Source organism: Serinicoccus hydrothermalis (assembly GCF_001685415.1).
Lineage (GTDB): Bacteria > Actinomycetota > Actinomycetes > Actinomycetales > Dermatophilaceae > Ornithinicoccus > Ornithinicoccus hydrothermalis.
Window position 1 is genome coordinate 3,382,677 of record NZ_CP014989.1, and the last position, 56,481, is coordinate 3,439,157.

General features: G+C 74.1%; 48 protein-coding genes and 1 pseudogene (1 of these 49 cut by a window edge). 22 read left to right on the top strand and 27 right to left on the bottom strand.

All coding sequences use genetic code 11. The features are described 5' to 3' along the window. Positions 1–135: the 3' end of a TIGR03086 family metal-binding protein gene (locus SGUI_RS15845; RefSeq protein ID WP_083190884.1), read on the top strand. It extends 456 nt beyond the left edge of the window; 135 of the gene's 591 nt are visible here — the last part of the coding sequence; its start codon lies off the left edge, out of view; its stop codon occupies positions 133–135. Positions 136–227: 92 nt separating this feature from the next. Here the strand turns inward: SGUI_RS15845 and SGUI_RS15850 are convergent, their stop codons facing one another. From SGUI_RS15850 to SGUI_RS15890, 9 genes are all read right to left on the bottom strand, one after another. Next, entirely contained in the window at positions 228–1,538 is a 1,311-nt protein-coding gene (locus SGUI_RS15850) for a DUF58 domain-containing protein (RefSeq protein WP_066641875.1), read from the bottom strand. 12 nt (positions 1,539–1,550) lie between these two features. After that, the gene (locus SGUI_RS15855; protein ID WP_066641877.1) at positions 1,551–2,561 is read right to left on the bottom strand and encodes an AAA family ATPase; all 1,011 of its coding nucleotides are present in this window, start codon (positions 2,559–2,561) and stop codon (positions 1,551–1,553) included. Beyond that, entirely contained in the window at positions 2,558–3,799 is a 1,242-nt protein-coding gene (locus SGUI_RS15860; RefSeq protein WP_066641879.1) for a DUF4350 domain-containing protein, read from the bottom strand. The genes SGUI_RS15855 and SGUI_RS15860 overlap by 4 nt, the downstream gene beginning before the upstream one ends. Further along, positions 3,796–4,476 (bottom strand): DUF4129 domain-containing protein, encoded by a 681-nt coding sequence (locus SGUI_RS15865; RefSeq protein WP_066641880.1) that lies wholly within the window; start codon positions 4,474–4,476, stop codon positions 3,796–3,798. The genes SGUI_RS15860 and SGUI_RS15865 overlap by 4 nt, the downstream gene beginning before the upstream one ends. A 14-nt stretch (positions 4,477–4,490) precedes the next feature. Continuing rightward, entirely contained in the window at positions 4,491–5,636 is a 1,146-nt protein-coding gene (locus SGUI_RS15870) for a DUF7847 domain-containing protein (protein WP_157621880.1), read from the bottom strand. Further along, the gene (locus tag SGUI_RS15875) at positions 5,633–6,289 is read right to left on the bottom strand and encodes a uridine kinase family protein (protein ID WP_066641882.1); all 657 of its coding nucleotides are present in this window, start codon (positions 6,287–6,289) and stop codon (positions 5,633–5,635) included. The genes SGUI_RS15870 and SGUI_RS15875 overlap by 4 nt, the downstream gene beginning before the upstream one ends. A gap of 44 nt (positions 6,290–6,333) precedes the next feature. Then, positions 6,334–6,945: a hypothetical protein gene (locus SGUI_RS15880; RefSeq protein WP_066641884.1), complete on the bottom strand. Its 612-nt coding sequence runs from the start codon at positions 6,943–6,945 to the stop codon at positions 6,334–6,336. A 43-nt stretch (positions 6,946–6,988) separates the two neighbouring features. Next, positions 6,989–8,635, bottom strand: a complete 1,647-nt coding sequence (locus SGUI_RS15885) for a phospho-sugar mutase (RefSeq protein ID WP_066643612.1) — start codon at positions 8,633–8,635, stop codon at positions 6,989–6,991. 75 nt (positions 8,636–8,710) lie between these two features. Continuing rightward, positions 8,711–9,544: a purine-nucleoside phosphorylase gene (locus SGUI_RS15890; protein WP_066641886.1), complete on the bottom strand. Its 834-nt coding sequence runs from the start codon at positions 9,542–9,544 to the stop codon at positions 8,711–8,713. Positions 9,545–9,575: 31 nt separating this feature from the next. On the opposite strand from SGUI_RS15890, the gene SGUI_RS15895 reads away from it, so the two are divergent. Continuing rightward, positions 9,576–11,042: an NAD(P)H-quinone dehydrogenase gene (locus tag SGUI_RS15895; protein WP_066641888.1), complete on the top strand. Its 1,467-nt coding sequence runs from the start codon at positions 9,576–9,578 to the stop codon at positions 11,040–11,042. A gap of 283 nt (positions 11,043–11,325) precedes the next feature. Here SGUI_RS15895 and SGUI_RS15900 read toward each other — a convergent pair whose 3' ends face one another. Continuing rightward, positions 11,326–13,104: an acetyl/propionyl/methylcrotonyl-CoA carboxylase subunit alpha gene (locus SGUI_RS15900; protein ID WP_066641889.1), complete on the bottom strand. Its 1,779-nt coding sequence runs from the start codon at positions 13,102–13,104 to the stop codon at positions 11,326–11,328. Positions 13,105–13,192: 88 nt separating this feature from the next. Next, positions 13,193–13,579: a MerR family transcriptional regulator gene (locus tag SGUI_RS15905; RefSeq protein WP_066641893.1), complete on the bottom strand. Its 387-nt coding sequence runs from the start codon at positions 13,577–13,579 to the stop codon at positions 13,193–13,195. A gap of 127 nt (positions 13,580–13,706) precedes the next feature. Between SGUI_RS15905 and SGUI_RS15910 the strand changes: the two genes are divergently transcribed. From SGUI_RS15910 to SGUI_RS15935, 6 genes are all read left to right on the top strand, one after another. Beyond that, positions 13,707–14,891 (top strand): acyl-CoA dehydrogenase family protein, encoded by a 1,185-nt coding sequence (locus SGUI_RS15910; RefSeq protein ID WP_066641895.1) that lies wholly within the window; start codon positions 13,707–13,709, stop codon positions 14,889–14,891. A 33-nt stretch (positions 14,892–14,924) separates the two neighbouring features. Beyond that, positions 14,925–16,496 (top strand): acyl-CoA carboxylase subunit beta, encoded by a 1,572-nt coding sequence (locus tag SGUI_RS15915; RefSeq protein ID WP_237141388.1) that lies wholly within the window; start codon positions 14,925–14,927, stop codon positions 16,494–16,496. Then, a complete protein-coding gene (locus SGUI_RS15920; RefSeq protein ID WP_149814755.1) occupies positions 16,496–16,744 on the top strand; it encodes a hypothetical protein in 249 nt (82 codons plus the stop codon). The genes SGUI_RS15915 and SGUI_RS15920 overlap by 1 nt, the downstream gene beginning before the upstream one ends. Positions 16,745–16,794: 50 nt before the next feature. Beyond that, positions 16,795–17,124 carry an ArsR/SmtB family transcription factor gene (locus SGUI_RS15925; RefSeq protein WP_066641899.1) on the top strand — a complete coding sequence of 110 codons (330 nt, stop codon included), beginning with the start codon at positions 16,795–16,797 and terminating at the stop codon, positions 17,122–17,124. Continuing rightward, a complete protein-coding gene (locus SGUI_RS15930; protein WP_066641900.1) occupies positions 17,121–17,555 on the top strand; it encodes an SRPBCC family protein in 435 nt (144 codons plus the stop codon). Before SGUI_RS15925 ends, SGUI_RS15930 begins: the two co-directional genes overlap by 4 nt. Positions 17,556–17,650: 95 nt before the next feature. After that, the gene (locus SGUI_RS15935; protein ID WP_083190751.1) at positions 17,651–19,168 is read left to right on the top strand and encodes a PIG-L family deacetylase; all 1,518 of its coding nucleotides are present in this window, start codon (positions 17,651–17,653) and stop codon (positions 19,166–19,168) included. 27 nt (positions 19,169–19,195) lie between these two features. Here the strand turns inward: SGUI_RS15935 and SGUI_RS15940 are convergent, their stop codons facing one another. The 4 genes from SGUI_RS15940 to SGUI_RS15955 form a co-directional block, all read right to left on the bottom strand. After that, complete coding sequence (locus SGUI_RS15940) at positions 19,196–21,130, bottom strand: S9 family peptidase (RefSeq protein ID WP_066641904.1); 1,935 nt, start codon at positions 21,128–21,130, stop codon at positions 19,196–19,198. Between the two features lie 173 nt (positions 21,131–21,303). Continuing rightward, the gene (locus tag SGUI_RS17235) at positions 21,304–22,311 is read right to left on the bottom strand and encodes a dihydrofolate reductase (RefSeq protein WP_083190752.1); all 1,008 of its coding nucleotides are present in this window, start codon (positions 22,309–22,311) and stop codon (positions 21,304–21,306) included. Continuing rightward, complete coding sequence (locus SGUI_RS15950) at positions 22,308–23,129, bottom strand: thymidylate synthase (RefSeq protein ID WP_066641908.1); 822 nt, start codon at positions 23,127–23,129, stop codon at positions 22,308–22,310. The genes SGUI_RS17235 and SGUI_RS15950 overlap by 4 nt, the downstream gene beginning before the upstream one ends. A 36-nt stretch (positions 23,130–23,165) precedes the next feature. After that, positions 23,166–23,996 (bottom strand): DMT family transporter, encoded by an 831-nt coding sequence (locus SGUI_RS15955; protein WP_066641910.1) that lies wholly within the window; start codon positions 23,994–23,996, stop codon positions 23,166–23,168. 32 nt (positions 23,997–24,028) lie between these two features. On the opposite strand from SGUI_RS15955, the gene SGUI_RS15960 reads away from it, so the two are divergent. Then, entirely contained in the window at positions 24,029–25,714 is a 1,686-nt protein-coding gene (locus SGUI_RS15960) for a ribonuclease J (RefSeq protein ID WP_066641914.1), read from the top strand. Positions 25,715–25,740: 26 nt separating this feature from the next. Continuing rightward, positions 25,741–26,703 (top strand): endonuclease/exonuclease/phosphatase family protein, encoded by a 963-nt coding sequence (locus tag SGUI_RS15965; RefSeq protein WP_066641916.1) that lies wholly within the window; start codon positions 25,741–25,743, stop codon positions 26,701–26,703. 26 nt (positions 26,704–26,729) lie between these two features. Here the strand turns inward: SGUI_RS15965 and SGUI_RS15970 are convergent, their stop codons facing one another. Both SGUI_RS15970 and SGUI_RS15975 read right to left on the bottom strand, forming a co-directional pair. Beyond that, the gene (locus tag SGUI_RS15970) at positions 26,730–27,101 is read right to left on the bottom strand and encodes a 2TM domain-containing protein (protein ID WP_083190753.1); all 372 of its coding nucleotides are present in this window, start codon (positions 27,099–27,101) and stop codon (positions 26,730–26,732) included. A 13-nt stretch (positions 27,102–27,114) separates the two neighbouring features. Then, positions 27,115–27,447 (bottom strand): 2TM domain-containing protein, encoded by a 333-nt coding sequence (locus SGUI_RS15975; RefSeq protein ID WP_066641918.1) that lies wholly within the window; start codon positions 27,445–27,447, stop codon positions 27,115–27,117. A gap of 363 nt (positions 27,448–27,810) precedes the next feature. Here SGUI_RS15975 and SGUI_RS15980 point away from each other — a divergent pair, with 363 nt between their 5' ends. Both SGUI_RS15980 and SGUI_RS15985 read left to right on the top strand, forming a co-directional pair. Further along, positions 27,811–30,441: an FtsK/SpoIIIE family DNA translocase gene (locus tag SGUI_RS15980; RefSeq protein WP_191090999.1), complete on the top strand. Its 2,631-nt coding sequence runs from the start codon at positions 27,811–27,813 to the stop codon at positions 30,439–30,441. Between the two features lies 1 nt (position 30,442). Continuing rightward, the gene (locus SGUI_RS15985; RefSeq protein WP_066641926.1) at positions 30,443–31,162 is read left to right on the top strand and encodes a maleylpyruvate isomerase family mycothiol-dependent enzyme; all 720 of its coding nucleotides are present in this window, start codon (positions 30,443–30,445) and stop codon (positions 31,160–31,162) included. A 28-nt stretch (positions 31,163–31,190) separates the two neighbouring features. On the opposite strand, the gene SGUI_RS15990 is transcribed toward SGUI_RS15985, so the two are convergent. Next, on the bottom strand, positions 31,191–32,312 hold the full coding sequence (locus tag SGUI_RS15990; protein ID WP_066641928.1) for a dipeptidase: 1,122 nt from the start codon (positions 32,310–32,312) through the stop codon (positions 31,191–31,193). Between the two features lie 75 nt (positions 32,313–32,387). Between SGUI_RS15990 and rimO the strand changes: the two genes are divergently transcribed. The 4 genes from rimO to SGUI_RS16010 are packed head-to-tail and all read left to right on the top strand — an operon-like array spanning position 32,388 to position 35,429. Beyond that, a complete protein-coding gene (gene rimO / locus SGUI_RS15995) occupies positions 32,388–33,908 on the top strand; it encodes a 30S ribosomal protein S12 methylthiotransferase RimO (RefSeq protein WP_066641930.1) in 1,521 nt (506 codons plus the stop codon). Continuing rightward, positions 33,905–34,513, top strand: coding sequence for a CDP-diacylglycerol--glycerol-3-phosphate 3-phosphatidyltransferase (gene pgsA, locus SGUI_RS16000; RefSeq protein WP_066641932.1), 609 nt, complete (start codon positions 33,905–33,907; stop codon positions 34,511–34,513). Before rimO ends, pgsA begins: the two co-directional genes overlap by 4 nt. After that, a complete protein-coding gene (locus tag SGUI_RS16005; RefSeq protein WP_066641933.1) occupies positions 34,510–35,091 on the top strand; it encodes a CinA family protein in 582 nt (193 codons plus the stop codon). The genes pgsA and SGUI_RS16005 overlap by 4 nt, the downstream gene beginning before the upstream one ends. Before the next feature lie 2 nt (positions 35,092–35,093). Continuing rightward, positions 35,094–35,429: a helix-turn-helix domain-containing protein gene (locus SGUI_RS16010; RefSeq protein ID WP_066641935.1), complete on the top strand. Its 336-nt coding sequence runs from the start codon at positions 35,094–35,096 to the stop codon at positions 35,427–35,429. 15 nt (positions 35,430–35,444) lie between these two features. Here SGUI_RS16010 and SGUI_RS16015 read toward each other — a convergent pair whose 3' ends face one another. After that, positions 35,445–36,770, bottom strand: coding sequence for an alpha-amylase family glycosyl hydrolase (locus tag SGUI_RS16015; RefSeq protein ID WP_066641936.1), 1,326 nt, complete (start codon positions 36,768–36,770; stop codon positions 35,445–35,447). 106 nt (positions 36,771–36,876) lie between these two features. Here SGUI_RS16015 and SGUI_RS16020 point away from each other — a divergent pair, with 106 nt between their 5' ends. Beyond that, positions 36,877–38,256 (top strand): DUF6395 domain-containing protein, encoded by a 1,380-nt coding sequence (locus SGUI_RS16020; RefSeq protein ID WP_066641938.1) that lies wholly within the window; start codon positions 36,877–36,879, stop codon positions 38,254–38,256. Between the two features lie 19 nt (positions 38,257–38,275). Here the strand turns inward: SGUI_RS16020 and SGUI_RS16025 are convergent, their stop codons facing one another. The 7 genes and pseudogenes from SGUI_RS16025 to SGUI_RS16050 form a co-directional block, all read right to left on the bottom strand. Next, positions 38,276–39,133 carry a DNA-formamidopyrimidine glycosylase family protein gene (locus SGUI_RS16025; RefSeq protein ID WP_066641939.1) on the bottom strand — a complete coding sequence of 286 codons (858 nt, stop codon included), beginning with the start codon at positions 39,131–39,133 and terminating at the stop codon, positions 38,276–38,278. Further along, the gene (locus SGUI_RS16030) at positions 39,126–40,097 is read right to left on the bottom strand and encodes a hypothetical protein (RefSeq protein ID WP_066641941.1); all 972 of its coding nucleotides are present in this window, start codon (positions 40,095–40,097) and stop codon (positions 39,126–39,128) included. The genes SGUI_RS16025 and SGUI_RS16030 overlap by 8 nt, the downstream gene beginning before the upstream one ends. Next, positions 40,094–41,509: an ATP-binding cassette domain-containing protein gene (locus SGUI_RS18315; protein WP_335675412.1), complete on the bottom strand. Its 1,416-nt coding sequence runs from the start codon at positions 41,507–41,509 to the stop codon at positions 40,094–40,096. The genes SGUI_RS16030 and SGUI_RS18315 overlap by 4 nt, the downstream gene beginning before the upstream one ends. A gap of 113 nt (positions 41,510–41,622) precedes the next feature. Next, positions 41,623–41,799: pseudogene (locus tag SGUI_RS18370) on the bottom strand (ATP-binding cassette domain-containing protein); the annotation flags it as partial. A 104-nt stretch (positions 41,800–41,903) separates the two neighbouring features. After that, positions 41,904–42,797, bottom strand: a complete 894-nt coding sequence (locus tag SGUI_RS16040) for a phosphotransferase (RefSeq protein WP_066641944.1) — start codon at positions 42,795–42,797, stop codon at positions 41,904–41,906. A 21-nt stretch (positions 42,798–42,818) separates the two neighbouring features. Beyond that, positions 42,819–47,885: an Lhr family ATP-dependent helicase gene (locus tag SGUI_RS16045; RefSeq protein WP_472537423.1), complete on the bottom strand. Its 5,067-nt coding sequence runs from the start codon at positions 47,883–47,885 to the stop codon at positions 42,819–42,821. Positions 47,886–47,957: 72 nt separating this feature from the next. After that, a complete protein-coding gene (locus tag SGUI_RS16050) occupies positions 47,958–48,179 on the bottom strand; it encodes a hypothetical protein (protein ID WP_066641949.1) in 222 nt (73 codons plus the stop codon). Between the two features lie 106 nt (positions 48,180–48,285). Here SGUI_RS16050 and SGUI_RS16055 point away from each other — a divergent pair, with 106 nt between their 5' ends. Beyond that, a complete protein-coding gene (locus tag SGUI_RS16055; protein ID WP_083190756.1) occupies positions 48,286–50,238 on the top strand; it encodes an ABC transporter transmembrane domain-containing protein in 1,953 nt (650 codons plus the stop codon). Further along, positions 50,235–52,184: an ABC transporter ATP-binding protein gene (locus SGUI_RS16060; protein WP_083190757.1), complete on the top strand. Its 1,950-nt coding sequence runs from the start codon at positions 50,235–50,237 to the stop codon at positions 52,182–52,184. The genes SGUI_RS16055 and SGUI_RS16060 overlap by 4 nt, the downstream gene beginning before the upstream one ends. A gap of 63 nt (positions 52,185–52,247) precedes the next feature. Here SGUI_RS16060 and SGUI_RS16065 read toward each other — a convergent pair whose 3' ends face one another. Further along, positions 52,248–54,221 carry a carboxyl transferase domain-containing protein gene (locus SGUI_RS16065; protein WP_066641950.1) on the bottom strand — a complete coding sequence of 658 codons (1,974 nt, stop codon included), beginning with the start codon at positions 54,219–54,221 and terminating at the stop codon, positions 52,248–52,250. A gap of 65 nt (positions 54,222–54,286) precedes the next feature. Here SGUI_RS16065 and SGUI_RS16070 point away from each other — a divergent pair, with 65 nt between their 5' ends. The 3 genes from SGUI_RS16070 to SGUI_RS17875 are packed head-to-tail and all read left to right on the top strand — an operon-like array spanning position 54,287 to position 56,208. Next, complete coding sequence (locus tag SGUI_RS16070) at positions 54,287–55,204, top strand: AEC family transporter (RefSeq protein ID WP_066641953.1); 918 nt, start codon at positions 54,287–54,289, stop codon at positions 55,202–55,204. A gap of 14 nt (positions 55,205–55,218) precedes the next feature. Next, positions 55,219–55,440 carry a DUF3046 domain-containing protein gene (locus SGUI_RS16075; RefSeq protein WP_066641966.1) on the top strand — a complete coding sequence of 74 codons (222 nt, stop codon included), beginning with the start codon at positions 55,219–55,221 and terminating at the stop codon, positions 55,438–55,440. 9 nt (positions 55,441–55,449) lie between these two features. Further along, a complete protein-coding gene (locus tag SGUI_RS17875; protein WP_202816589.1) occupies positions 55,450–56,208 on the top strand; it encodes a VOC family protein in 759 nt (252 codons plus the stop codon). Positions 56,209–56,481: the final 273 nt, after the last annotated feature.

Consider the following 56,481-nt stretch of genomic DNA (forward strand, 5'->3'; position numbering starts at 1 on the left):
GGCGACGCGGAGGCCGACTCCGCCTCGCGCGAGGGGATGTTCGGGCCACCCGTCGCCGTGCCCGACGACGCGTCGACCTTCGACCGGGTGCTGGGCTTTTGCGGACGGGAACCTCGCTGGACGCGCCAGGACTGACCCGACCAGACATACCGTGTGTCCCGGACGGAAGGTCTGTCCGGTGGTTGGGGGCGCGGACGGAAGGGGTGTCCGGTCGGGGGGGCGAGGGGTCAGAGGAGGCCCTGGGCCTTGAGCGCCAGGTAGTGGTCGGAGAGCGCGACGGGCAGGTCCTCCGGGGACTCGTCGAGCACGGTCACCCCGAGCTGGTTCAGCGCGAGGGCGGTGCGGTGACGCAACGAGACCGTCTGCTCCGCGGCGGCCGCGGCGTAGGTCTGCTCGACCCGGTCGGTGCCGGTGCGGATCTGCTCCAGCGCGGGGTCGGCGACCGAGGCGACGACGACCCGGTGGTGGGCCGTGAGGCTCGGCAGCACCGGCAGCAGGCCCTCCTCGAGCGCGGCCGGCTCGAGCGGCGTGAGGAGAACGACGAGGGCCCGGCGCCGGGTCAGCGAGGTCACGGCGCCGGCGAGCAGGGACCAGTCGGTCTCCAGCAGCACCGGCTCCAGCGGCGCCATCGCGGTGACGAGCTGGTGCAGCAGGCCCGAGCGCCCGGCGGTCGTGCCCGAGCCGACCCGCGCCCGCAGGCTGCGGTCGCCGGCGAGCAGGTCGACCCGGTCGCCCGCGCGCGAGGCCAGCGCGGCCAGCAGGAGGGCCGCGTCCATGGCGGCGTCCAGCCGCGGTTCGTCGCCGATGCGGGCCGCGCTGGTGCGCGCGGTGTCGAGCACGAGGATGACGCGGCGGTCGCGCTCGGGCTGCCAGGTCCGCACGACGACGTGCTGGCGCCGCGCGGTGGCCCGCCAGTCGATGGAGCGCACGTCGTCGCCCTCGACGTAGTCCCGCAGCGAGTCGAACTCGGTGCCCTGCCCCCGGGTGCGCACCGCTGAACGGCCGTCCAGCTGCCGCAGCTGGGCCAGCTTGGCCGGCAGGTGCCGCCGCGACCGGAAGGGCGGCAGCGAGCGGACCGCGCCGGGCACCGGCGTCGTCCGCTGACGCCCCCCGAGCCCGAGCGGTCCGTGGGTGCGCACGGTCACCCCCACCGCGGGCCGGTCGCCGCGGCGCGTCGGTCGCAGCGAGGTATGCACGCTGCGCCGCTCACCGGCCGGGAGGTCCAGCGGGTGCCGGGTCGGCTCCTGCGCCCCGGCGGAGGGGACCCATGCGTCCCGGAGCACGCCGCGGACCCGGCGCCGGCCAGGGTTGGTGACGGACAGGGTCGTGCTCGTCTCCTCCAGGAGCCGCACCTGGGGCACGGGCGCGCGCTCCAGCCGCAGCGAGCGCGGGGAGGGCGCCACCGCGACGTCGAGGAGCACGAGGAGCGCGACCCCGGTGAGCCACGCCGCCGCCACCGCCCCGGCGGAGTCCGGCCAGAGCACGACCGGCACCAGCCCGAGCAGGGCCAGCACCACGACGGGACCACGGACGACCATGAGGCGGGCCGCTCAGCGGGGGACGGGGACGCTGGAGAGCACCGACTCCAGCACCGAGTCGCTGGTCACGCCCTCGAGCTCGGCCTCCGGCCGCAGGGACACGCGGTGCGCGAGGGTCGCCCGGGCGAGGGCCTTGACGTCGTCCGGCGTGACGAAGTCGCGCCCGGAGAGCCAGGCCCAGGCGCGTGCGGTGCCCATGAGCGCGGTGGCGCCACGGGGGCTGACCCCGAGCTGCAGCGAGGGCGTCTCCCGGGTCGCGCGGGCGAGGTCGACGACATACCCGATGACCTCGGGGGAGACCTGCACGGTCCGCACTGCGGCGGCGGCCGCGGCGAGGTCCTCGGGCGTGGCGACCGGGCGCACGCCGGCGGCGGCCAGGTCGCGCGGGTCGAAGCCCTCGGCGTGCCGCTCGAGCACCGTCGTCTCGTCCTCCCGCGGCGGCAGCGGGAGGGTGACCTTCATGAGGAAGCGGTCGAGCTGGGCCTCGGGGAGCGGGTAGGTGCCCTCGTACTCCACCGGGTTCTGCGTGGCGGCGACGAGGAAGGGCGCTGGCAGCGGCCGGGAGGTGCCGTCCACCGTGACCTGACGCTCCTCCATCGCCTCCAGCAGGGCGGACTGCGTCTTCGGCGGGGTGCGGTTGATCTCGTCGGCGAGCAGCAGGTTGGTGAAGACCGGCCCGGGGCGGAACTCGAACTCCCCGCGGCCGCTGTCGTAGACCATCGACCCGGTGACGTCGCCGGGCATGAGGTCGGGGGTGAACTGCACCCGCTTGGTGTCGATCGACAGGGCGGCGGCGAGCGTGCGCACGAGCAGCGTCTTGGCGACGCCGGGCACGCCCTCGAGCAGGATGTGCCCGCGGGCCAGGAGCGCCACGATGAGCCCGGACACCGCCTGGTCCTGCCCGACCACCGCCTTGCCGACCTCGTCCCGCACGGCGTGCAGCGCGGCGCGGGCGGCCTCGGCGCGCTCCGCCGGGGGCGCGGGCGAGGCGTCGGGCGTGGTCGGGTCGGGCTGGTCGGTCATGGTGTCCTCTCGGGAGTCGTGCGGGGCACTGGAGTGGGTCCTCCGGCGGGACCGGTGGTGGGGACGGAGCGGTCGACGGGGTGTCGCACCTGCTCCTCGAGGTCGTGGATCTCCCGCACCAGGTGGACGAGGGAGTCGTCGTCGGGCAGCGCATCGGAATCGACGAGCAGCCGTCGGACCTGCGCGTCGTCGCCGTGGCTGGCGCCGCTCACCGCGGCCACGAGCGCGGCGGGGTCGCCGGTCCCGGTCGGCACGCCGAGCACGCGCGCGAGCCGGCGCCGCGCCCCGGCCTGCACCGTGCGCGCCGCGTGCTGCCGGTCGTGGGCCTGGTGGTAGAGCCGTCCGCGGCTCAGCGTGGTCTCGGTGGCCCGCACGACCGCGGGCAGCGGCTCGGTGACGACCGCGCCCAGCCGTCGCCCCTGCCACAGCGCCAGCGCCAGGACGCCCCCGGCCACCACCCAGATCGCCGCCGTGAGGTTGCGGGGCAGCACGTCCCACAGCGACGAGGCGGCGTCGAGGCCGGCGTCACCGGGTTGCGGCACCACCCAGAGGAGCCGGTCGCTGGCCCCGAGGGTCCGCAGCGCCAGGGCGGCGTTGGCCTCCTCGGTGATCTGCGCGTTGGTCCAGGTCGGGCCGACCCCGGCGACCACCGTGAGCGGCCGGTCCTGCTCCGCCTCGAGCACGAGCAGCGCTCCCTCGCGCGCCCCGCCGGCGTTGTGGCCGGCCCCGGGCGGGTAGCAGGCCGTCGTCCGCGCCCGGTCCTCGCCGCCCGCGGACAGGAGCACGTCCCAGCCGACGACCCGGTCGCCCTCGCGCACGACGGGGTCGGTGCAGTCGGGGGAGACGGCCAGGCCCGAGCCGCTGCTGGCGTCGAGGTCGAGGCCCAGGACGGCGCCGACGTCGCGCTGGGGGTCGTCGACGAGGACGACGAGGCGGTCGAGCCCGGCCAGGTCGGCGAGCAGGTCCGGCCCGCTCTCCGGCCCGAGGTATGCCGTGTGCGCCAGCAGCACCGACGTGCCCGGACCGACGTCGGCCGGGTCGATCTCGCTGGTGCCGTTGACGACCTCCACGTCGACGCCCTGCGAGCGCAGCACCTCGTAGAGCGCCTGCGCCCCCTGCGGCCCGGGGTTGCTCGGGTGCAGCGGCTCGCCCGAGCGTGGGGTCGTGAGCAGGGCCGCCACCACCACGGCTACGAGGGCGAGGGCCGCCCACGGGGCATACCGGCGCACGGCGCTCACGAGGGCACCGTCGAGCGGGGTGCCGCCCCGAGCTCGGGGCGGGCCTGCCGCAGCTGCTCGTCCAGGGCGAGCACGGCGCGGGCCTGCTCCGTGCCGGCCCGGTGGTCGCCGTAGCGGACCAGGTCGAAGGCGTCGCCCGCCCGGCGCAGGTCCTCGGCGTGCGCGGCGAAGACCGGCGAGAGCTCCTGCGCGACCTCGTGGGCGGTGCGTCCGGGCCGGTCGTCGAGGAGCGTGCGCTCGACCGCCCCGGCGGCGAGGGCGCGGTATCCGTCGAGGACGGCGTCGTCGAGCCGGCCCGCGGCGAGCGCCGCGTGGGCGCTGGTGCGGTAGTCGGCGGCCGTGCGGTGCAGCCCGTCCAGGACCGGACCGACCGTCGCGCCCGGGGCTAGCCGGCCCGCGCGCCACCGGTCGCGGCTCGCCCAGAGCAGGACGGCGACCACTGCGCCCAGCACGAGTCCGAGCACCACCCAGGTCGACCAGGGGGGAAGAGGGCTGAGGTCGGGCAGGTCGGGGAGCCGGTCGGTGAACCACCTCCATGCGCGGGTCAGCCACGGCTCCTGCAGCCGGTAGTCGCCCGACTCCAGCTCCTCGGTCAGCAGCCGGCGGGCCTCGTCGCGGTCCGGGTCCAGGGGCGTGGACCGCGGCAGGACGTGGCCGAGCCACCACGGCGACGACATACCCCTGGCCCCGGTCAGTCCGACCGCTGCGCGGCCCTGGCCTGCGCCGACCGTACGAGGGACACGTCCAGACCCTCGCGCCGGATGCGCTGGTCGAGGTAGAGCAGGGCGGTGACCCCGGCGGTGAACGGGATGGTGAGGGCGCCGACCACGAGCTGGAGGGCGTGGTCGGTGAGCACGACCGCCGGGCTGAGCGGGTCCAGCCCGGCGGGACCCAGGGCCGACGCGAGGCCCGCGGTGACCGGCACCTGGATGACGGCGGCCAGGATCGTCGTGACGATGCCCGCAAGGATCGTGATCCCGACGATGCGCCAGCTCTGGGCGCCCTTCGTGAGGGTCCAGGCGCGGGTGATGCCGCGCCAGGGGCCGACCCGCTCCAGCACGACCGGTGCGGGGGCCAGGCTGAGCCGGCAGGCGGCCCACACGAAGCCGACGAGAGCGGCGAGGGTGAGCAGGACGACGAGCAGGATCGACAGCCCTCCGTCCCCGAGCACCGTCACGACGAGCACGAGCAGCAGGACCAGGGCCACGAGGGCGACCACGGTCAGCAGGCCGATGAGCAGCACCGTGCCGACGAGCGCCAGCAGCCTGCTGCGCACGGCACGCCACGTGCCCGCCAGGCTCGCGCGGTCCCCGAGCACGGCCTCGCCGACGACGTGCACGATCATGCCCGTGAGGGCGATGGAGGACAGCGCGGAGAGCAGACCCCCCAGCGTGAGGGTCACGCCCTGCAGGTCGAGGTCGCTCAGGCCGGTCAGCAGGTTGCCGAGCAGCAGCGTGAGCAGGAGCGAGGGCACGAGCAGCACCGCGAGCACGATGAAGCCCATCCCGATCGTGGCCTCGGGGTTGCGTCGCATCGTCTGCAGCGCCCCGCCGAAGATGTCGCCGAGGGTGAGCGGCCGCAGCGGGACGACGCCGGGCTGGTGCATCCGGGCCAGCTGCTCGGGCGGCAGCTGCTGCCACTGGGGCTGCTGCGCGGGTGGCTGCTGCTGGCCGCCCTGCGGCGGCTGGTGCCACTGCGGCTGCTGCCACTGCGGCGGCGGGGGCGTCGATCCGGTGCCCGGGTCGTTCATCGGCCCCGGCGGCACCGGCGGCGGCAGGGGTGGGCCGTCCGGGCGTCCCTGGTCACCGGGTGGTGGTCCGAAGGGTGGCTGGCTCATCCCCCTGCTCCTCGCTCCGTGTCTCGTGGCTGCGTCACCGGCTGCTGGGAGAGTCCCCCCGCCCGTGCCTCTGCCTCACGGGCGGTCATCGGCGCGGCACCGAGCGCTTCCTGTGCGGCCACGATACCCGGCTCGGCCCGGCGCAGGACGTGACCGCGCCGCCAGAGCGTGAGGGGCGGCTTGCGCCGCTGCGCGAGGTCGCGCGCGAGCCGCCGCGCGAAGGTCACCCAGGGCCGGTTGCGGATGCACCAGGCGCCGGCGAGCAGGCCCCGCTCGCGCAGCCCGGCAACGACGTTGGCGGCGAAGATCCCCTCGGCGACGACGACGGTATGCCCGTCCAGGCATACCTCGTGCGTGCCGCTGACCGCCGAGCGGCTGATGTCGTAGACCGGCATCTGCGCCGACCCCTCCCGGCACAGCTGCTCCAGCGCGTCGAGGGCGGCGTCGCAGTCCCAGGAGTCGACGTGGTCCCAGTCCGGCAGCCCCAGGGGGCTCATCGGCAGGCCGGTGTCGGTGCCCTCGCGGTAGAAGTCGTCGAGCTGCACGACGGGCCAGCCGTGGGTGGTGTGCAGCCTCGAGGAAAGCCGCGACTTGCCCGCCCCGCTGGGGCCGGCGAGGACGAGCACGCGGGCAGGGGGCGGGGCCGGGTCCATGGCGGGACAGTCTAGGTGCGCGGAGGGGAGGCGCCGGACCGGCGTCAGAGCAGGATGGCGACGCCGGCCAGGCAGATCGCCACCGCGAGGACGACGATCGGCGGCCACGCCAGACGGGTCTGCGCCGCGTCCAGGCTGCCCTGGAGCTCCCCGCCGTCCAGGCGCCAGCGCTGCAGAGCCCGCTGCGCCTCGTCGGCGACGCCCTGCGCGGTGGTCCCGGCATCACCCCGGCGTCTCGTCGTCTCGGCGAAGTCGTCGACGTCCCTGCGCCGGGTGCGCTCCCGCTTGGCCGGGACGGCCCACGCGCTGTGGCGGCGGCCCGCGGTGTCGTGCAGCTCCAGCGCCCACTGGTGGGTGATCTCGTCGACCGCCGAGAAGGGCACGGCGGTGTCCGCCACGACGTTGGCCAGCAGGACGCCGTCCTCGCGCAGCACGACGTGCGGCCGCAGGAAGAGCGCCCAGGCGATCGAGGCGATCCCGAGGATGAGGGCGACCGCCCCGAGCAGCCCCTCGGCGCGGCCCGAGCCCACGTCCCAGATCGTCAGGGCGCCCAGCACGGCGGCGCCGGCGACCATGAGCCAGCCCAGCACCCGCGCGGGCAGGGTGCGGTAGATCCCGATGACCTCGCCGGTGAGTCCCTGCTCCGTGCGCTCCACGGCAGCGATCCTAGCGCCGCCGCCGGCCGGCGGGCGTCGTCGTTCAGACCGCCGTGAGCTCCTCCATGCCGGCGCGCACGGCAGCCAGCCGGCGGGCGGCCTCCTCGCGGGCCCCGGGCAGGGCGTCCCGGCCATCCACCGGCACGATCGCCTCGAGGTAGACCTTGAGCTTGGGCTCGGTGCCGCTGGGCCGCACGATGACCCTCGTCTCGTCCTCGAGCAGGAAGCGCACCCCGTCGGTCGGCGGCAGCCCGTCGACGCCGTCCGCCAGGTCCTCGGCCCGGCTCAGCGCCACCCCGCCCAGCTCCTGCGGGGTCTGCTCCCGCAGCCGGGCCATGACCGGCGGGATCTGCGCCAGGTCGCTGACCCGCACGGAGAAGGCGTCGGTCTGGTGCACGCCGTGCCGCTCGGCGAGGTCGTCGAGCAGGTCGCCGAGGGAGCGGCCCTGCTGCTTGAGGGTGGCGGCGAGCTCGGCGGCCATGAGCGCCGCGGTGACGCCGTCCTTGTCCGGCACCGTCGCCGGGTCGACGCAGTAGCCCAGGGCCTCCTCGTAGCCGTAGATGAGCCCCTCGACGCGGCCGATCCATTTGAACCCGGTGAGGGTCTCCTCGCCGGGCAGCCCGGCATACCGGGCCATCGCCCCGAGCAGCCGGGAGGAGACGATCGAGCGGGCGAGCACCCGGCGGTCGCCGCCGGGGCGGCCCCGGTCGATGACGTGCTGGCCGAGCAGCGCGCCGACCTCGTCGCCGCGCAGCATCCGCCACCCCTCGCCGTCGTGGACCGCCAGGGCGCACCGGTCGGCGTCGGGGTCGTTGGCGATGACGAGGTCCGGCCCGACCTGCGCCGCGAGCTCGAGCGCGGCGTCGATCGCCCCGCTCTCCTCCGGGTTGGGGAAGGCGACGGTGGGGAACTCCGGGTCGGGCTCGGCCTGCGTCGCGACCGCGGCGGGGGCGGGGAAGCCGGCCCGCTCGAAGGCGCGGCGGACGACCTCGGAGCCGACGCCGTGCAGCGCGGTGTGCACGACCGACAGGTCGCGCGGGCTGGCCGGGTCGAGGACCGCGACCGCGGCGTCGAGGTAGGCGTCGAGCACCTCCTCGCCCAGGGTCTCCCACCCGTCCTGCGCCAGCGGGACCTGAGCGGTGGAGGTGACGGCCGCGATCTGCTCGGCGATGTCCCGGTCGGCGGGCGGCACGATCTGGGAGCCGTCGCCGAGGTAGACCTTGTAGCCGTTGTCCTCGGGCGGGTTGTGGCTGGCCGTCACCATGACGCCGGCGTCGGCGCCCAGGTGCTGGATCGCGAAGGCGAGCACCGGGGTCGGCAGCGGGGAGGGGAGCACCATCGCGCGGCCGCCCGCGGCCGTGACCACGGCCGCGGTGTCACGGGCGAAGACGTCGGAGTTGTGACGGGCGTCGAAGCCGACGACCACGGCGGGTCCGGGGGTGGCGTCGCCCGACTCCTCCAGCTGCTGCCGCAGGTATGCCGTCAGCCCGGCCGCCGTGCGGAAGACCACCGAGCGGTTCATCCGGTTCGGCCCGGCGCCGAGGCGGCCGCGCAGCCCGGCGGTGCCGAACTCCAGCACCCCGGAGAAACGGTCCTCGAGGTCCGCCAGGGCGTCCTCGTCACCGTCCTCGACAGCGGCGAGCACCTGCTCCAGCTCCTGCCGCGTGGCGGGGTCCGGGTCGTCCTCCATCCAGGCGCGCGCGCTCTCCAGCAGCTCGGTCCGGTCGCTCAACGTGTCGGTCCTCTCTCGTGGTGCGGTGGTGGGTCAGATGCGCTCGACGATGCGGGCCAGCAGCTCGCCGCAGCGCTGGGCCGCCGCTGCGCCGGCGTCGATGACCTCCTGGTGGTCCAGCGGGGTCTCGCTGATCCCGGCCGCCGGGTTGGTCACCAGGGAGACCCCGAGCACCTCGAGCCCGGACTGCCGGGCGGCGATGGCCTCCAGGGCGGTCGACATACCGACGAGGTCGCCCCCCAGCACCTTGGCCATCTGGACCTCGGCCGGGGTCTCGTAGTGCGGCCCGGGGAACTGGACGTAGACACCCTCGTCGAGGTCGCCGTCGACCTCCCGGGCCAGGTCGCGCAGCCGGGAGGAGTAGAGGTCGGTGAGGTCGACGAAGTTGGCGCCCTCGATCGGTGAGGTGGCGGTGAGGTTGATGTGGTCCTTGATGAGCACCGGGGTGCCCGGCGCCCACTCCGGCCGTAGGCCGCCGCAGCCGTTGGTGAGCACGACGGTGGAGCAGCCGGCGGCGGCCGCGGTCCGCACCGCGTGGACCACCGAGCGCACCCCCTTGCCCTCGTAGAAGTGGGTGCGGGTGCCGTAGACGAGGACCCGGCGACCGTTCGGGAGGGGGATCGAGCGCATCGTGCCGGAGTGGCCGGCGACCGCCGCGGCGGCGAAGCCGGGCACGTCCGCGTGGTCGACCTCGGCGTCGGCCTGGCCGAGCGCGTCGGCGGCGGGCTTCCAGCCGGAGCCCAGCACGAGCGCGATGTCGTGCTGCGGCACGCCGGTGCGCTCGGCGATGACGTCGGCCGCGGCCTGCGCCACCTCCAGCGGATCGGTGGCGGGGTCGTCGAGGTTCGGGGTAGCACCAGTAGTCACCGGGTCAGGGTAGCGATGGTTTGATGGGATCGTGAGTGCTGGCAACAAGTCCGTCGTCGTCATCGGGGGTGGCCCCGGTGGCTACGAGGCCGCCCTGGCCGCCGCGCAGCTGGGCGCCGAGGTGACCGTCGTCGAACGCTCCGGGCTGGGCGGGGCCGCGGTGCTGACCGACTGCGTGCCGAGCAAGGCGCTCATCGCGACCGCGGACTTCATGGACCGGTTCAGCGCTGCCAAGCGCATCGGCGTGCACTTCGACGGGGCGCAGGTGCCGGGCGACCAGGGCGTCACCGCGCACATCGCCGACGTCAACTCCCGCATCCTCGACCTCGCGCGGGCCCAGAGCCGCGACATCGCCGAGCGGCTGGAGTCGGCCGGCGTGGAGGTCGTGCAGGGGGCCGGCAGCCTGCTCCCGGACGGGCGGGTGCAGATCGTCGAGGGGGTGGACGAGGTGGACTCCGGGGAGGAGCCCGCCCCGCACGACGAGGACTGCGAGGAGGCGCAGGCGCGGCGCGAGCTGGAGGCGGACCTCGTGCTCGTCTCGACCGGGGCGCGGCCGCGGGTGCTGGAGTCGGCGAAGCCGGACGGCGAGCGCATCCTCACCTGGCAGCAGATCTGGGACCTGCAGGAGCTGCCCGAGCACCTCGTCGTCATCGGCTCCGGTGTCACCGGCGCCGAGCTGGCCCACGCCTACCTCGGCCTCGGGTGCGAGGTGACGCTGATCTCCTCCCGGGACCGGGTGCTCCCGGGCGAGGACGCCGACGCGGCCAACGTGGTGGAGGAGGTCTTCCGCCGCCGCGGGATGACGGTGCTCAACCGCTCGCGCGCCGGGGCCGTGCGCCGGGAGGGGGACGGCGTCGTCGTCACCCTGGAGGACGGGCGCGAGGTGCAGGGCAGCCACGCGCTGCTCGCGGTCGGCTCGATCCCTAACACCTCGGACATGGGTCTGGAGGAGGCCGGGGTGCGGCTCAGCCCCTCGGGGCACGTCGAGGTGGACCGGGTCTCGCGGACCAGCGCTCCCGGGGTGTATGCCGCCGGCGACTGCACCGGGGTCTTCCCGTTGGCCTCGATCGCGGCGATGCAGGGGCGGATCGCCGTGGCGCACTCCCTGGGTGACGCGGTGGCGCCGCTGTCGCTGGGCAAGGTCAGCTCCAACATCTTCACCGACCCCGAGATCGCGACGGTCGGTGTGAGCCAGGCCGACGTCGACGAGGGCCGGGTGGACGCCCGGGCGGTCATGCTGCCGCTGACCAAGAACCCGCGGGCCAAGATGCAGAACCTGCAGGACGGCTTCGTCAAGATCTTCGCCCGCAGCGGCAGCGCGACCATCGTCGGGGGAGTGGTCGTGGCGCCGCGGGCCAGCGAGCTGATCTTCCCCATCGCGCTCGCGGTCGCGAACCGGCTCAACGTCGACCAGTTCTCGGCGACGTTCACGGTCTACCCCTCGATGAGCGGCTCGCTCTCCGAGGCCGCCCGGCAGCTGCACGAGATCGCCGACTGACAGCCCGACCGCCCGCGCGGTTTGCGTCGACCGCCCGCGCGGTTTGCGTCGACCGCCCGCACGGTTTGTATCGACTGGCCGCGCGACTTGTGTCGACCGCCCGCACGATTTGCCTCGACTGGCCGCGCGACTTGTGTCGACCGCCCGCACGGTCTGCGGCTTCCAAGAGCCTTGCCGCGCATACTGCGCGGTCGGTGCGCACAAAGCGTGCGTTCGGTCAGCACAAAGTGCGCGGCCGGTCGACGCAAAGTGCGCGGTCGGTGCGCGCAAACCGGGCGGCCGGTCAGTCCTTGAGCTCGCAGATGGCGGCGCCGTTGGTGACGGTGTCGCCGACGGAGGCGGACAGGCCGGTGACGGTGCCGCCCTTGTGCGCCTTGATCGGCTGCTCCATCTTCATCGCCTCCAGCACGACGACGACGTCGCCCTCGGCGACGCTCTGGCCCTCCTCGACGGCGATCTTGACGATCGTGCCCTGCATCGGCGCGGTCACCGCGTCGCCCGAGGTCGCGGCTGCGCCGCCACCGCCGCGGGTGCGCTTCGGGGCCTTCTTGCGACCGCCCCCGGCCGTGCCGCCACCGCCGCCGAGCGAGAGCCCGGCCGGCAGCGAGACCTCGAGCCGCTGGCCGCCGACCTCGACGACGACGTTCTGCCGCTCGCCCTGCTCGCCCGGGTCGTCGGCCGTCGGCCCGGAGTAGGGCTCGATCTGGTTGTCGAAGTCGGTCTCGATCCAGCGGGTATGCACTGAAAACGGCTGGTCGGCGTCCTCCGGGGCGAACGCGGGGTCGGCGACCACGGCCCGGTGGAAGGCGAGGACGGTCGGCATACCCTCTAGCGCGAACTCGGCGAGCGCGCGGCGCGAGCGCTCCAGCGCCTGCTGCCGGGTCCGGCCGGTGACGATGAGCTTGGCGAGCATCGAGTCGAAGGCGCCCGCCACGGTGTCGCCCTCCACGACCCCGGAGTCCAGGCGCACGCCCGGCCCGGACGGCGGGCGGAAGACCAGCGCCGTCCCCGGCGCGGGCATGAAGTCGCGCCCGGCGTCCTCGGCGTTCAGGCGGAACTCGAAGGAGTGCGCGTGCGGCTCGGGGTCGTCGTAGCCCAGCTCTTCGCCGTCGGCGATGCGGAACTGCTCGCGCACCAGGTCGACCCCGGTGACCTCCTCGGTCACGGGGTGCTCGACCTGCAGCCGGGTGTTGACCTCGAGGAAGGAGATGTCGCCCTCGGGTCCGACGAGGAACTCGCAGGTGCCGGCACCGACGTAGCTCGCCCCCCGCAGGATCGCCTTGCTCGCGCGCAGCAGCTCGGCGTGCTGCTCCTCGGAGAGGAAGGGGGCGGGCGCCTCCTCGACGAGCTTCTGGTTGCGCCGCTGCAGCGAGCAGTCGCGGGTCGAGACCACGACGACGTTGCCGTGCTGGTCGGCCAGGCACTGGGTCTCCACGTGCCGGGGACGGTCCAGGAAGCGCTCGACGAAGCACTCGCCGCGGCCGAAGGCGGTGACCGCCTCGCGCACGGCGGAGTCGAACAGGTCGGGGATCTCCTCCATCGTGCGGGCGACCTTGAGGCCGCGGCCCCCGCCGCCGTAGGCCGCCTTGATCGCGACCGGCAGGCCGTGCTCGGTCGCGAAGGCGACGACCTCGTCCGGCCCGTCGACCGGGTCGGTCGTGCCGGGCACGAGCGGCGCCTCCGCCTCCAGCGCGATGTGCCGGGCCTTGACCTTGTCGCCGAGGGAGTCGATCGCCTCGGGGGAGGGGCCGATCCAGGTCAGCCCGGCGTCGATGACGGCCTGCGCGAAGGAGGCGTTCTCCGCGAGGAAGCCGTAGCCCGGGTGCACCGCGTCCGCCCCCGCCTGCCGCGCGACGTCGAGCAGCTTCTCCTGCAGCAGGTAGGACTCGCCGGGGGTGCTGCCGCCCAGCGCGTAAGCCTCGTCCGCCACCTTCACGTGCAGCGCGTCGCGGTCGGGCTCGGCGTAGACCGCCACCGAGCCCAGGCCCGCGTCGGCGCAGGCGCGGGCGATGCGCACGGCGATCTCGCCGCGGTTGGCTATGAGGACCTTGCTGATCGGCATGGGGGTCACCCTAGCCCCAGGGGTATGCCCGACGCGGCGCGACTCCGGCGCGCGACGGCAGACCTCTGCCGGTCGCGGTCGCCGCTGCTCAGGACAGCCGCGCGACGTCCTCGGCGCAGCGCTGCTCCAGCTCGCCCAGCTCGCGCAGGCTGTCCTCGATGTCGCGGCGGCGGCGCTCGAGGTCGGCCCGCCGGTCGCCGATCTGGGAGAGCAGGTAGCGCAGCTGGCCGACCTCGCCCGGCTGGTCGTCGTACATGTCGAGGATCGTCGCGATCTCCTCGAGGGAGAAGCCGAGCCGACGCCCGCGCAGGATGAGCGCGAGGCGGGTGCGCTCGCGGCGGTGGTAGATGCGGCGCTGCCCCTCGCGGTCGGGCCCGAGCAGGCCGAGGTGCTCGTAGTGACGCAGCGCCCGGTGGGTGACGTCGTAGTCGTCAGCCATCTGGGCGATGGTCCACGTCGCTGTGGCGTCGGTCATGGTTGTCCTTACGTCAAGTGGTCCGAGACTATCTTGCTTGACCTTCGCGTCAACGTCAAGCACGATGGTGGGACGGTGACGGGAACCCCCGTGGACCACCCGAGCGCGAGCGAGGATGCGGACGGCGATGTTCGAACTGACGCAGGATCACGAGGAGTTCCGCGGCCTGGTCCGCGAGTTCGCGCAGGGGGAGGTGGCGCCGCACGTCGAGAAGTGGGACATGGACGCCCACTTCCCGACCGAGCTGGTGCCCAAGATGGGCGAGCTGGGGCTCTTCGGGCTCAACGCCCCGGAGGAGTTCGGCGGCGCCGGCACCGAGCACGGCGGCTTCACGTATACCTGTCTCGCCATCGAGGAGCTCGGCCGCGTCGACCAGTCGATCGGCATCACGCTCTCCGCCGGGGTGGGGCTGGGCATCAACCCGATCCTGTCCTACGGCACCCAGGAGCAGAAGGAGCGCTGGCTCCCGGACCTGCTCGCCGGCAAGGCGCTCGCGGGCTTCGGCCTCACCGAGCCGGACGCCGGCTCGGACGCCGCCGCCAGCAAGACCCGGGCCCGGCTCGAGGACGGCGAGTGGGTCGTCAGCGGCTCGAAGGCCTTCATCACCAACTCCGGCACCGACATCACCTCGGTCGTCACGGTGACCGCCAAGACCGGCGAGGACGAGAACGGCAAGCCCGAGATCAGCGCGGTCATGATCCCGGCGGGGACCGAGGGCTTCGTCGTCGAGCCGGCCTACCGCAAGCTCGGCTGGCACATCTCCGACACCCACGGCCTCACCTTCGAGAACTGCCGGGTGCCCGAGGACCACCTGCTCGGCGAGCGGGGCGAAGGCTTCAAGCAGTTCCTCAAGACGCTCGACGACGGCCGGATCGCGATCTCGGCGCTCGCCCTCGGCTGCGCGCAGCGGATGCTCGAGGAGTGCACGGCCTACGGCCAGGAGCGCACCGCCTTCGGCAAGCCGATCGCGGTCAACCAGGGCGTCTCCTTCCAGATCTCCGACCTGGCCGTCATGGTCGAGGCGGCCCGGCTGCTCACCTACAAGGCGGCCTGGCTCAAGGACGAGCAGGAGGCGGGGCGGCGCTCGGTCGCCGAGGTGAAGCAGGCCGCGGCGATCGCCAAGCTCTACTCCACCGAGGCCGCGGTCACCTCGACGCGCATCGCCACCCAGATCTTCGGCGGCAACGGCTTCATGGAGGAGTACCCCGTCGCGCGTTTCTACCGCGACTCCAAGATCCTCGAGATCGGGGAGGGCACCTCGGAGGTGCAGCGGATGGTCATCGCCCGCGGCCTCGGGCTCCCCGCCCGCTGACAGCGGTCGGTGGGTGCTGACACCATGAGGGCCATGAGCGAGGACGCCACCACGACCGACGTGACCGGCGACCCCCGCGTCGCCGACCTGCGGGAACGGCTCGGCACGGCATACCAGGCCTCGGCGGAGCCGAGCGAGCGGGCGCGGGCCAAGCTGGACGGTCAGAACAAGCTCTACGTCCGCGAGCGGATCGCGCTGCTCTTCGACGAGGGCACGTTCGTCGAGGACGGCAGGTATGCCAACGCCACCGCCGAGGGTCTGCCCGCCGACGGCGTGGTCACCGGCCGCGGCGAGGTCGACGGGCGCGCCGCGATCGTCGTCGCCAACGACCCCACGGTCAAGGCGGGGTCCTGGGGCGCGCGCACGGTCGAGAAGATCATCCGCGCCACCGAGGCGGCGCTGCGCGAGGAGCTGCCGGTCTTCTGGTTCGTGGACTCGGCCGGGGCCCGGATCACCGACCAGGTCGACCTCTTCCCCGGGCGTCGGGGCGCGGGGCGGATCTTCCACAACCAGGTCGCGCTGTCCGGCAAGGTGCCGCAGATCTGCTGCCTCTTCGGGCCCAGCGCCGCCGGTGGCGCCTACATCCCCAGCTTCACCGACCTCATCATCATGGTCGAGGGCAACGCGTCGATGTACCTCGGCAGCCCGCGGATGGCCGAGATGGTCGTGGGGGAGCGGGTGTCGCTGGAGGAGATGGGTGGCGCGCGGATGCACTGCACCGTCTCCGGGGTCGGCGACCTGCTCGCCGCGGACGACACCGAGGCGATCGAGCTGGCCCGGCACTTCTTCTCCTACCTGCCCGAGTCGTGGCGCGCCCCGGCACCCGCCTACGAGGGCGAGGAGCCCGCGGTGCCGCTGGGCAGGCATACCGTCCCCGAGGCGGAGTCGGTGCCCTTCGACGTGCACGACGTCATCGACGGCCTCGTCGACGACGACAGCTTCTTCGAGGTCAAGCCGCTCTTCGCCGCCGAGCTGGTCGTCGGGCTGGGGCGGATCGACGGGCAGAGCGTCGGGATCGTCGCCAACAACTCGGCGGTCAAGGGCGGCGTGCTCTTCACCGACTCGGCCGACAAGGCGGCGCGCTTCATCTGGCTGTGCGACGCCTACGGCATCCCCCTGATCTACCTCGCCGACGTGCCGGGATTCATGATCGGCTCCGAGGTCGAGCGCGGCGGCATCATCCGGCACGGCGCCAAGATGGTCTCCGCGGTCTCGGAGGCGACGGTGCCGCAGCTGTGCGTGGTGCTGCGCAAGGCCTACGGCGCCGGGCTGTATGCCATGGGTGGCCCCGGCTTCGGCCCGGACGCGACGATCGCGCTGCCGACGGCGCGGATCGCGGTGATGGGCCCCGAGGCCGCGGTCAACGCGGTCTACGCCAACAAGATCGCCGCGATCGAGGACGAGGGTGAGCGGCAGGCCTTCATCGACGCCCGGCGTGCGGACTACCTCGAGGACGTCGATCTCGAGCGGCTTGCCGCCGACCTCGTCATCGACGCGATCACCGAGCCGGAGGACCTGCGCGCCGAGGTCGTGCACCGGCTGCGGTATGCCGCGCGCCGCGACCGGCACTTCTCCGCCCGCCACCGCAGCATCCCCCCGGTCTGATGGCACAGCGCCCTCGATCCAGCGGGCGGGCCCCGGCGCTCGCCGTGCTCGGCGCGCTCATGATCGTCGGCGGCGTGGTGGTCATCCTCAGCACGCCGGTGTCGTTCGGGTGGTTCGCCTACCAGCCGGTCGAGCCGGTCCGGATCCTCGTGTGGCAGGACGTCGTCGGGCCGATCACCATCTGCGTCGGCGCGGTGCTCCTGGCCCTCGGCAGCTACCTGCTGGGTCGGCGGTCCCGGGAGGGGTGACCTCACCGCATACTTAACAAGACCGTTAAGTATGCGGTAGCCTGGGCGCCATGTCCTCCCTCAACGCGGCGGCCGGCGCCATCGCCAGCGAGTCCCGCCGCCGGGTGGTCGAGCACCTGGCCGACGGGCCCGCCACCGTGAGCGCCCTGGCCGAGGTGCTCGGGATGAGCGTGCCCGGCACCATGCGCCACGTCGACCGCCTGGCGGAGGCCGGGATCGTCCGCCGGACCAAGGCCGGACGCGTCGTCACCGTCGAGCTGGTGCCCGGCAGCCTCGACCCCCTGGCGACCTGGGCCCTGCAGCACCGCCTCTTCTGGGGCAACCACCTGGACCGCCTGGCAGGTCACCTGACAGGTCCCACCGACAGGAGCGAGCCATGAGCGCCAGCACCGTCACCGTCACGCGGGTCGTCCCGGCCGACGCCGACCGCGCCTTCCGGGCGTGGATGGACCCCGCCGAGCTGGCCCGGTGGTGGTGGCCGCAGTGGCCGGACACGACCTACGAGGTCGACGCCCGCCAGGGCGGGCGGCTGCGCATCACGGCCCCCTCCGCCGGGGTGGGCGTGGAGGGGGCCTTCCTCGAGCACGACCCCCCGCGCCGGTTCGTCATGACCTGGACCTGGGTGGACGACCCTGCTGCCGGCGTGCCCGCAGACGCCGCGGTGGACACGGTCGAGGTCACCTTCACCCCGGGCGACGGGGGCACCGAGGTGACGGTGCGGCACACCTCCGACGCGCACGAGCCGGACGGTGGCGCCGCGCAGGGCTGGAACGACGTGCTGGACCGGCTGCCCGGGCACCTGGCGAGCTGACCCTCCGTCTCCACGACCCTACTGGCCCCTACGGCGTGGCCGCGGGGTCGGGAGCGGTCCGACTCCCGCGGCGCCGACCTTGTTAGCCTCCCGGCATGCTCTCCACCCGTCGACAGGCCCCCGGGGGCGTCCCCGGCACGGCAGGCCTGCGCAGGCGTGCCCGCACGGGAGCGCGACGGGTCGCCCAGGCGTTCTCCCGGCCGGTGACCTACGTCGTCGCACCGCACCCGGACGACGAGACCCTGCGGCTCGCCTCCTACATCCCGTGGCTCTGCGCCCGCACCCAGCACCCGGTCGTCCTGGTGGCCGTGAGCGACGGCGGTGCCTCCCGGCGGGCGGAGCTCAAGGGGTGGACCCCGGCCTACGAGAGGGAGTTCCGCCGGTCCGAGCAGGCCGCCGCGTGGTCGGCCCTGACGGCGGGCGCGGGACACATCGTCCGGCTCGGGCTCCCGGACGGCGGCGTCCAGGCGGAGGAGGTCGGTCGGGCGCTGAAGAAGTTGGACCGCCGCGGGGCGCGGTGGGTCGTCGCGGCCCACCCCGACGACGACCACCCGGACCACCGCGCGGTCGTCGAGGCGGTGCAGGGGCTCGGGGCCCGGACCGTGCGGTTCAGCCTGGGCACCCTCATGTCCGGCGAGGCCTCGGTCTACCGGCCGACCCGCAGCAGCGAGGACCAGATCCAGATCGCCGTGGCCGCCTACGAGAACTTCGGCCGGCAGTCCGTCAAGGACGAGTTCTCGGCCCTGCGCAGGCTGGGCTACGTGAGCCGCGTCGTCTCCCGGTCGACGGAGCTCTCCGCTGCGGCGCCCCGCCCGCAGCCGTCGGCGGAGCCGGCACGTGCCGCCGCCTCAGAGCCCTCGCCCCCGGCGCCGGCCCCGCCCATCTTCGTGCTGGGCAACCAGAAGTCGGGGAGCACGGCGATCGCCAGCCTGCTGGCCGAGTGCATCGGCGGGGAGGCCTCGTTGGACGTGCTCTACCAGACCCGCACCCGGTTGGCCGACCTGCTGGGGCAGGAGGACGCGGTCGCCACGCTGGCGCAGCGCCGGCCCAAGGTCTTCGCCGCGGACGTGGTGAAGGACAACGACGTCATCTTCCTGCTGCCCTCGCTGCTGGCGGCCTTCCCGGACGCCCAGGTGGTCTTCGTCGTCCGCGACCCCCGGGACAACATCAGGAGCATCCTCAACCGGGTGGACCTGCCCGGGTCGCAGGCGGACCTCACGGCGGACCAGTACGACGACCTGAGGGAGCGGCTGCCCGGGTGGTACCCCATCCTCACCAACGCGGGGATGGCCACCGGGCCGAGGCAGTACGTGGAGGCGCTGGCGGACCGGTGGGTGCGCGCCGCACAGACCTACGTCGACGCCGCCGAGCACCTGACGCTGCTGCGCTACGAGGACTTCTGCGCCGACAAGCGCGGCAGCATCGAGGCGCTGGCCCGCTCCCTGGGGCGACCGGTCGTGCGCGACATCACCGGCTCGCAGGACCGGCAGTTCCAGCCCCGCGGAGACCGCGAGGTCACCCCCGCGGCCTTCTTCGGCGAGGACAACCTGCGGCGGATCGAGCACACCTGCGGTGCCCTGATGTCCCGCTTCGGCTACCCGGCGACCGACTGACGACCCGGCCCGCGGGAGCGCAGCGCCTCAGCGCAGGTGGTCGCCCCACCAGTCGAGGATGTGCTCGAAGCGCTGCAGCCGGTGCCGCGGCTGGCCCGAGCGCGACAGCTCGTGCCCCTCGCCGGGGAAGACGAGCAGCTTGCTGGGCACGCCGTTCTTGCGCAGCCGCGCGAAGAGTCGCTGGCCCTGCTCCAGCGGGCAGCGGAAGTCGCGCTCGGAGTGGATGACCAGCGTCGGTGTGGTGATCCGGTCGGCCCAGGTCAGCGGTGACTGCTCGTGCTGGAAGGCGCCGGCATACTCGTCGGCGAAGAACCAGCCGATGTCGCTGGTGCCGGCGAAGGAGTCCCAGGCGTTGACAGCGCGCTCGCTGATCGCCGCGGTGAAGCGGTCGGTGTGCCCGACGAGCCAGGTCGTCATCAGTCCGCCGTAGGAGCCGCCCATGACGCCGAGCCGAGAGCCGTCGAGGCCCGGCAGGGTCAGGGCGTGGTCCAGCAGCGCGGTGAGGTCGGCGACGTCGACGGTGCCGATCGCCTCCTTGACCGCCCGTCCGTGCGCCGCGCCGTAGCCGGAGCCGCCTCGCGGGTTGCCCATGACGACGGCATACCCAGCGCCGGCGAGGACCTGGGCCTCGTCGAAGAGGTTGCCGGAGTACTGCGCGTAGGGGCCGCCGTGGATCATGAGGATCACCGGGTGGCCCGCCTTGCGCCGCGGCTTGGTGGTGGGCCGGACCAGCCAGCCGTGCACCGGGTAGCCGTCGCCCGAGGTCGCGTCCAGCTCCTCGGTCTCGATCGGTGCGGCCGTGCCGGTGAGGTGGCTGGCGAAGTCGGTGCGCTGCGTGAGCGTCTCGCCGGAGCGGCCGACGAAGAGCTCGGAGTATGCCTCGCGCGTGCCCGCGACCGCGACGACGACGTCGCCGCCGGCGGCCAGGGCGGTCACGCCGACGTGACCCTCGAGCAGCACCCGGTCGGCCGTGAGGTCACGGACGACGGTGTCGCCGCGCACCTCGAAGGCGGCGACGACCGCGCCGTCGCCGGCGATCACCGGGGCGCAGGCGAGGTGGTCTGTCTCTTCGTCGGTGAGCGCGACCCCGGGGCCGTCGAGCTGGCGCAGCACCGCGTTGCGGGCCACGAAGTCCTGCTTCGAGCTGCCGAGGTCGGCCGCACCGTAGACGGCGGTGCCGTCCGGGCCGACGTGCACGCTGCCGACCGATCCGGTGCCGTCGGTGTGCCGGCGGAAGCCCTTGCCGCGCAGGTCGACCGAGCACACGTCGCTCACGAGGGTGTCCGGGGTCCAGGCGCCGCGCCGGTCGCGAGAGGCGACGAAGGCGATCCGGGTGCCGGCGTGCAGGAAGACGGGCGCGCTGTCGTCACCTCGACCCGAGGTGAGCTGCGTGCTGGGCGGGAGCTCGTCGGCGTCCGGGCCATCGGGATCGGGCAGGTCGGCGAGGTCGAGCAGGAAGAGCTTGCTCGGGCGGTCGAGGACGTAGCCGAGCCCGTCGGCCAGGTAGGTGCTGTGCTCGATGAGCCGCGGCGCCTCCTGGTCGGGCTTGACGGCGTCGTCGGTGCCGTAGCGACCCTGCTCGGGGACGCGGGCGGCATACACGAGCTGCGTGCCCTCGGGAGACCAGGAGAAGGAGCCGACGCCCAGCGGCTGGTCGGTCAGGCGTCGAGCGTCGCCGCCGTCGGCAGGCATGACGTGCAGCTGCGGCGGTCCGTCGTCGCCGGCGCGGAGGAAGGCCAGCTGCGTGCCGTCAGGGGAGTATGCCGGTGCCGAGTCCCGCGTGCTGCTGGTCAACCGGGTGGGCCGGGCGTCGTCCGTGCTCAGGTCGAGCCGCCACAGGCTGGTGAGGTAGCGGTTGTCCTCGGTGTCCGGCCGGCTCACCACGAAGACCACGTCGCGGCTGTGGGGGTGGACGGTGGGGGAGGACAGCGTGCGGATCGTCGTCAGGTCGCTGGGCTTCACCTGCGCGAGCCTACGCCGGGACCGTCAGCCGCTCGTCCGAGCCGTCTGCACGCCTCGACGTCACTCCGGAGCCTGCTCGAGGGGGCTCGTGAGTGACGAGCCGGCGTGCAGATGACGGTCCCGTGGGAGTCGGGACCGTCCCCGAGTCTCACGGGACGATCGCGGCCTCGGGCTCAGCGCCGCTCCCAGGTGACCCAGGCCGTGATGTCCCCGGAGCCAGGCTGGCGACGTGTCTCCATCCACCGCTCCTGGTCCACCTCGGGGAAGCGGGTGCTGCCCTCCGGCTCGAGGTCGACCTCGGTGAGCACCAGCCGGTGGGCGTGTTCGATCGTCTGGGCGTAGATCTCGCCGCCTCCGGCGACGAAGACCTCACCGTCGCCGGCCATGAGCAAGGCCTCGGACAGGGAGTGCGCGACCTCTGCCCCGGGCGCCGACCAGTCGCGCTGCCGCGTCACGACGATCGTGCGACGCCCGGGCAGTGCCCGCCCGATGGAGTCCCAGGTGCCGCGCCCCATGAGCAGCACGCCGCCCATCGTGGTGTCCTTGAAGAAGCGCAGGTCCTCGGGGAGGTGCCACGGCATCGCGGCGCCGTCGCCGATGACGCCGTTGCGCCCGACGGCCGCGACGAGCGTCAGCCGCTGCGCGAAGCCGTGGGTGAGCAGCGCCCCGCGCGCGCCCGCGGCGAGGGCCTCCAGCGCCAGCCGCTCGTGCGGCACGACGCGGTCGGGCAGGTCGTCCAGGGGCCACCACTGCAGGCGCGCGGCCCGGTGCGGCTCGGCGACGTGCGGCTCGCCCGCCCACCGGTCGGTGGCGACGAAGACGTCGACCCGTTGCTCGAAGGGGTCTGGCAGCGCGATGGTCCGGTGCACCGTCGCGACGTGCTCGAGGTCGTCCTCGACCAGCTCGACGCCGATCTCCTCGGCGGCCTCGCGGACCCCGGCGCGCCAGAAGCTCTCGCCCGGCTCGACATGGCCTGCGGCCCCGCAGGCCCACCAGCCGTCCATGTAGGGCGTGCCCTGCCGCAGCTGCAGCAGCACCTCGGTCCCCGAGGGTCCCTGACGACGCAGCACGACGTAGGTCGCGGGCACGAGCGCACCCGGACGGGACCGGCGTGCCGCCTCGTCGCGGGGCGCACCCTGCCCGGCGTCCGTCACCGACGACGGGGTCGACGGCTGCGTCATACCGCGATCGGGGCCTTGATCGTCGGGGCCGCGACGTAGTCGCGCACCTCGACGTCCTCCAGCTCGAAGGCGTCGATCGCCCGGACCTCCGGGTTGAGCAACAGGGAGGGGAGCGGCCCTGGTGTCCGGGTGAGCTGCTCGGCGGCCTGGTCGAGGTGGTTGAGGTAGAGGTGCGCGTCGCCGAGGGTGTGCACGAAGTCCTTGGCGCGCAGGTCTGTGACCTGCGCCACCATGTGCGTCAGCAGGGCGTAGGACGCGATGTTGAAGGGGACGCCGAGGAAGGTGTCGGCGCTGCGCTGGTAGAGCTGGCAGGACAGCCACCCGCGCCGGTCCTCGTCGTCCGGCGCGGCGGGCGCGACGTAGAACTGGAACAGCGTGTGGCAGGGCGGCAGGGCCATCGAGTCGACGTCGGCGACGTTCCACGCCGAGACGATGTGACGGCGGGAGTCGGGGTTGGTCCTCAGGCCGTCGACGAGCCGCTGGATCTGGTCGATCGTCCCCCCGTCCGGGGTCGGCCAGGAGCGCCACTGGTGGCCGTAGACCGGCCCGAGGTCCCCCTGCTCGTCGGCCCACTCGTCCCAGATCGTGATCCTGCGCTCCTGCAGCCAGCGCACGTTGGTGTCCCCGCGCAGGAACCACAGCAGCTCACCGATGATCGAGCGCAGGTGCAGCTTCTTCGTCGTCAGCGCCGGGAAACCCTCGGTCAGGTCGAAGCGCATCTGGTGGCCGAAGACGGACAGCGTCCCCGTGCCGGTCCGGTCCTCCTTGCGCACCCCCTCGGTGCGGATCCGCTCCAGGAGGTCGAGGTATGCCTGCATGCCGGCCAGCGTAGCGGCGCCCGCCGACCGTCACGGTCAACCACCGGCGACGAGCGCCACGCACGCGAGGCACAGCGCCAGGCCCATGAGCTGGGAGCGCCCTAGCCGCTCGCGCAGCACGGTGGCCGCCAGCAGCACGGTCACGGCGGGGTAGAGCGAGGTGACGACCGCGGCCACGGTGAGGAGCCCGGCCTGCGTCGCCAGCAGGAAGGCCAGCGCCGCCAGCGTGGCGAGCACGCCCGCGACCAGACCGCCACCGACCTCGAGGGCCCTCCGCGGGCGCCAGCTGTCACCGAGCAGGGTCGCCGTGAGCGCCACGCTGACCAGGCCCACCGCCTGCGTCACCGCGAGCGGCCAGTAGCCGGCGCTCTGCGGCACCTGCCCGATCGCCGCGAAGAGCAGCCCGAAGCCGGCCCCGGCCAGGACGCCGTCGACCAGCCCCTGCGCGAGGCGCCCGCCCTCGCCGGGCTCGCGGCTGACCAGCCAGATCCCCGGCAGGGCTGCGGCGATGCCGCACCACACCAGCACTCCCGGCCGCTCGCCGGCCACGACGGCCACGGCCACCGGCAGCACCGCCGCGCCGACCCCGGAGACGGGAGCCACCACCCCCATCCGGCCCGAGCTCAGGCCGCGGTAGAGGAAGGCGCCGCCCAGCCCGCTACCCACCCCGGCGAGCGCGCCCCACGCGAGATCGATTGCGGTCGGCTCCCCGGTGCGGGAGAGCGCGACGAGCACCGCGCCCACCAGCCCCCCGACGGCACACATGAGCGCGACCGGCCAGGGCGAGCTACGCCGCGAGGCGACCCCGCCGACGAAGTCGGACAGCCCGTAGGACAGCGCCGCCACGAGCGCCAGGACCACACCCATACCGCGTCCTCTCCTCCGGTTAGTCTTTCGCCATGAGCCATCCTCACCCCGAGCTGACCGCGCCCCCGCCCCTCAAGGACGGGGGCGTCCGCGTCATCCCGCTCGGCGGGCTCGGCGAGGTGGGTCGCAACATGGCCGTCATCGAGCACCGGGGCAAGCTGCTCGTCGTGGACTGCGGGGTCCTCTTCCCCGAGGAGCACCACCCGGGCGTCGACCTCATCCTGCCCGACTTCAGCCCGATCGAGGACCGGCTCGACGACATCGTCGCGATCGTCCTCACGCACGGGCACGAGGACCACATCGGCGCCGTGCCCTACCTCCTGCGGCTCAAGCCGGACATCCCGCTCGTGGGCTCGCAGCTCACGCTGGCCCTCATCGAGGCCAAGCTCAAGGAGCACAAGATCACCCCGTTGACCCTGGCGGTGCGCGAGGGCGGTCGGGAGCAGCTGGGCCCCTTCGACTGCGAGTTCGTCGCGGTCAACCACTCCATCCCGGACGCGCTCGCGGTCTTCATCCGCACCTCCGGCGGCACGATCCTGCACACCGGCGACTTCAAGATGGACCAGCTGCCGCTGGACGGCCGGATCACCGACCTGCGCGCCTTCGCCCGGCTGGGGGAGGAGGGCGTCGACCTGTTCATGACCGACTCCACCAACGCCCACGTCCCGGGCTTCACGACCCCGGAGCGGCAGATCGCCCCGGCGATCGAGCGGGTCTTCCACAACGCCGAGCGGCGGATCATCGTCGCCTGCTTCTCCTCCCACGTCCACCGCGTCCAGCAGGTGCTCGACGCCGCGGAGGAGTCGGGCCGCAAGGTCGCGATGGTGGGGCGCTCGATGATCCGCAACATGGGCATCGCCGCCGAGCTGGGCTACCTCCGTGTCCCGGACGGGGTGCTCGTCGACCTCAACCGGCTGACCAAGCTGCCGGACGACCAGCAGGTGCTCGTCTGCACCGGATCCCAGGGCGAGCCGATGGCGGCGCTGTCCCGGATGGCCAACGGCGACCACAAGATCGACGTCGGCGAGGGGGACACGGTGCTGCTCGCCTCCTCCCTCATCCCCGGCAACGAGAACGCCGTCTACCGCGTCATCAACGGCCTCACCCGCCGCGGCGCCGACGTCGTGCACAAGGAGAACGCCCTGGTGCACGTCTCCGGGCACGCCAGCGCCGGTGAGCTGCTCTACTGCTACAACATCGTCAAGCCGCGCAACGTCCTCCCGGTCCACGGGGAGTGGCGCCACATGGTCGCCAACGGCGACCTCGCGGTGCAAACGGGCGTGCCGCGCGACAACGTCGTGCTCGCCGAGGACGGCGTGGTCGTCGACCTCGTCGACGGCCGGGCGCGCATCGCCGGCGCCGTGGACTGCGGGTATGTCTACGTCGACGGATCGCTCGTCGGCGCGGCGGACGAGACGATGCTCAAGGACCGCCGCATCCTGCGCGACGAGGGCTTCGTGACGATCATCGTCGTGCGCGACTCCTCGACGGGGGCCATCGCCGCCGGCCCGGAGATCCAGACCCGCGGGTTCGCGGAGGGGCAGGACGTCTTCGAGCGGGTGCAGCCCAAGCTCGTGGCGGCCCTGGAGGAGGCGCGGCGCAACGGGGTGCAGGACACCCACCAGCTGCAGCAGGTCATCCGCCGCACGGTGGGATCCTTCGTGGGCAACAAGCTGCGCCGCCGCCCGATGATCATCCCCATCGTCGTCGACGCCTGACACCGGCTCCGGGGGGGGGGTGTGCCGTGCGCCGCGTCCTCGTCACGCTCGCCTGGACATGGTGGCTGGCGGCGGCCGGGCTCACCGCGCTGCGCTGGGTCGACGCCGCCGGTCCGGTGCCGGTGCTGCAGTCCGGTCTGGTCCTCGTCGGCCTGAGCCTGGTGCCGCTCGCGGCCCTCGCCTGGGCCTCGGCCCGGTGGCTGCTGCTCGTGGCGGCGGTCCTGCTGGGGCTGGTGCACGGCGCGCTCGCCGCGCCCTGGCTGGTGCCGGACACCGTGCCCGCCGGCCGCGACGACCTCGTCGTCGCTGCCGCCAACCTGGAGTACGGCCGGGGGAGCCTGGAGGACCTCGCCGCGCTGGTCGACGAGCGCCAGGTCGACGCCCTCGTGCTGGTCGAGATGACACCGGAGGCGCAGGCGCGGCTCGAGGGAACGGCCCTCGACCGCGCCCTGCCTGTCCGCGCCGGCACCCTCCGGTCCGACGCGGGCGGGACGCTCGTGCTCGCCCGCGAGGGAGTGGGCGGGGGTGCTGGCGTCGCAACCGGCGCTGGTGGCGCGGATGTCATCGACGAGCCGTATCTCTTCGACCAGGTCCGTCTCCCGATCACCCGGGGCGAGCAGACCGTGACGCTGCTCGGGGCGCATACCCGTCCTCCGTCGGTCGCCGGCTCGGCGGCGTGGCGTGAGGAGCTGGGGTGGCTCGGCGCGGACGCGGCCGGCCTCGAGGGTCCGCTGCTCGTGGTCGGCGACCTCAACGCCTCGACCGGGCACCCCGCGCTGCGCCAGGTCAAGGACGACGCGGGGCTGCGGGACGCGCACGAGGACTCCGGGTCGGGGTGGGTGCGCACCTGGCCGACGGAGGGGCTGCTGCCGGCCTTCGTGCAGATCGACCATGTGCTGGTGCGGGGGCTGGAGGTCGTCGACGCCGGTGCGGCGACGGTCTCCGGCTCGGACCACGCGACGGTCTGGGCTCGGCTGCGCCTGCCCTGATGGCTGCGGTCGCGGTGCGAGCCGGGTCAGTCCTCCGGGTGGTCCGGCCGGCCGAGACGCTTGCGCAGTTTGGCGGCCTCCTCGGCGATCTCCTTCTCCGTGGGCTCCCGGTCGAAGGTGAGGCTGGCGCCGTGGATGGCCACCCCGATGCCCCAGCCCATCATCGGCCAGATGGGCCAGAAGTACTCCCCGAAGCCGCCGCTCACCAGCCAGATGAGGGTGAGCAGCCCCATGATGAGCGCATACATCATGAAGTGCTGTCGCCACTCCTGGCGCGCCTCGATCTTCGCGAGCGCACGCTTGCGCATCTCCGGGTCGAGCTCGGTGCTCGGGCGGTAGGGCTGCAGCGGGAAGTTCCCCTCGACCGGGTCGGTCGGTCCCTGCGGTGGCTGGCTCACGGACCCAGCGTACTCAGCGGGATGCGTGGCCATGGCTCGATCGACCGTCGATCGTCCGCGAGATGACCGGCACGAGACAGAGCCCCCAGCCGATCATCGCCCAGGCGGGCCAGAAGTAGCCGCCGCCGCTCAGCGCCCAGACGGCGACCAGCATCGCCGAGAGCGGGGCCACGCCGACGACCCGCGAGCGGTCGCCGTGCCCGCCGCACCCGGCAGGACGCCGGTCTCGTCGCGCCTCCCTCTCCTCCGGCAGCTCCTCCTGACCGCCCGTCCCCGGCGTCGGCAGCGGGGGCGGGGTGGTCGAGCTCTGGTCCGTGCTGGTCGTGGGTTGCACCCGGATGTCCATGACGTCTCCTCGGTCTCGTCCGTCGTTCTCGACTCGACGGTATGCCCGCCCCCTCACCGCGCGGAGTGACAGATGTCAGCAGGTCGCCGGGAGCGCCGTCACGCTCTCCGGCGTGGGACCCCTGTGACGGAGGTGAACATTGGGTACCGTGCGACCGTGGCCAAGACTGCGACGACCTCGACCCGTGCCGGTTCCGGCGGCGCCTCCCGGCGCCCCGCGAGCCGGTCGACGTCATCGAAGGGCAGGAGCACGTCCGGCTCCGCCCGCGGCACGGCGTCCGGTGCCCGCAAGGACCAGGGTCCCTCGCTGCCCGGGCGGGCGTGGCGCGGCGTCGCCGGCGTGACCGGCGGCACGGTGCGGGCCATGACCGACACGGCGCACGACCTCGAGCCGGAGCACCGGCGCGACGGCGCCGGCTTCCTCCTGCTCGCGCTCGCCCTGGTCGTGGCCCTGCGCGAGTGGTGGGGTCTGGACGGCTTCGTGGGCGACGTCATCCACGTCGCCGCGGCCGGGACCTTCGGGCGCGTCGCGCTCGTGCTTCCCGCCGTCCTCGTCTTCTTCGCGGTGCGGCTCTTCCGCGCCCCCGACGAGCAGCAGGCAACCAACCGCATGAGCATCGGGACGACCGCGATGCTCGTGGCCGCCAGCGGCATCACGCACCTGGCGACCGGCAACCCGGACTACGCCGAGGGCTCGCACGTGCTCCAGCGCTCCGGGGGGATCCTCGGCTTCCTCGCCTCCTCGATCCCGGCCGCGGCGATCACCGTGACCGGGGCATACATCCTGCTCAGCCTGCTCGGGGTCTTCGGCCTGCTCGTCCTCACCCGCACCCCGGTCCACCGCATCCCCGACCGGCTGCGCGAGGTGGAGCAGCAGCTCTTCGACTCCGCGCGCTTCGACCGCGTCGACGAGGACGGCAACCCCCTGCCCCGGCGGCGGCGCGGCGCGGGCGAGCTCGACGGCCCCCGGGACGGCGACGTCGCCTTCGAGCAGGCGGCGCAGGTCGACCCCGCGGCCAAGGGCCGCGGTCAGCGCCGTGCCGGCACCGCTCCGTCCCGCAAGGCTCCCGCCGAGGACCCGGACCGCACCGGCGACGCGCCCCGGCCCAAGGCGGCCCGGCGCGGCGCGCGCGCCGAGGGCGACTCCACCGAGGAGATCCCCCCGCTGCGCCCCGGCCAGAAGCGGCCCGCCGCCCCCTCCGCGGTCGAGAAGGCCAAGGCCACCAAGGCCGAGCTCGAGGCACCGCCGACGACCCAGCTGCCGCAACGGGTCGAGCAGCTCCAGCTCGCGGGCGACGTCACCTACACGCTGCCCGAGTCGGTCCTGCTCCGGCCGGGCACCCCGCACAAGGAGCGCTCGGAGGCCAACGACAAGGTCGTCGAGGCGCTGACCGGCGTGCTCGAGGACTTCAACATCGACGCCCAGGTCACCGACTTCACCCGCGGCCCGACCGTCACCCGCTACGAGGTCGAGCTCGGACCGGGCGTCAAGGTCGAGCGGATCACCGCGCTCTCCAAGAACATCGCGTATGCCGTCGCGAGCGCCGACGTGCGCATCCTCTCGCCGATCCCGGGCAAGTCCGCCGTGGGTGTCGAGATCCCCAACGCCGACCGCGAGAACGTCAGCCTCGGCGACGTGCTGCGCAGCCAGACGGCGCGCAACAACACCCACCCGATGGTCATGGGGGTCGGCAAGGACGTCGAGGGCGGCTACGTCATCGCCAACCTCGCCAAGATGCCGCACATGCTCGTCGCCGGCGCCACCGGCTCCGGAAAGTCGAGCTTCGTCAACTCGATGATCACCTCGATCCTCATGCGGGCGACCCCGGACGAGGTGCGCCTCATCCTCGTGGACCCGAAGCGGGTGGAGCTGACGGCATACGAGGGGATCCCGCACCTCATCACCCCCATCATCACGAGCCCCAAGAAGGCGGCCGAGGCGCTGGCCTGGGTGGTCAAGGAGATGGACCACCGCTACGACGACCTCGCGGCGTACGGCTACAAGCACATCGACGACTTCAACAAGGCGATCCGGGCCGGCAAGGTCACCCCGCCGCCGGGCTCGGAGCGGGTCCTGCAGCCCTACCCCTACCTCCTCGTGGTCGTCGACGAGCTCGCCGACCTCATGATGGTCGCCCCGCGCGACGTCGAGGAGTCGGTCGTGCGGATCACCCAGCTCGCCCGCGCCGCCGGCATCCACCTCGTCCTCGCGACTCAGCGCCCCAGCGTCGACGTCGTCACCGGTCTCATCAAGGCCAACGTGCCGAGCCGGATGGCCTTCGCGACGTCCTCGCTCGCCGACTCCCGCGTCGTCCTGGACCAGCCGGGCGCCGAGAAGCTCATCGGCATGGGCGACGCGCTCTTCCTGCCGATGGGCGCCAGCAAGACGATGCGCGTCCAGGGCTCGTGGGTCAGCGAGTCCGAGATCCACGACGTCGTCGCGCACGTCACCGGCCAGCTCAAGCCGAGGTACGTCGAGGAGGTCCTGGCCACCCCGGTGAAGAAGCAGATCGACGAGGACATCGGCGACGACCTCGACCTGCTGCTGCAGGCGACCGAGCAGGTCGTCACGACGCAGTTCGGGTCGACCTCGATGCTGCAGCGCAAGCTGCGGGTCGGCTTCGCCAAGGCCGGCCGGCTCATGGACCTCATGGAGAGCCGCGGCATCGTCGGGCCGTCCGAGGGCAGCAAGGCCCGCGACGTGCTCGTCAAGCCGGACGACCTGGAGTCCACGCTCGCGCTGCTGCAGGGACAGGACCCGCCCCGTCCGGAGATCGAGAGCGACACCACGCCCTTCGACGCCGACCCGAGCGAGGTCGCCGACGAGCCCGACGACGGCGACGAGGCCCGGTATGCCGGGGCCGGCGGCTCCGCGTCGGGTGCCGGGAGGGCGCGCGACGACCGCTACGACGGCGACCCCGTCAGCGGCAGCTACGTCGAGGACGAGGAGGAGCCCGAAAGCGAGGACGCCTGGGACCTCACGGGGAGGGGCTGACGTGGCACCGTCGCGCGAGGTCTCGCTGACGTGGGTGACCGAGGGCACGCGCCTGTGGGACGCGACCCTGGCCGCGCTGGAGGGTCCGGCCCTAGAGGCGCCCTCGGCCCTGCCCGGGTGGAGCCGCGCGCACGTCGTGGCGCACGTCGCGCTCAACGCCGAGGCGCTGCTCAACCTCCTGACCTGGGCCAGGACCGGGGTCGAGACGCCGATGTATGCCTCGCCCGAGTCGCGGGACGCCGACATCGAGGAGCTCGCGGCCGCCGACCCGCAGGACGTGCGCGCCCGCTCGGAGCAGGCCACGCGTGAGCTCGACGAGGGCGTCGCCGCCCTGGACGAGGAGCACTGGGAGGCCCGCGTCCGGGTCCGGCAGGGCACCGAGGTCCCGGCCTCGGTCGTCCCGTGGCTGCGCGCCCGGGAGGTCTACCTGCACGCCCTCGACCTCGACGGCGCCGCGACCGACGAGGACCTCCCCGACGACTTCGCCAGCGCCCTCGTGGAGGACGCGGCGAAGCAGCGCTCGCGCGACGAGACCCACCCGAGCCTGGTGCTGCGGGAGGACGGGGTCGGCCGCTGGGAGATCGGGCGGCCCGGTCCCGACGCCACCGAGGTGGTCGGCGACGTCCGCGCCCTCGCGGCCTGGGTCACCGGCCGCCCCACGACCCTCCCGGTCGCGACGGCGGACGGGCAGCCGCTGCCCGAGCTGCCGGCCTGGCTCTGACGGACCGGCCCTGACCGCGACCGGACGTCTAGCGTCCGGCGACCGCCTCGGCGTCCCGCAGGACGCGCAGCACGTTGCCGTGGGTGAGCCCGCGCCGGTCCTCCTCGCTCCACCCCCGGTCGGCCAGCTCGGCCAGCAGCGCCGGGTAGGTCGAGACGTCCTCGAGCCCGACGACCACCTGCTCGGTGCCGTCGAGGTCGCCACCGAGGCCGACGTGCTCCACCCCGGCGACCTCCCGGAGGTGGTCGAGGTGGTCGGCCACCTGGGCGAGGGTGGCCTCCGGGCGGGGGTGCCGCTCCTGCCGGGCCAGGCTGAAGGCGGTCATGACGGGGTGGTCGTTGGGGTCGATCCCTGCCGCCCGGGCCGCCTCGCGCGACTCCAGCTTCCACTCCCAGCATTCCTGCGCCACAAACTGCGGCACGAAGGTCGCCATGCACACCCCGCCGCCCGCGGCCATCCGCTCCAGCACGTCGTCCGGCACGTTGCGGGGCGAGCCGCACAGCGCGAGGGCGTTGCTGTGGCTGAAGACCACCGGCGCCTGTGACACCTCCAGCGCGTCCCGCATCGTCGCCGCGGCGACGTGCGACAGGTCGACGAGCATCCCGACCCGGTTCATCTCGCGCACGACCTCGCGCCCGAACTCGGTGAGCCCTCCGTGCTCGGGCTCGTCCGTCGCGCTGTCCGCCCAGGGCGTGTTGTGGTTGTGCGTCAGGGTCAGGTAGCGCACCCCGAGCCGGTGCAGCACCCGCAGCACGCCGAGCGAGGACCCGATCGAGTGCCCGCCCTCGGCGCCCAGCAGGGAGGCCACCCGCCCCTGCGCCATCGCCGCCTCCACCTGGGCCGCGGTGGTCGCCAGCGCGAGGCGGTCGGCATACCTCGCGACCATCCGGTGCACGAGGTCGACCTGCTCCAGGGTGGCGACCACGGCCTGCGCCTCGGTGAGGGAGGAGGGGACGTAGACCGACCAGAACTGCCCGCCGACGCCGCCGCGCCGCAGCCGCTCCAGATCGGTATGCAGACCGCGCGCCGAGGTGTCGGCGTCCAGCGCGACCTCGAGGGCCCGCTCGGCACCGGCGAGCTCGCGCAGCGCCCAGGGCAGGTCGTTGTGGCCGTCGACGACGAGGAGATCAGGGAGGGTGGCGTCCGTCACCGGCCCATCAGACCACGCCCGGCGCCACGGCGCCGCGGCTAGGTCGGCACCCTGTGACGCACCTACACTCGGGGAATGTCCTCGCCCACCCGCAGCGTCGCCGTCGTCACCCTCGGGTGCACCCGCAACGAGGTGGACTCCGAGGAGCTGGCCGGCCGCCTCGCCTCCGAGGGCTGGACGCTGGTGGACGACGCCGCCGAGGCGGACGTCGCCGTGGTCAACACCTGCGGCTTCGTCGAGCAGGCCAAGAAGGACTCCATCGACGCGCTGCTCGAGGCCAACGACCTCAAGGAGACCGGCCGCACGCAGAAGGTCGTGGCCGTCGGCTGCATGGCCGAGCGCTACGGCGAGCAGCTCGCCGCCGAGCTGCCCGAGGCGGACGCCGTCCTCGGCTTCGACTCCTACCGCGACATGTCGACGCACCTGCGCAGCATCCTGGCCGGGGAGGCCGTGCCCTCGCACGTGCCCTCCGACCGACGGCGGCTGCTGCCGATCTCACCGCGCGACCGGCATACCTCCTCATCGGGGGTCGCCCTGCCCGGGCACCAGCAGCCGGCCACCCCGACCGGCCAGGACGAGCCCGACCGCGTGCCGCTGGAGCAGGTCGCGCCGGCCACCGGCCCCCGCGTCGTGCGGGCGCGCCTGGACGGTCGCCCCTGGGCGCCGCTGAAGATCGCCTCGGGCTGCGACCGGCGGTGCGCGTTCTGCGCGATCCCGATGTTCCGCGGCGCCTTCGTCTCGCGGACGCCGCAGGAGATCCTCGCCGAGGCCGCGTGGCTGGGGGAGCGCGGCGTCAAGGAGGTCTTCCTCGTCAGCGAGAACACCACGTCCTACGGCAAGGACCTCGGCGACCTGCGGCTCGTGGACGCGCTGCTGCCCGAGCTCACCCAGGTCGCCGGCATCGAGCGGGTGCGAGTGTCCTACCTGCAGCCGGCCGAGATCCGGCCCGACCTGCTCGACGCGATGGCCTCCACGCCGGGCGTCGTGCCCTACTTCGACATCTCCTTCCAGCACGCCTCCGGGCCGCTGCTGCGTCGGATGCGCCGCTTCGGCGACCGCGCGTCCTTCCTCGGCCTGCTCGAGCAGGTCCGTGCCCGGGTGCCCGAGGCCGGCATCCGCACCAACGTCATCGTCGGCTTCCCGGGGGAGACCGAGGACGACCTCGCCGAGCTCACCGCCTTCCTCACCGAGGCGCGGCTGGACGTCGTGGGGGTCTTCGGCTACTCCGACGAGGACGGCACCGAGGCCGAGGGGTATGCCGACAAGCTCGACGAGGACGTCGTCCGGGAGCGGGTCGAGCAGGTGCAGGCGCTCGTCGAGGAGCTCACCGCGCAGCGCGCCGCCGAGCGCGTCGGCACGCTCGTCGAGGTGCTCGTGGAGTCGGTGGAGATGGACGATGCCGACGTCGACGAGCCCCGTCTGGTGGGCCGCGCCGGCCAGCAGGGGCCGGACGTCGACGGCGTGACCTACCTCGTCACCGAGGACGGGGGTGTGCCCGAGCTCGCCCCCAGCGCCCTGGTCACCGCACGGGTCGTGGACTCCGAGGGCGTCGACCTCGTGGCGGTCCCGGAGACCCCTGCGGGGGACCGGCCGTGATCGGCCCGCACGACCCTGACGGCCCGGAGATCGCGACGGCCGCGGTGGCGGAGCGGGTGTCGTCGTGGAACCTGCCCAACGCGCTCACCGTGCTGCGCATCCTGCTCGTGCCGCTCTTCGGCTGGCTGCTGCTCTCCGGCGGCGGCGAGGACGTGGGCCTGCGGTGGTGGGCGCTGGTGGTCTTCCTCGTCGCGATCGGCACCGACTGGGTGGACGGGCACCTGGCCCGCAAGCACGCGCTCATCACCTCCTTCGGCAAGCTCATGGACCCGATCGCCGACAAGGCGCTCATCGGGATGGCGCTCATCGGCCTGTCCCTGCTCTCCCTGCTGCCCTGGTGGGTGACCGTCGTCATCCTCGTGCGCGAGGTCGCCATCACCCTCATGCGCTTCGTCGTCATCCGGCGCGGCGTCATCCCGGCCAGCCGCGGCGGCAAGCTCAAGACCGTGCTCCAGTCGATCGGCATCGCGGTCGTGCTGGCCCCGCTCGGCGGTGTCGTCGACGCGATCGGTGTGTGGGTCATGTATGCCGCGGCGGTCGTCACCGTCGTCACCGGCGTCGACTACGTGCGCCAGGCCTTCGCCCGGCCAAGCAGCAGGTCGTGACCGCCCCCGCGCAGGTCGTCGCCCTGCTGCGGGACCGGGGCGAGAGCGTGGGCACGGCGGAGTCGCTCACCGGGGGGATGGTGTCCGCCGCGCTGACCGACGTGCCGGGGGCCAGCGCCGTGGTGCGCGGCGCGGTCGTGGCCTACGCCGCGGAGGTCAAGGAGGCGCTGCTCGGGGTCCCGTCCGAGGTCGTGCGCGAGCGCGGCACCGTCTCCCAAGAGTGTGCGGAGGCGATGGCCCTCGGCGGGGCGCGGTCGCTGGGTGCGGACTGGTGCCTGGCGACGACCGGGGTCGCGGGACCAGACCCCAGCGAGGGACACCCGGTGGGGACCGTGCACCTCGCCCTGGCCCACGGGGAACAGGTGGTGGGTCACCGGGTGTTGACCCTGCGTGGAGACCGTGACCAGATCCGCGCCGGCACCGTCGAGCAGGCTCTCGAGCTGCTCCGGGGACGCCTGAGCGGGGCTGTGTCAGCGGCACGGGGTACGGTAGAGACAGGACCTGCCGCCGCGGCACCCGTGGCCGGGAGGACCACCACGCAGGATCGAGACGCGCGACGAGAGGACGAGGAGGGTTGACGATGGTGCTGCTGCGACGTGAGCTGGGTGACGCGCTCCGGGAGACGCGCCAGACGCAGGGGCGCACCCTGCGCGAGGTCAGCTCCTCGGCGTCCTGCTCCCTGGGCTACCTCTCCGAGATCGAGCGCGGGGAGAAGGAAGCCAGCTCTGAGCTGCTGGCCTCGATCTGCCGGGCGCTGGACGTGCCGCTCTCCCAGATGCTGTCGACGGTCGCCGACCGGGTCAGCCTCACCGAGACCGCCGAGACGCAGATGACCACGGTGCTCACCGAGGGCCTGGCCAGGACGATCGACACCCGGCGTATGCCCCGCCGCGACGCGGTCGTCCCCGCCGCCTGAGCCCCGCCCGGCTCCTCACGCCCGCGGCGTGACCCCGACCCGGTAGCCCCACGCCGGCAGCTCCCAGACCGAGCCCTCGGCATACTCCACGGTGCTGTCGCCGTCGAAGGCGTCGACGTAGCCCAGGTCCTGCCCCGGAGCCACCGCCAGCGTGATGCGCGCCGGCGCGTCGCTGAGGTTGAAGGCCGCGACCACGGCGTCCCCGGACTCGTGCACGCGCACGAAGCTGATGACCCGGTCCTCCGCGTCGTTGGGCACCCGCACCATGCGCGCGCCCCACGCGGCGTTCCACAGCGCCGGGTGCGCTTTCTTCAGCGCGATGAGCCGCCGGTAGAGCTCGCCCTGGGGGTCCTCGCGCCAGACGATCTCGTCCTTGTCGAAGAAGGTGAGCCGCCGGTCGTTGCCGGCCTCCTGCCCGCTGTAGATCATCGGGATCCCCTCGCTGACCACCGACATGACGACCGCGGCGTCGAGCATCGGGCCGAACTGCTCGTACTCCGTGCCCTCCCAGGCGTTCTTGTCGTGGTTGGACACGAAGAGCATGCGCATGACGTCGCGGGGGTAGGCCCGCTCGTTCCAGGCGTAGTAGACCTTGAGGTCGGTGGCGCTCGCCCGGCCGTGCGCGATGTGGTGCATGGTCTCGTTCCAGGACCAGGCGTACGTCGCGTCGAAGGCGCCGACGTGCAGGTCGCGGTTCTCCCACTCGGCGAGCAGGAAGACCGGCTTGATCGCCTCCAGCTCGGCCCGCGCGGTCTCCCAGAAGTCCACGGGGACGTAGCCGGCGACGTCGCAGCGGAAGCCGTCGATGTCGGCCTCGCGCACCCAGTGGGCCATGGCCTGCGCCATGTAGGCCCGCAGCCCCGGCTGGTCGTAGTCGAGGTCGATGACGTCGTCCCAGTCCCACCACGGGGTCGGCACGAAGTCGCCCTTGAAGTCGGTGCGGTACCACTCCGGGTGCTCGGTGGTCAGCGCGTTGTCCCACGCGGTGTGGTTGGCGACCCAGTCGACGATGACCCGCAGGCCGAGGTCGTGCGCGCGGTCCACGAAGTCGCGCAGGTCGCCCAGCGTGCCGAACTCGGGGTTGACCGCGAGGTAGTCGCGCACGGCGTACGGGGAGCCCAGCCCGCCCTTGCGGTTCTGCTCGCCGATGGGGTTGATCGGCATGAGCCAGAGGATGTCGACGCCCAGGTCGCGCAGCCGGGGCAGGTGCTCGGCGGCGGCGGCGAAGGTGCCCTCGGGGGTGAAGTGGCGCTGGTTGATCTGGTAGATCACCGCGTCCTTGGACCACTCGGGGTGGGTGAGGCGGACCGGGGCGGCGGGGGTGTGGTCGGAGGTCGGCACGACGCGCCAGTATGTCGTGCGGCGCCCCGACGGTCCACCGGGCGGGGGAGCAGGCCGGGCGGGTACGCTCCGGGGCCATGCCCGCCCCCGTCGTCCGCGCTCGCTGATGCACCTCGACATCACGCACGAGCAGGGCCGGGTGCGGGTCGGGCTGGTCCCGGGCGAGGGGGAGCCGGACGAGCGCAAGGGGGCTCTGGCCCGGCATACCGCGACCTTCGAGGTGGGGGTGGAGCCGGGTGCGGTGCACCCCGACCTGCTCGTGCTCTCGGCGGTCCTCTCGGCCCGGCCGTGGATCGTGCGGAAGGTGCCGGTCACCACGTCGGTCGCCGCGAGCCCGGCGCTCGCTCAGGCGCTGCGCGAGGGGCCCGGGCTGCGGCTGGGGACGGTGGACCCCCACCTGACGCCCCGGCCCCGGCCGATGGACGGCGACGGGGCACCTGGGCTGTGCTTCAGCGGCGGGACCGACAGCGTCGCGACGCTCGCCGTGATGCCGGCGCGGACCCGGTCCTACCACCTGCTGCGCCGCGCTCCGCAGGGGGACCCTCGGGCCACGATGTTCGTCACCCGCGCCGCCGAGCAGTCCTGTGCGCTGCTCCGCGCGCAGGGATGGCCGGTCGAGGTGGTGGGCAGCGACGTGGAGTACCTCCGCGCCGAGATGGGCTTCCCGCACGACTTCACGACGGCGGTGCCGTTGCTCCTGCACGCCGACCGGGACGCGCTGGACGCCGTGGCCTGGGGCGCCCCGCTGGAGGCGACCTACCGGCTGCAGCGCGGCTACTTCCGCGACTTCGCCGGCTCGCCCTTCCTGGGGGAGTGGGGTGAGGTCTTCGCGGCCGTCGGGCTAGAGGTGTGCGTGCCCGTCGCCGGGGTGTCCGAGGTCGTGACGAGCCGGATCGTCCACACCCACCCGCTCGGGGCGGCGGCGCAGTCCTGCGTGCGCGGGCGTCGCCTCGGGCGGCCGTGCGGCCGGTGCGCCAAGTGCGCGCGCAAGACGCTGCTCGCCGGGGCGGTGACCGGCACCTGGCCGGACGCCGCGGCGCTGGAGCGGCAGTGGCGAGGGCTCGAGCCGCGCGGTCACCTGCTCGCGGACCCGATCAAGGTCGAGCCGGTGGTCGCGCACACCGTCCACCGCTACCTCGCGGGCGGCGGTGACAGCGAGCTGCTGCGCCTCGTGGCCGCCAAGACCGGCCCGGACCCGCTGGACTGGCTGGACCGGTCCTACGAGCCCGCGCTCGCGCTCGTGCCCGAGCGCTACCGGCAGGAGGTGGCCGACCGGGTGCACCGGGTCGCCCCGCCCATGAAGCCGTCGGAGGAGGAGGCCGTGCGGGCCTACGAGGTGCGCGGGCTGGACCGCTCGCAGGCCCAGGCGGACCTGGAGGCGTGGTTCGCCGAGCACCCCCCGCAGGACCTGCTGCCCCGCGCGACCGGCCGGGTCCGGCGGGTGCTGCGCGCCCGGGTGCGCAGCGTGCTCGCCCGGCGTCGTTAGCTCGCGGCTGTAGCCCGGGTCAGTAGCTCGGCCGCCGCCCGTGGCCCAGCGGTGACTGCGGCCGGCCGTCGTCGGTGGGGGCACGTCCTCCCTGGCAGGTCGGGCAGGAGAACATCACCCGCTGCTGCGGCTGGACCCCGATGGGGGCGAGTCGGATGGTGGTGCCGCAACGCTTGCAGGGCAGGCCCATGCGCCCGTGCACCCAGGCGTCGTCGTCGTTGACGTCGCCGCGCCCGGTGATCGTCGTCCGCCCGACCCGGCAGCTGAGCACGAGCAGCCGGCGCGCGGTGGCCAGCAGCTCGGCCACCTGCGCCTCCTCGAGGTCGCCGACGGGGGTCCAGGGGTTGATCCCGAGCAGGAAGAGCGGCTCGGCGGTGAAGATCGTGCCCATGCCCGCGACGTTGCGCTGGTCCAGGCAGGCCTCGGTGATGGTGCGTGCCGGGTCGGCCAGCACGTTGGCCAGCGCGAGGTCGGCGTCGTAGCCGGGGTCGAGCAGGTCCGGCCCCAGGTGGCCCACGACCCGGTGCTCCTCGCTGGTGCGGACCAGCTCCAGCATCCCCAGGGAGTCGCCCACGGCGACCCGCTGCGGCGTCCACAGCAGCGCCCGGACGGTATGCCGTCGCCCCAGCGCGTGCCGGCGCGCCACCGGGTGGACCCGCCAGGAGCCCTCCATCCGCAGGTGGCTGTGCACGGTGACGTCACCCTCGACCCGGTGCAGCAGGTGCTTGCCGCGCGGCACCACCTCCAGGGTGCGGCGGCCGGACAGGTCGGCGGTGGCGTGCGCGGGGACGCGCAGGTCCGACCCCTCCAGGACCTGCCCGGCCAGACCCTGGTGCAGCCGCCGGGCGGTCCGCCACACCGCGTCACCCTCAGGCACCGGCGAACCCCAGGCCGAGGGAGGTGCCGACGCTGATGACCGCGGTCGGTTCCTGTCCCTGGGCCGGGTCGTGCGCCCCGAGCGCGGCGGCCGCACCGTCGTTGACGAGCAGGCTCACGGTGCACGGGCGGTCCAGGCCGCGGGTGAGCGTCCGGGAGAGCAGGTCGCGGGGGTCGGGTCCCAGCCGGCGCAGCGTGCCGTAGGTGTCGTCCTCGTCCAGGACGCCGCCGACGACGTAGTTGGCGATCGCGACCCGCACCTCGAGCGGTCCGTCGTCGGGCGCGCCGACGACGTCGCCCAACGCCGCCCGCGCGGCCCCGACCACGATGCCCAGGACGTCCTCGGGCGAGGGCCAGGTGACGGTCTCGAAGGGCTGCCAGGGCACCGGCACACCTCTCGTGGGGGCGAGGACGCCGCCCCGGACGGTCGCGGCCTTGATGCTCGAGTGACCCAGGTCGAGGACCAGGCCGTCGTCGTCCAGCCCCGCGGCCAGGCCCAGCAGGGAGGCGCGGGCGGGGTCGGGCGAGAGCTCGGCACCGAGGGCCACCCATCGGGGGTCGCGCGCCGCCCGCGCCCCCAGCTCACCGGCGACGACGCCGCCGCACACGACGGTCCGGCGCACCGCCGCCCAGCGCGACCAGTCCCGCTCGTCCCACTCCGCGCGCGCGGCCCGGTCGGCGGCGGTGGGCGTCCGCAGGCTGCGCAGCAGGTGGGTGAAGGCCTCGGTCCAGGCCCCCGCGACGGCCTCGGCCCAGTCCTCGCCAGCGGTCAGGGAGCGGTCGAGGGTGGCCAGCGGCGCGTCGTCGATGCGGACCCCGGCGCCGGCCGCCGCCTCCGCGACGGCCCCGGACAGCCCGGTGGCACCGAGGACCCGTCCCGCCCGGTGCCCGTGCCACGGCGCGCCCGGCCGCAGCAGCACGGTGCGGTTCAGCCCGGTGCGCCGGGTGGTGTCGGGCGGGTTCACCCCTCCAGTGTCTCGCCGGGCAGCTCCAGCCGCTCACCCACCCAGTCCTCCCGCAGCCACCGGTCGTGGCTGGCCACCACCACGGCGCCCGGGTGGTCGGCCAGGCCGAGCTCGAGCTCGGAGACGAGCAGGAGGGACAGGTGGTTGGTGGGCTCGTCCAGGAGCAGCAGGTCGGGCGGGACGGCCAGGACCGTCGCGAGGTCCAGCCGGCGACGCTGGCCGATCGACAGCTCCCGCACCGGGCGGTCGAGGTCGCGCCCGGCGATGAGGCCGAGGGTCGGCAACGGGTGACGTGCCGCCAGCTCCTCACCGACGGTCCGGGCATACGCCTGCCGCGCGGTGAGGGAGCCATCACCTCCGGTGACGCCCTGGGCGAGCAGGCCGACGCGCAGCCGCGGGTTCGTCGTCACCGACCCGCCGTCGGGGTCGAGGTGACCGGCGAGCAGCGCGAGCAGCGTGGACTTGCCGGACCCGTTCGGTCCGGTGACGAGCAGCCTGCCGCGCGCACCGACGGCCAGGGAGACGGGTCGCAGACGCCCTGTCACCGTCACGTCGGTGGCGGTGAGGACAGGCCCCGGCCCGTCCTGCCGGGGGCGGTCGGGCGCGCCGAGGCGGCGGAAGCGCAGCCTGGCCGGGGGCTTGCGCACCTGCTCCCGCTCGAGACGGGCCAGGGCCGTGGTGGCGTCGTTCACCCGCCGGGAGACCACCTTCGCGTTGCGATCGGCGTAGAACTTCTTGCTGATCCGGGCCTCGGTGCGCGGCGCACGCTCGGCATGACCGACCGTGTGGTCCTCGCGGACCTTGCGGCGCAGGCGCTCCCGCTCCTGCTGCTCGTCGCGGTAGCGGCGCACCCACCTCTCCCGTTCGTCGCGTCGCTGCTCCAGGTATGCCGTGTAGCTGCCGGTGAACCGGGTGAGCCCGAAGCCCGAGCCGGGGGAGTCGTGGTCGTCGGCCACCCGGGCGTGGGCCACCGGCGCCGGGTCCAGGTCCAGGACGGTGGTGGCTGTCTCGTCGAGGAAGGCCCGGTCGTGGCTCGCGAGCAGCACCGGACCGGACCAGGTGCCGAGCAGCTCGGTGAGCAGGGCCGTCCCGGCGTCGTCGAGGTGGTTGGTCGGCTCGTCCAGCAGCAGCGTGTCCGGGGTGCGCAGCAGCGTCCAGGCGAGCGAGAGCCGGGACAGCTGGCCCCCGGACAGGTCCGCCGCGGGACGCCGACGGGGCAGGTGCGCGAGGCCGAGGCCGTGCACCACCTGGTCCGTCCGGTGGTCGATCTCCCACGCGTGGTGGCGGCGGGCCGACTCCAGCGCGGTGTCGAGGGCCACGCCGGCACCGTCCTCCCCGCGCGCCGGCGCCTCGCCGGCTCGTTCGACCCGGGCGACGAGGTCGCGGACCGCAGCCGTGGCCCCGGTGAGCACCTCACCGACGGTGAGCGCCAGGTCGAAGGGGCCTGCTGATGGTACAGCCCGACCTCGCCGGGAGCCTGGATCGATCCGGCGTCCACGGGCAGGAGCCCGGCGACGAGCCGCAGCAGGGTCGACTTCCCCGAGCCGTTCTCGCCGATGAGGCAGGCCCGTTCGCCGGAGGACACCACCAGCGAGACGTCGGTGAGGACCCGGCGGTCGGGGAAGGACTTGGACACGCCGTCCAGCCGGAGGTGGTCGGGGCCGGAGGCGGTGGAGGAGGGCAGGGAGGCGGGGGAAGGCATGGATCTCCTGGGGCGCGGCGCACGGGGCGCGGACGGTGGCGGGGGCCGTCAGGAGATCCACATGGGCCGCACCCTACGCGCAGGAGCGGCTCGCCGCCACGCGTTTACCGCGCCGTAGCCAGCCCGGCGAGCTCCTCGCGCAACCCGCCCAGGGCGGTGCGGGTGTCGGCGTCGTCGTCGTGCGGGCCGCGCAACCAGTCGGCGTAGGAGCGCACCTCGCCGAGCTGCCAGTCGAGACGCACGAGGTCCAGCAGGTCCGGGTGGTGCGGGACGAGATCGGCATACCCGGCGAGGAGGTCGCGCTCGCGGGGCGCGAGGCGCAGTGTCTCCCAGTCGAGGAGCAGCAGCCGCCCGTCGTCGGTGCGCATGAGGTTGTGCAGCCCGGGCTCGCCGTGGGTGGGGACGTAGGTGGAGGGGTCGAGACCGCCGGCGAGGTCGAGGTAAGCCGCGAGCCCACGCCCGATGTCGCTCGTCCCTGCGCGCACCGCGGACCGCGCGGCCTCGCCCAGCGGGCCGGCGGTCCACCCCTCGCTCGTCCAGGCGTCCAGCTCGTCGAGCAGGTCGGCCTGCACCGTCGGCTCCCAGGTGAGGATCCCCTCCGGTGCGGGGCTGGCGTGCAGGTCGAGCACGGCCTGCACGGCCTCGGCGTCGATCGAGGCCGGCCGACCCCCGGCCACCCACGGGGTCAGGCTCAGCCGCCCCCGGCCCACGGCACTCGTGAAGCGGCCCTGTGCCGACGGCACGCACGCGTGCACCGTGGGCAGAGCGGTGGCGAGCGAGGCGGCAGCGGCATACGTCGCCTCCAACGAGTCACCGGTGTGCCACCACGGCGGGTCGAGGGTGACGAACCAGCGCGCCTCTCCGCCGACCTCCGCGCGCCAGTGCCAGGCGCCGAACCCGATCGGCAGGTGCTCCACGGTGTCCACCCGCGGGTCCCAGAGCGACCTGACGTGCTCCAGCACCTGCTCGGTGCGCAGCTCCCGCGGCGGCTCGTGCATGGTCCCTCGGTCCGCGTCCGGTCAGCGACGCAGCCGCAGGCCCTGAGGGGCGGTGTGGAAACCCGCGTCGGCCAGGGCACCGGCCAGCGGGTGGGTGGACGAGAGCGCGCCGCCGCCGTCGATCTTGGCGATCGTGATGCCGCCGAGGGTGCCGCGACGCACCGCGGTGACCAGCGCCCCGGCCACCGCGCGCCAGACCTGCTCGTGCTGGGCCTCCGGCGGGGGCGGGAAGGTCAGGGCGCTGCGGCCGCCGCGCTCGAGGTAGACCGCGAGCGAGCCGTCCACGAGGACGACCATCGAGCCGGCCTTGCGGGCGGGCCGGTGGGTGACCTCCTCCTCCAGCGCCGGCCAGGGGACGCTCGCGCCGAACGGGTTCGCCGGGTCGGTGGCGGCGAGCAGCACGGCCTCGGCCTCGCCGGGCGCCGTGGTCTCGGAGCGCTGCCGGTCCAGCGCCCGCACCCGGTCGATGGCGCCGGTGCTGCCGAACTGCGCGGCGCCCAGGCCCTCGACGACATACCCGCGGCGCACGCGGCCGGCCTCCTCGGCGCCGGACAGCACGCGGTAGACCCCCGCGAAGCCGCCCGGTATGCCCTCGGCGACGACCGAGCCGCGGGTGAGGACGCCGTAGCGGTCGAGCAGCTGCTCGGCCCCCGCCAGCGCGCGCACGGTCGGGTCGGTCTCGACCGGGGGCAGCAGCGCCCACCGGCCCACCGTGGTCGGTGGCCCGGAGCGGGAGGGGCGGCCGGGCCGGGTGGAGCCGGAGGAGGCGGAGAGTGCCACCGAGGTCCGCGACCAGCGGCCGCCGCGGGACGGGGTCCGCCGCGCCTTGTGCGTGGTGCGCCCACCGGCGAGCAGCGCGCGCACGGGGGCGTAGGTGTCGGCGCTCACCCGCCCGGACCAGACGAGGTCCCACAGCGTGGTGGCGAGCCGCTGGTCGTCCAGCGAGCCGACGGCGTCGCTCAGCGCGCGGAAGAAGTAGGCGCCGCCGACGACCCGCTCCAGGACCTCGAGCACGGCAGCGGCCGGACCCTCCTCCGGGGCCGCGGCGCCGTCGGACTCCACCACCTCTCCCTCGGGAACCGCCATCGTCAGGTGTGCGGTGTCCGCGAGGTGCAGGGAGACCCAGCCATCGTCACCGGGCAGCGAGCCGTGTCCCTGCCAGAGCACCTCGCCGGAGCTCATGAGCTCGTCCAGCAGCGCCGGGCTGTAGTCGACCACCCGGGCGGGCAGCACGAGCGACTCCAGCGCGGAGGCCGGCACCCGGGCCCCGGCGAGCTGCTCGACCGCCCGCAGCGTGCCGTCCAGGCCCCGCAGCTCACCGACGGACTGCCACCGCGGCAGGAAGCGGGCGTACGCGGCCTGGGTGACCGGCTCGACCTCCTGCCGCAGCGCGGCCAGCGAGCGGCGGCGCAGCAGCCGCAGCACCTCGGCGTCGCAGACGTCGTCCTCGCCCGTCCCCGAGGGCGCCAGGGCACCGACGACGAGGCGGCCCGAGGACACCTGCCGCCGCACCGCGTCCCGCACGACGGCGCTGCCGAGCCCCAGCCGGGCGGCCAGCGACTCCAGCGTGAAGGGGGCGTGCGTGCGGGCGTGCCGCACCACGAGGTCGGCGAGCGGGTCCTCCACCCCTTCCAGGAAGGCCGCGGGCACCCCGACCGGCATCGCCACGCCGAGCGCGTCGCGCAGCCGTGCGGCGTCCTGCGCGTCCGCCAGCCGCTGCTCCCCGGCGACACGCACCTCGATGACGCGCCGCCCCTCGACCAGCGAGTCGACCCAGCCGTCCACCTGCGGGCGCTGCTCCTCGACGGTCCGGGCGCGGAGCTCCTCGCGGGTCAGCGGGCCGAGCACGCGCAGCAGGTCGACGACCTCCTCGGCGTCCCGGGCCTGCCGGTCAGGGGCCAGCCGCTGCAGCTCGGCCTCGGTGCGGGCCACCACCTCGGGGTCGAGCAGGTCGCGCAGCGCCGCGCCCTCGCCCCGGCCGAGCAGCTCGGCGAGCAGGCCGGCGTCGAGCGACAGTGCGGCTGCCCGCCGCTCGGCGAGGGGGGAGTCGCCCTCGTAGAGGAACTGCGCGATGTAGCCCATGAGCAGCGAGGACGCGAAGGGCGAGGGGCGCGGGGTGGTGACCGAGACGAGGCGCACCTGGCGGGAGGCGAGCGAGCGCATGAGCTCGCGCAGCGCGTCGACGTCGTAGACGTCCTGCACGCACTCGCGCACGGCCTCCAGCACGATGGGGAAGGTCGGGTAGCGCGCGGCGACCTCGAGCAGCTGGGCCGAGCGCTGCCGCTGCTGCCACAGCGGCTGCCGCTTGCCCGGGTTGCGGCGCGGCAGCAGCAGCGCCCGTGCGGCGCACTCGCGGAAGCGCGAGGCGAAGAGCGCCGACCCGCCGATCTCCTGCGTGACCAGGTCGGCGACCTCGTCCGGGTCGAGGGTGAGCAGCTCGGCGATCTCGGCGTCCAGCCGCGCGGCGCCACCCTCGCCTCGCCCGGAGTCGGACCCTGAGCCGGCCCCACCCGTCGGTATGCCCTCTCCCGGCGCCCCGCCCGCGACCTCGCCCGGGTCGTCCCACCCGCCGAGGTCGGGCAGGCGCAGCACGATGCCGTCGTCGGCGGCGAGCGCCTGCACGTCGGCGCCGAAGCGCTCGCGCAGGCGGGCGGCCAGGCACAGCGCCCACGGCGCGTGCACCGGGCTGCCCCACGGGGAGTGGACGACGACGCGCCAGTCGCCGATCTCGTCCCGGAAGCGCTCGATGACGATCGTCCGGTCGTCCGGCAGGTGCCCGACGGCCTCCCGCTGGTCGGCGAGGTAGGTGACGAGGTTGTCCGCCGCGAAGCGGTCCAGCCCGCGCCCGGCCAGCTCCTCCAGCGCGGCCTCGCGCGGCAGCCCCGCGGTCCGCCGCACGAACTCGCCGACCGCGGCGCCCAGCTCGGCCGGGCGCCCGAGCGACTCGCCCTTCCAGAAGGGCAGCCGGCCGATCTGGCCCGGCGCCGGCGTGACGAGCACCTGGTCGTGGGTGATGTCCTCGATGCGCCAGCTCGTCGTGCCGAGCGTGAAGACGTCGCCGACGCGCGACTCGTAGACCATCTCCTCGTCCAGCTCGCCCACCCGGCGGCCCGGGCCCTCCCCGGTGGCGAGCATGACGGCATACATGCCGCGGTCGGGGATCGTGCCGCCGGAGGTGACGGCGAGCAGCTGGGCGCCGCGGCGCGCGCTGAGCGTGTCGGTGACGCGGTCCCAGACGATGCGCGGGCGCAGGTCGGCGAAGTCCTCGCCGGGGTAGCGTCCGGCGAGCATGTCGAGCACCGCGTCGAAGAGGGAGCGGGGGAGCGCGGCGTAGGAGGCGCTGCGCCGGACCAGCTCGAAGAGGTCGGTGACCGACCAGTCCTCCATCGCCAGCATCGCGACGACCTGCTGGGCGAGCACGTCGAGCGGGTTGCTCGGCACCGACAGCTGCTCGATCGCGCCCTCCCGCATCCGGTCCACGACGACCGCGGTCTGCACGAGGTCGGCCCGGTGGGTGGGGAAGAACGCGCCGTGGCTGGTGGCGCCGACCTGGTGCCCCGCGCGGCCGACCCGCTGCAGCCCGGAGGCGACGCTGGGCGGGCTCGCGACCTGCACGACGAGGTCGACGGCGCCCATGTCGATGCCGAGCTCGAGGCTGCTCGTGGCGACGACGGCGGGCAGCTGCCCGGTCTTGAGGGCGTCCTCGATCTCGCCGCGCTGCTCCTTGCTCACCGAGCCGTGGTGGGCCCGGGCGAGGACCGGCGGCGCGCTGCCCCCGGACCCGGCCTGCGCCATGACCTGGGCGGGTGGGCGCGAGGTATGCCTGCCGCCACCGCCGTCGGCGCCCTCGCCGGGACCCTCGGCCCCTTCCTCGGGGTCGGCGTGCCGCTCGTCCCACTCCTCGTTGAGCCGGGAGGTGAAGCGCTCGGCGACCCGACGGGAGTTGGTGAAGACCAGGGTCGAGGTCTGCGCGGCCACGAGGTCGGTGACCCGGCGCTCGATGTGCGGCCAGATCGAGGCGCGCTCCTCGGGGTCGGGGGCCGGTGCCCACACGTCCTCCTCGAGCTGCCCGCCCCCGCCGTCCAGGTCCGGAAGCACGGGCCCCGTCCCCGGCTGGAAGTCGTCGTCGACGTCCTCGTCGTCGTCTGCGACGTCCTCGGCCTCCTGCGACCAGTCGTCGTCCTCGCGTGCGGTGGACCGGTGCGCAGTGCTCTGGCTGCTGCCCGGTGCGTCCGGCCGCTCGGTGGCACCGGGGTCGGCCATGTCGGGGATCGGCACGACGACCTCGAGGTCCCAGCTCTTGGTCGAGGGCGGCTGCACGGTGCTCACCGGCCGCCCGCCCGCGAGGTAGCGCGCGACCTCCTCGACCGGCCGCACCGTCGCGGACAGGCCGATCCGCTGCGCGGGGCGTGGCAGCAGGCGGTCCAGCCGGTCCAGGGTGAGCGCGAGGTGGGCCCCCCGCTTGGTGCCGGCGACGGCGTGCACCTCGTCGACGATGACCGACTCCACCCCGGTCAGGGCGCTGCGCGCCTGCGAGGTGAGCAGCAGGAAGAGCGACTCCGGGGTGGTGATGAGGATCTCGGCGCCGTCCTTGGCGAAGGCGCGTCGCTCCGCCGCCGGGGTGTCCCCGGAGCGCACCGCCACGCTCACCCCGGGCGCCTCCTGGCCCAGCCGGCGCGCGGCGTGGCCGATCCCGACCAACGGGCTGCGCAGGTTGCGCTCGACGTCGACCGCGAGCGCCTTGAGCGGCGAGACGTAGAGCACCCGGCAGCGCCCGGGCTCCTCGGCAGGATCCTTGCCGGCGGCGTCCTCCCCGCTCTTCGCCCGCCGTCCCCGGGAGGAGCGGGTCGAGCTCCCCGACCGCGACGCCCGCGGGTGCGCGGTGATCTGGTCGATGACCCAGAGGAAGGCCGACAGCGTCTTGCCGGACCCGGTCGGGGCCACGACGAGCGTGTGCTCACCGCGGCTGATCGCGTCCCACGCCCCGAGCTGGGCGGGGGTCGGGCCGGCGAAGGACGCCTCGAACCACGCCCGGGTCGCGGGGGAGAAGCGCCCGAGCACCTCGGCGGGGTCAGGGACCGCCGACACTGCGGTGCCGGGGCGGGCGTCGGTGTCGGTCACCCGGTCACTGTGCCACGGGGCGCCGACAGACCTGCGCGCTCAGTCCATCGTGCTGGTGATGGGCCGGTCGTCCCGGCGCTGGGGCACCAGGCGGCGGCGCGTCGCGGTGACGACGCGGTTGCCGTAGGCCCCCGTCACCGGCGGCATCTCCGGGCGCTCCATCTCCTTCTTGGCGTGGTGGTCGGTCCGGTGCTCCGGGCGCCACAGCTTCAGCGCGACCAGCAGCTTCTGCCACCAGGCCAGGTCCGCACGAGTGCTCACGAGGGTTCCTCCAGGTCGCCGGGACGGTACGTCTGCGCACATCCTCTCATCCCGGCCGATAATCGCTGGTCCGGTGTCGGACCCTCGGCCTACGCTGAGCGACGCCATGCGCGACTTCCCACCCACCGTCACCGCCTGGACCGACGCCCGCGACGGGGCCGGTCACCGGGCGGGCATCGGCATACCCGACACCCGGGGCCCGGTGCGCTTCCTGTGGTGGCTGCTGCGCCAGCAGGGCGACCTCGTGCTCGCCGGGTGCCTGCTCAGCCTGCTCTGGATGCTGCCGACAGCCCTCACCCCGTGGATCTTCGGGCAGGCGATCGACCAGGGCATCCTCGTCGGGGACGCCGGCCGCACCGCGCTGTGGTGCGGTGCCCTGCTGCTCGTCACGCTGGTCGGAGCCAGCAGCGGTGTCTTCTACCACACGGTCGTCGTGCGTTCCTGGCTGTACGCCGCGTACGGCCAGACCCGGCTGGTCACCCATCAGGTCACCCGGCTGGGCCACGTGATGCCGCGGCGCGCCCCGACCGGCGAGGTGCTCAGCGTCAACGGCAGCGACGGCGACCAGTTCGGCCACTTCATCGAGATCTTCTCCCGGCTCGTCGGCAATGTCGTCGCCTACGTCCTCGTCGCGGTCATCGTGCTGCAGATCTCGGTGCCGCTCGGCCTCGTCGTGCTGCTCGTGGCGCCGGTGCTGGCGCTCGTCTCCTCGGTCCTGCTGCGCCCCATGGCCGCCGCGCAGACCCGGGAGCGCAGCCGCGACTCCGAGCTGACCTCGATGGCCACCGACATCGTCGCGGGCCTGCGGATCCTGCGCGGGATCGGCGGCGAGCGCATCTTCGGCGCCAACTACGCCCGGCAGAGCCAGCGGGTGCGCCAGGCCGGGGTGCAGGCGGGCTCCTGGGGCGCCTTCGTCGAGGCCGTGGGCGTGCTGCTCTCGGGGCTCTTCGTCGTCGCGCTCATGGTGCTCGGCGTGCAGCGGGTGCGCACGGGCGACATCGAGATCGGTGAGCTCGTCACCTTCCTCGGGTATGCCCTCTTCCTGGTCCAGCCGATCCGCGTCGTCTTCGAGGCGGCCCAGCAGATCACCCGCTCGGTCGTCTCCGCCCGCAAGACCATCGGCGTCTTCGGCACCACCGACCCCTGGCCGGACCGGACGCCGCTGGAGCCCGACCAGCTCCGCGGGCTGGCCGCCGGCGAGCTGGTCGACGAGGCCTCCGGGCTGCGGGTGCGGCCGGGCCGGCTGACGATGGTGGTCAGCGCCCTGCCGGACGAGAGCGCGCGCCTGGCCGACCGCCTCGGCCGCTACCTGCCCGCCGGCGACACCGTGCCCTCCGGCGACGACGAGGCCACCGGCCGCGCCGCCCGCCGGGCCGCCGCCGAGCGGTCCCGGGTCCGCTCCGACCTGGAGGGCCGCGACGCCGCGCGCGCTCAGGGCGCGTGGGGCGTGACCCTGGGCGGCACCGACATCGCCGGGCTGCCGCTGGACCAGCTGCGCTCGCTCGTGCTCGTGAGCGACACCGCGGCGCACGTCTTCGCCGGCACGCTGCAGGACGCCGTCGACCCGCACCGCACGCTGGACCGCGAGCAGGCCGAGGCCGCGCTGCACGCGGCCGCCGCCGAGGACGTCTACGACATCCTGCCCGGCGGCTGGCAGGGCGTGCTCGACGAGCGCGGCCGCGGCCTGTCCGGCGGCCAGCGCCAGCGGCTCGTGCTCACCCGGGCGCTCGCGGCCGACCCTCCCGTGCTCGTCCTCGTCGAGCCGACCTCGGCGGTGGACGCCCACACCGAGGCCCGCATCGCCGAGCGGCTCCCGGCTCACCGGCAGGGGCTGACGACGGTCGTCATGACCGCCTCCCCGCTGCTGCTGCACCACGCCGACGAGGTGGCCTTCCTCGTCGACGGCAAGGTGAGCGCCACCGGCTCGCACGACGAGCTCGTGGCCGGGGACCCGGCATACCGCTCGACGGTGCTGCGCGGCGAGACCGACGGCACCGGCGCGACGACCAACACCACGACGACCGGCACGACCGCCGAGGACCAGGAGGTGACCCCGTGACCAGCCTGCTCGACCCCGACCTGCGCGAGCGCTCCGCGCGCACCTGGCGCGAGGCCGACGACCGGGCACCCGCCGTGCCCGACCTCCTGCGCCCCCCGGCACCCGGCTCGACCGGGCTGCGGGAGCGGCACCGGCTGCTCTGGCAGCGGCACGCGCTGCGTCGCGAGCGTGCCCGGGCCAACCTCGTGACCGCGCTGGACCCGGACCGCGGCCTGCCCGTGGCGAGGTCGCGCACGGTCGTGGACTACCTGCGCGGGCTGCTGCGCGAGCGCTCCTGGCTCGTCGTGCTCGTCATCCTCGCCAACGGCCTGGCCGCAGCCACCGCGCTCGCCGTGCCCAGGCTGCTCGGCAACCTCGTCGACGAGGTCGACCTCTCCGGCGGCGACCCCGCGGCGGACGTGGTGCGCGACATCGTGCTGCTCGTCGTCGTCGTGCTCGTGGCGCAGGCCGTCCTCACCTACGCCGCCAAGGGGCTCGCGGCGGTGCTCGGCCAGGGCGTGCTCGCGCAGGCCCGCGAGCACGTCATCCGGGCCGTGCTCCGGCTGCCGCTGGGCAAGGTCGAGTCGGCCAGCACCGGCGACCTCGTCACCCGCGTCACCCGTGACGTCGGCTCGATGAGCGGGGCGGTGCGCTGGGCCCTGCCCGAGTTCATCATCGGGGTCGTCACGGTGCTGCTCACCGTGGTCTTCATGGTGCTCAACTCCTGGGCGCTGGCGCTGCCGACCCTGGTCACCGCGTCGCTGTCGCTGTGGCAGGTCCGCCGCTACCTGCAGCAGGCGCCGGCCGGTTACCTGCTGGAGGGCGCGACCTACAGCGACATCAACAGCACGCTCACCGAGACCGTGGAGGGTGCCCGGACGGTCGAGGCATACCGGATGCAGCAGGACCGGCGCTCCGCCGGCGTCGACGACATCGAGGTGTCCTCGCAGGCCGAGCGCTACGGCCTGGTGCTGCGCAACGTGCTCTTCGCCGTGATGGACATGGCCTTCTCGCTGCCGCGGGTCATCACCCTCGTCGTCGGAGCCTGGCTCTACTCCCGGGATGCGGTGACGATCGGCGACATCACCACGGCGATGCTCTACATCGAGCTGTTCTACGCGCCCTTCGACCGGCTGGTCGGCACCATCGACCGCCTCCAGGTCGGCGTCGCCTCGACGACCCGTCTGCTGGGGATCGCCGAGGTGCCGCCGGACCGCACCGCGGGCGAGGACCGGCCGGAGGGCAGCACCCTCGTCGGGAGCGGGCTGCGGTATGCCTACCGCCCCGGCCACGACGTGCTGCACGGCATCGACCTGCGGCTGGAGCCGGGGGAGCGGCTGGCGATCGTCGGGCCGTCCGGGTCGGGCAAGTCGACGCTGGGCCGGCTCATCTCGGGCATCCACGCGCCGACGGCCGGCACGGTGCGGGTCGGCGGCGTGGAGCTGACCGAGCTGCCGCTGGAGCTGCTGCGCACCGAGGTCGCGCTCGTCACCCAGGAGCACCACGTGTTCCGCGGGTCGGTGCGCGACAACGTCGAGCTGGCGCGCGACGGCGCGGGCGAGGACGGGGTATGGCGTGCGCTCGCCACGGTCGACGCGCTCGGCTGGGTGCGGGCGCTGCCGCAGGGCCTGGACACAGTCCTGGGGTCGGGCCACCACGAGGTGACGCCCGCGCAGGCGCAGCAGATCGCGCTGGCCCGGCTCATCCTGGCCGACCCGCACACGCTCGTGCTGGACGAGGCGACCAGCCTCATCGACCCGCGCACGGCCCGGCACCTGGAGGGCTCGATGAACGCCCTGCTCACCGGGCGCACCGTGGTCGCGATCGCGCACCGGCTGCACACGGCCCACGACGCCGACCGGATCGCGGTGGTGCAGGACGGCCGCGTCGTCGAGCTCGGCAGCCACGAGGAGCTCATGGCCGCCGAGGGTGAGTACGCCGCGCTCTGGCGGGCCTGGACCAGCTGACCGCCCCCGCCGCCCGGGTTCGACCGGCCGGGCGGCCGGGCGCCGGTCAGGCACTCCCGGGGGTCAGTCGGACTCCGGCTCCGGCGTTGTCGCGGGAGCGTCGCCCGCGTCGGCCTCGGGCGCCGGCGCGGGCTCGTAGTCCGGCCGGTCGGCGCCCTGGTGCTGCTGCTGCGGCTGCTCCTCGTGCCCGCCCCGCTCGTCCGTCGTTGCGAGCTTGCCCAGGGTGCGCGGGCGGAGCCGCTCGTCGGCCTGCCGGCGCAGCCGGCGCGGGTTGAGCCCGTGCTGGTCGTTGTAGCCCTTGACGATCGCCCCGCGCAGCTCGCGGACCGTCGCCTCGGGGTTGTCGGCGTCGTGCACGATCGTGTCGACCAGGCCCTGGGCCTTGAGGTCGAGCGCCGAGGCCTTCATCGTCTCCAGGGTCATCCCGACCTGCTCGACGCTGGGGTTGGCGACGCTGTAGAGGATCGAGGCGGTGGAGCGCGGCTCGGAGACGAAGCCGAGGGCGCTGTCCAGCATGATCGTCTCGCGCCCGAAGGGGGTCGTCGCCAGGCCGCCACCGGAGCCCATCGCCCCGGTGATCACCGAGATGGTGGGGAAGGGGTGGGAGGCGGCCCGCTTGATGCTCTGCGCGATCGCGCGCGACTGGCCGCGCCGCTCGGCCGCCATCGACGGCATCGCGCCCAGGGTGTCGGTGAAGAAGACGATCGGCAGGTCCCAGCGCTCGGCCGCGGTCATCATGCGCACGGCGTACTCGAAGTCCTCCGGGCTCGGGTTCGCCGGGCGCTTGCCGACATACCCCCCGGAAATCGTGTAGGACGGCTGGTCGCCGATGACCATGAACGACTGCCCGCCCAGGGTCGCCAGCGCGGCGATGATGCTCGGGTAGGTCTTCTGGTCCTCGAAGCGGACGTGGTTGTAGAACGGCACCGCGCCGTCGAAGACGTGCCGCAGGAAGTATTCGGTGTCCAGCCGGGCGGCACCGGCGGCGATCTCGTTGTAGCGCGCCATGAGCGACTCCCGGGGCGAGGCGCTGTCGCGGTCGCGACGGTCCCGCGGCAGCTCCACCTCATCCTTGGCTTCCTGGCGGTCCCACAGCGCCGCGGAGAAGCCCTCGGCCCCCGCGGTCACCGTGCGCGACCCGGTCTCGGCCAGCGCGTCCTCGGAGTCCTTGACCCGCAGCCGGTTGCCGGTCCGTCCCGAGCCCAGCACCTGGCCGACGAAGGAGATCAGCTCGTCGACATCCTTGACCAGCACGTCCACGTTGCGGTCCAGGTAGTTCGCCTCGGCGCTCTGCAACCCGCGCGGGACCTCCCGGCCCTCGAAGGTCTCGATGACCCGGCGCCCGGCGAAGCCGTAGTCGGTGCCCTCCAGGGCGACGATGAGGTCGGCCACGGGCACGGCACTGGCCGACATGCCGCCCCAGACCTGACCGGCCAGCACCGAGATGTAGGGCCGGTTGGTGGTGTGCTGGAACTTGTTGGCGGCCGCCGCCATCCGCTGCATCTGCACCAGGCCGAGGACGTTCTCGTGCTGGCGCACGCCGGAGGAGGCGCCCATGCTGATGAGCGGCAGGCCCTCGCGCTCGGCCAGCTCGGCCGCCTGGACGAACTTCTCGCCGGCGACCTCCCCGAGCGAGCCGGCGAAGAAGGACCAGTCGACGACATACACGACCGCGCGCTCGCCGTCGAAGTGCCCGATGCCGAAGCGCGCCGACTCGCTCGTGCCCGAGCGGGCCTCGGCGTTGCGCAGCTTGTCCGTGTAGCGCTCGATGGTGTCCCCGACGCGGCGCTGCAGGCCGATGAGGTCGTCGACGACGCGCAGGTGGCCGAAGCGCTCCTGGAGGTTGACCGCCTCCATGAAGCGGGCCACCGCCTGGGTGGGGTTGAGGCCGGGGCGCGACTCGTAGAGGCTGGCGACCGTGCGCGGCACGACCGGGCGCCGGTCCAGCAGGTCCGGGGTGACGCCGCCCTCGCCGAAGACGTCGTCGACGTCGAGATCGGGGTCCTCGTGATCGCGGCGCTCGCGGGAATCGGACATGAGGTCGAACGCTAGCAGCCGGGCGGTGCCGGGCCGGGGAGGACCACGGCGGATAATGGCTGCCCGTGGTCGCCGTCCTGGAGGGGTTCTCGCTCATCGCCGCGGTCGTGGCCGTGGGGTGGCTGCTGGCGCACACCGGCCTCTTCGGCCGGGACGAGCAGCGGATGCTCGCCCGGCTCACCTTCTGGGTCGGCTCGCCCGCGCTGCTCTTCCTCATCGTCTCCCGCGCTGACGTGCAGGTGATCTTCTCCGGGTTCCTCGTCGCGACGGTGGCGGCGGTCGCGGTGTGCGCGGCGGCATACCTCGTGGTCGCCCGGCTCGTGCTGCACCGGCGGTGGGCGGACGCGGTCATGGGCGGGATGGCGGCGAGCTACGTCAACGCCAACAACCTCGGCATCCCCATCGCCCTCTACGTGCTCGGCGACGCCTCCTGGTCCGCGCCGGTGCTGCTCATGCAGCTGCTCGTGCTGCAGCCGGGCTGGCTGGCGGCGCTGGACGCGACCCGGGTGGGGAGGGTGTCGTGGCGGCGGCTGGTCCGCTCGCCGCTGACCAACCCGCTGACGATCGGGACGGTGCTCGGGCTCGTGGTCAACCTCTCCGGCTGGACGCCGCCGGAGCTGCTGCTCGCGCCGGTCGAGCTGGTCAGCGGGGTCGCCGTGCCCTGCATGCTCATCGCCTTCGGCCTGTCGCTGCGGCTCTCGCCGCTGCCGCGCCGGGACGCCCTCGCCGAGCCGGTGACGGTCGTGCTCGTCAAGCTCGTGCTCATGCCGCTGGTCGCCGGGCTGGTCGCAGGCCCGGTGCTGTCGCTGGACCGCGCGGACGTGCTCGCGGTGGTGGTCATGTCCGCGCTGCCGACGGCGCAGAACGTCTACGTGCTGTCCGTGGCCTACGGCCGCGGCGAGCGGATCGCCCGCGACGGCGTCTTCCTCACCACCGTGCTGTCGCTGCCGGTGATGCTGCTCGTGACCGCGATCCTGGGGTGACTAGCCTTGCGGGTATGCGGTTGAGCGAGTTCTGGGAGCTGGTCGAGCAGGAGTTCGGCTCCGGCTACGGCGCCGTCGTCGCGCGCACGCAGGTGCTGGGGAGCCTGGGCGGGCGCACCATCGAGGACGCCCTGGAGCAGGGGGAGCGGCCGCGCCGGGTCTGGGAGGCGGTCTGCCGCGACATGGACGTCCCGCCCGAGCACCAGCACCTGCCGGACGTGCCGCCGAAGGACTGAGGGGACGCGATGGCCACGGTGCGCCTCTACAACACCGTCTTCGACTGCGAGGACGCGCTGGCGCTGTCCCGCTTCTGGGCCGACGTGCTGGGGTGGGACCTGAGGCAGCAGGAGCCGGGCTGGGCCACCGTCGGCGACCCGGACGGGCCGCAGCGGCTCGGCTTCGGTCCGGTCCCCGAGGGCAAGAGCGTCAAGAACCGGGTGCACGTCGACCTGCTGCCCGAGCAGGGCGTGAGCCGGGAGGCCGAGAGGGCCCGGCTCGAGGGGCTGGGCGCGCGGCTGCTGCAGACCGTCACCGAGGACGGGCACGTCGCGCACGACCTCATGGCCGACCCCGAGGGCAACGAGTTCTGCCTGCTCGAGCCCTACCCGGGGTACTTCGAGGCGGAGGATCCCGCGCAGGACGCCGGTCCCGGGCTCCGGTCGGCGGCCGCGATCTTCCCCGTGCGGGACCTCGGGGCCGCGATCGCGCACTACGCGGCGCTGGGCTTCGAGGTGCACGCCTACGAGGGGGACGCGGCATACGCCTTCGCCGAGCGCGACGGCGTCGCCCTCCACCTGGCCGGCGTGGACGACGTGCGGCCCGGGTCCAACCTCAGCGCGGTCTACCTCTACGTCGCCGATGCCGACGCCCTGCACGCCGAGTGGGCGGCCGCCGGCGTGGGCGGGCGCCTGCACGAGCCGATGGACACCGACTACGGCCTGCGGGAGGGCGCGCACGTCGACCCGGACGGCAACCTGCTGCGCTTCGGCTCCGCGACCACCTGATCGGCCCCCACCGGCCCTACCGCAGTCCCACCGGCCACGCGCTCGGACGTCTGCCCGGAGTCCCGTTCCACACCACCAGTCCCACCGGTTACGCGCTGCGAGGAAATCGTCAGACGCCCACGCCATCACCCCGGCGTCTGCGGATTTCCCGGCATCGCGGTGCGCGTGAGGCTGCTGTGGTGCAGGTGATCTGACCGAGGCCTGCTGAACCGCCCGTCGCGCCAGAGCCCTATCGCGTGGGTGGATGATGGAGTCGAAGTGGTCATCCACGCG

What these genes read in the sequence shown, in the direction of transcription:
- SGUI_RS15850 (WP_066641875.1), bottom strand. Translation starts at nt 1,538, where the DNA reads ATGGTCGTCCGTGGTCCCGTCGTGGTGCTGGCCCTGCTCGGGCTGGTG.
- SGUI_RS15855 (WP_066641877.1), bottom strand. Translation starts at nt 2,561, where the DNA reads ATGACCGACCAGCCCGACCCGACCACGCCCGACGCCTCGCCCGCGCCC.
- SGUI_RS15865 (WP_066641880.1), bottom strand. Translation starts at nt 4,476, where the DNA reads ATGTCGTCGCCGTGGTGGCTCGGCCACGTCCTGCCGCGGTCCACGCCC.
- SGUI_RS15870 (WP_157621880.1), bottom strand. Translation starts at nt 5,636, where the DNA reads ATGAGCCAGCCACCCTTCGGACCACCACCCGGTGACCAGGGACGCCCG.
- SGUI_RS15875 (WP_066641882.1), bottom strand. Translation starts at nt 6,289, where the DNA reads ATGGACCCGGCCCCGCCCCCTGCCCGCGTGCTCGTCCTCGCCGGCCCC.
- SGUI_RS15885 (WP_066643612.1), bottom strand. Translation starts at nt 8,635, where the DNA reads ATGGAGGACGACCCGGACCCCGCCACGCGGCAGGAGCTGGAGCAGGTG.
- SGUI_RS15900 (WP_066641889.1), bottom strand. Translation starts at nt 13,104, where the DNA reads ATGCCGATCAGCAAGGTCCTCATAGCCAACCGCGGCGAGATCGCCGTG.
- SGUI_RS15905 (WP_066641893.1), bottom strand. Translation starts at nt 13,579, where the DNA reads ATGACCGACGCCACAGCGACGTGGACCATCGCCCAGATGGCTGACGAC.
- SGUI_RS15910 (WP_066641895.1), top strand. Translation starts at nt 13,707, where the DNA reads ATGTTCGAACTGACGCAGGATCACGAGGAGTTCCGCGGCCTGGTCCGC.
- SGUI_RS15915 (WP_237141388.1), top strand. Translation starts at nt 14,925, where the DNA reads ATGAGCGAGGACGCCACCACGACCGACGTGACCGGCGACCCCCGCGTC.
- SGUI_RS15920 (WP_149814755.1), top strand. Translation starts at nt 16,496, where the DNA reads ATGGCACAGCGCCCTCGATCCAGCGGGCGGGCCCCGGCGCTCGCCGTG.
- SGUI_RS15925 (WP_066641899.1), top strand. Translation starts at nt 16,795, where the DNA reads ATGTCCTCCCTCAACGCGGCGGCCGGCGCCATCGCCAGCGAGTCCCGC.
- SGUI_RS15930 (WP_066641900.1), top strand. Translation starts at nt 17,121, where the DNA reads ATGAGCGCCAGCACCGTCACCGTCACGCGGGTCGTCCCGGCCGACGCC.
- SGUI_RS15935 (WP_083190751.1), top strand. Translation starts at nt 17,651, where the DNA reads ATGCTCTCCACCCGTCGACAGGCCCCCGGGGGCGTCCCCGGCACGGCA.
- SGUI_RS17235 (WP_083190752.1), bottom strand. Translation starts at nt 22,311, where the DNA reads ATGACGCAGCCGTCGACCCCGTCGTCGGTGACGGACGCCGGGCAGGGT.
- SGUI_RS15950 (WP_066641908.1), bottom strand. Translation starts at nt 23,129, where the DNA reads ATGCAGGCATACCTCGACCTCCTGGAGCGGATCCGCACCGAGGGGGTG.
- SGUI_RS15955 (WP_066641910.1), bottom strand. Translation starts at nt 23,996, where the DNA reads ATGGGTGTGGTCCTGGCGCTCGTGGCGGCGCTGTCCTACGGGCTGTCC.
- SGUI_RS15960 (WP_066641914.1), top strand. Translation starts at nt 24,029, where the DNA reads ATGAGCCATCCTCACCCCGAGCTGACCGCGCCCCCGCCCCTCAAGGAC.
- SGUI_RS15975 (WP_066641918.1), bottom strand. Translation starts at nt 27,447, where the DNA reads ATGGACATCCGGGTGCAACCCACGACCAGCACGGACCAGAGCTCGACC.
- SGUI_RS15980 (WP_191090999.1), top strand. Translation starts at nt 27,811, where the DNA reads ATGACCGACACGGCGCACGACCTCGAGCCGGAGCACCGGCGCGACGGC.
- rimO (WP_066641930.1), top strand. Translation starts at nt 32,388, where the DNA reads ATGTCCTCGCCCACCCGCAGCGTCGCCGTCGTCACCCTCGGGTGCACC.
- SGUI_RS16010 (WP_066641935.1), top strand. Translation starts at nt 35,094, where the DNA reads ATGGTGCTGCTGCGACGTGAGCTGGGTGACGCGCTCCGGGAGACGCGC.
- SGUI_RS16020 (WP_066641938.1), top strand. Translation starts at nt 36,877, where the DNA reads ATGCACCTCGACATCACGCACGAGCAGGGCCGGGTGCGGGTCGGGCTG.
- SGUI_RS16040 (WP_066641944.1), bottom strand. Translation starts at nt 42,797, where the DNA reads ATGCACGAGCCGCCGCGGGAGCTGCGCACCGAGCAGGTGCTGGAGCAC.
- SGUI_RS16055 (WP_083190756.1), top strand. Translation starts at nt 48,286, where the DNA reads ATGCGCGACTTCCCACCCACCGTCACCGCCTGGACCGACGCCCGCGAC.
- SGUI_RS16065 (WP_066641950.1), bottom strand. Translation starts at nt 54,221, where the DNA reads ATGTCCGATTCCCGCGAGCGCCGCGATCACGAGGACCCCGATCTCGAC.
- SGUI_RS16075 (WP_066641966.1), top strand. Translation starts at nt 55,219, where the DNA reads ATGCGGTTGAGCGAGTTCTGGGAGCTGGTCGAGCAGGAGTTCGGCTCC.
- SGUI_RS17875 (WP_202816589.1), top strand. Translation starts at nt 55,450, where the DNA reads ATGGCCACGGTGCGCCTCTACAACACCGTCTTCGACTGCGAGGACGCG.